Here is a 55,309-nt window from a genome sequence, read left to right as displayed (position 1 = left end):
GGGGCGAATTTCAATGTTGAGCGCCTTGTCGTTACGCCTGCTGATGACACCACCATTCCACCGACACCTGCCGTTATGGAATCTGATACCGACCTGCGACTGCGCACGCAACAGGCGTTTGAGGGATTGAGCGTGGCGGGTCCGGTCGGCGCATATGAGTATCACGGTCGCAGCGCCGACGGGCGGGTCGCTGACGTCTCGGTCGCAAGTCCGTCGCCAGCCTGCGTGACGATTACCGTGCTATCCCGCGAGGGTGACGGCACTGCCAGCCATGAACTACTGGCGATTGTTGATAAGGCGCTGAACGCCGAAGATGTGCGCCCGGTGGCTGACAGGGTGACCGTCCAGTCAGCCGAGATTGTGCCGTACCAGATTGACGCGACGCTCTACGTTTACCCCGGTCCCGAATCTGAACCCATCAGGCAGGCATCAGAGCAGAAGCTGCAGAGCTACATCAGCGCGCAGCACCGCCTCGGGCGTGATATCCGTCTGTCAGCCATTTATGCGGCGCTGCATGTTGAGGGGGTGCAGCGTGTCGAGCTGGCATCACCGCAGGCCGACATAGTGCTGAGTAAGTCGCAGGCGTCGAACTGTACCGAGTACCAGATAACTATCGGGGGCTCGGATGAGTGACCGGCTGTTACCCGTTGGCTCGTCGCCGCTGGAGGTCGCCGCCGCTGCTGCGCTCTCTGAGATTCAGCGCGTGCCGGTACCGCTGCGCACCCTGTGGAACTGGCGCACCTGCCCGGTAAAGCTGCTGCCGTATCTGGCGTGGGCGCTGTCGGTCGACAGGTGGGATGAGAAATGGCCGGAGGCGACAAAGCGCAGCGTCTGCGCGTCCTCGTTTTTCGTCCATCAGCACAAAGGCACCATCAGCGCATTGCGTCGGGTGGTTGAACCGCTCGGTTTTCTGATTGAGGTGCGCGAGTGGTGGCAGCTCGACGAGGAGCCCGGCACATTCCGCCTTGTTGTCGGCGTGCTCGACAGTGGTATCACTGACGAAATGTATCAGGAACTTGAGCGCCTGATTGAAGACGCAAAACCGGCAAGCCGCCACCTGACCGGGCTGGCTATCAGCCTGAGTGCAACCGGTGAGCTGTATGTTGGCGCAGGATGTTACGACGGCGACGCGCTGACCGTTTACCCCTACACCCCCGAGGAGATTGTCGTCGGCGGTGAATATTACCCGGCCTCGGCCATCCATTTGATTGATAACCTGAGAGTGAACGCATGACCGCAAAATATTTTGCCATTCTGACCAATCAGGGCGCGGCGCGACTGGCGAACGCGGCGGCACTCGGCACCAAGCTCAACCTGACGCAGATGGCCGTCGGTGATGCTAATGGTGTGCTGCCGACCCCTGACCCGGCGCAGACGAAGCTCATTAACCAGAAACGCATTGCGCCGCTGAACCTGCTGACCGTTGACCCGGCCAATACCAGCCAGATTATCGCGGAACAGATTATTCCCGAGAATGAGGGCGGTTTCTGGATCCGCGAGATTGGTCTCTATGATGATGCCGGTGTACTTATTGCCGTGGCGAACTGCCCGGAGACCTACAAGCCGGAACTGCAGGAGGGAAGCGGACGCACTCAGACCATTCGCATGATTCTGATTGTATCGAGCACGTCGGCTATTACCCTGAAAATCGACCCGTCGGTCGTACTTGCTACGCGCCAGTATGTTGACGATAAGGTTATCGAGGTGAAGAGTTACGCTGACGGGCTCATACGCGCCCACGAACAGTCGCGCAACCATCCAGATGCAACCACTACCGCTAAAGGTTTTACGCAGCTTAACAGCAGCGTGACGGATGACCGCGAGACACAATCGGCAACCCCGAAAGCCGTAAAAATTGCGATGGATAACGCGAATGCACGGCTGGCTAAAGAACGCAATCTCTCCGATTTAACTAATCCAGCACTGGCGCGCCAGAATCTGCAACTTGGTGACAGCTCGACGAAAAACACCGGTACAACTGCCAATACTGTTGCGGCGGGTGATGATGCACGTATCACCGGCGCGATGCAGAAAAGCCAAAACGGCGCGGATATTCAAGATGTGGCGAAGTTTCTCCAAAATCTTGGATTAGATACAGCTCTTGCAGCAAAGCAACCACTGTCAACTCAGTTGACGTATTTTGCTAACCACAGTGACACTGAAATTCTGCAATACCTTGGCGTACCTTCCGTAATTTCAGCGGCAATATCATCCCTGGTAGACTCATCGCCAGCCGCACTGGATACCCTTAATGAGCTTGCTGAGGCGTTGGGGAATGACCCGAATTTTTCGACAACGGTTCTTAATAAATTAGCAGGTAAACAACCACTTGATGCCACACTCACCGGGCTGTCAGGAAAAAATGACGCGGGCCTGCGGGCGTATTTGTCCCTGAAGTCGGCGGCTACGCGTGATGTCGGGAGCCTGAATGGGCAACTGCCTGGAATGGATTTGTTCGCGTCAACGATTGCAGGGACTGGTGAAAAGGCACTTCCGGATTCCAGTACCGGAACTGGCATGTTCATTCTGAAGTGGGGTGCGATCGCAGCTCCAACTGCTATTCAGGACATTACAACGCTTTTTCAAACGCCTTTTCCAAACAAATGTCTGAGAGTTTTTGCTATTGCTGATTATGAGCCTGGAACAGGCAACGTGATGTATGTCTCCGTCAACAATTCAACGTTACAACGTGACAGGTTTGTTGCTCGATTTTCTGGCTCCGCTAACTACACATCTGGCGTTTATTTTGCCCTGGGGTACTGATGAAAAATTATATTTATTCAGCAAAAAATAACGCGTTTTTCGAGATATCTAAACGCTCATTGTATGACGATGCCGACTGGGATTTGTCAGATGCTATTGAAGTTGATGATGCGATGTTTAATGAGTTTACCGCGCTACCGCCTGTCGGGAAAACCCGCGCAGCCGGAGCAGACGGAATGCCGGGCTGGGTTGATATGCCACCGCCGACAGCCGCAGAGATGCGGGTCATAGCGCAGGCGAAAATTAACGTTTTACGTGCGGAGGCTGATTCGGTCATTATCCCACTCGCAGACGCGCTCGCTGGCGATTATATCGATGACACGGACAGGCCCCGGCTGACGGCATGGCAAAAATATCGTTACGAACTGACGAAGATTGATCCGGCAAAACCGGAATGGCCAGAGAAGCCGGAATAGGAACCTTTGAAAGAATGGCGGGCTGATGCCCGTCTTTTCTTAATTTGTTTATGTGCCATCTGCTAACCAACGCCGACAAATAGCCCGCCGTTACTGCACAACAGAAAATACACTCGCCCACTAACCACGGAGTTAACCGGATGAGTGATTTTCACCACGGCACGCAGGTCATCGAAATCAATGACGGTACGCGTGTTATTTCTACGGTCGCGACTGCAATCGTCGGCATGGTCTGCACGGCCAGCGATGCGGATGCCGCGACATTTCCCCTCAATGAGCCGGTACTGATTACCAATGTGCAGAGCGCCATTGCGAAAGCCGGTAAAAAAGGCACGCTGTCTGCTTCCCTGCAGGCCATCGCCGACCAGTCAAAACCCGTCACCGTTGTCGTGCGCGTTGCCGAAGGTGCCGGAGACGACGCGGAAGAGCAGACCATTTCTAACATCATCGGCGGTACGGATGAGAACGGTAAATACACCGGTATCAAAGCGCTGTTGACGGCCGAAGCGGTCACCGGCGTTAAGCCGCGCATTCTCGGTGTGCCGGGTCTCGATACCAAAGAGGTCGCAGTCGCACTTGCATCGGCCTGTATCAGCCTGCGCGCATTTGGCTATGTCAGCGCATGGGGCTGTAAGACCATTTCCGAAGCGATTGCCTATCGCGAGAATTTCAGTCAGCGCGAGCTGATGGTTATCTGGCCTGACTTCCTCGCATGGGACACCGTCGCAAACTCGACCACGACCGCATACGCCACCGCGCGCGCCCTCGGTCTGCGTGCCAAAATTGACCAGACCATCGGCTGGCACAAAACCCTGTCTAACGTTGGCGTGCAGGGTGTCACCGGCATCAGCGCTTCGGTATTCTGGGATTTACAGGCATCCGGCACCGATGCTGACCTGCTCAACGAGGCAGGGGTCACGACACTGGTGCGTAAGGATGGTTTCCGCTTCTGGGGTAACCGCACCTGCTCTGATGACCCGCTATTCCTGTTTGAGAACTACACCCGCACCGCACAGGTGCTGGCTGACACGATGGCTGAGGCGCACATGTGGGCGGTCGACAAGCCCATTACGCCAACGCTCATCCGTGACATTGTCGACGGCATTAACGCCAAATTCCGCGAACTGAAATCAAACGGCTACATCGTGGACGGTGAATGCTGGTTCGACGAGGAATCGAACGATAAGGAAACCCTCAAGGCCGGGAAACTGTATATCGACTACGACTATACGCCGGTTCCACCACTGGAAAGCCTGACCCTGCGCCAGCGTATCACCGATAAATATCTGGTGAATCTGGCCGAATCGGTCAACAGCTAAGGAGCCTGAAACAACATGTCACTACCCCGCAAACTTAAATATCTGAACATGTTCAATGACGGCCTTAGCTATATGGGCGTTGTTGAATCCGTGACGCTGCCGAAGCTGACCCGCAAGCTCGAAAACTATCGCGGCGGCGGTATGAATGGTGCGGCGGCAATTGACCTCGGCCTCGACGACGATGCGCTCACCGTCGAATGGTCTGTCGGTGGCCTGCCCGATGTGGCGCTGTGGGCGCAGTATGCCGCGCCGGGTGCTGATGCCGTGCCGCTGCGTTTTGCTGGCTCTTACCAGCGTGACGACACTGGCGAAATCGTTGCTGTCGAGGTGGTCATGCGTGGCCGTCATAAAGAAATCGACGGTGGCGAGAATAAGCAGGGTGAAAACACCTCGACCAAACTGTCGACCGTCTGCACCTATTACCGCCTCACGATTGATGGTAGCGACATTATCGAAATCGACACCGTCAACATGGTCGAGAAGGTGAACGGCGTCGACCGTCTGGAGCAGCACCGCCGCGCAATCGGGCTGCTGTAATTCCCTGACCGGTCAGCACCGCTGGCCGGTTATTACTCCTATTCAAAGCAGAGAAAGACATCATGGCAAAAGCACCACGCAAAACCCCTGAATTTGTTGATACGGCTGGCAATGAAATTGACACCGTAAACCCGAACGTCGTGACCCTCGACAAGCCGATTAAGCGCGCCGGTCAGACGATTGAAAAGGTCACCCTGATTGAACCGAACGCAGGTACCCTGCGTGGCGTCAGTCTGGCGGCGGTGGCGCAGTCCGAGGTCGATGCGCTGATTAAGGTGCTGCCCCGCATGACCTATCCGGCACTCACCACGCAGGAACTCACCGCGATGAACCTGCCCGATATGCTGTCGCTGGCCGCTAAGGTGATTGGTTTTTTGTCACCGGCTTCGGCGGAATAGATTTCCCGCCCGGCCTGTCGACCGATGACCTGATGGCGGATATCGCAGTGATATTCCACTGGCCGCCATCAGAGCTCTATTCCCTGAGCCTGACCGAGCTCATCACATGGCGCGAAAAGGCGCTGCAGCGTAGCGGAAATCACAATGAGTAATAACCTGAGGCTTGAGGTATTGCTGAAAGCGGTCGACCAGGCGACCCGACCGCTTAAATCTATCCAGACCGCGAGTAAAACCCTGTCGGGTGATATTCGCACCACACAAAAAGGGCTGCGTGACCTGAATGGTCAGGCGTCGAAAATCGACGGCTTTCGTAAGACAAGCGCGCAACTGGCCGTAACCGGTCAGGCACTTGAAAAAGCGAAACGCGAAGCCGGTGAACTGGCCGTGCAGTTTAAAAACACCACCAGTCCGACCCGTGCGCAGGCGCAGGCACTCGAAGCGGCAAAGCGTGCTGCCTCTGAACTGCAGACGAAATACAACAGCCTGAGAACATCGGTACAGCGTCAGCGCTCCGAACTGATGCAGGCCGGTATCAATACCCGCACCCTGTCTGCCGATGAACGTCGTCTCAAAACATCCATCAGCGAAACAACAGCGCAGCTTAACCGCCAGCGTGAGGCACTGGCGCGCGTCAGTGCGCAGCAGGCGAAATTAAGCCGGGTGAAAGAGCGATATAAATCAGGTAAAGAGCTTGCCGGTAACATGGCCGCAGCAGGCGCTGCCGGGGTGGGTATTGCGACAGCGGGAACGATGGCCGGGGTTAAATTGCTGATGCCCGGTTATGACTTTGCGCAGAAAAATTCCGAGCTGCAGGCTGTGCTCGGGGTCGATAAGCAGTCGCCAGAAATGGAGGCGTTACGCAAACAGGCTCGCCAGCTCGGCGACAATACTGCAGCCTCTGCAGATGACGCAGCGAGCGCGCAAATCATCATTGCGAAAAGCGGCGGTGACGCTGCTGCTATTCAGGCGGCGACGCCGGTCACACTGAATATGGCACTGTCAAACCGACGCTCGATGGAGGAAAACGCTGCGCTGCTGACCGGGATGAAATCAGCATTTCAGCTTTCAAACGACAAGATTGCGCACATTGGCGACGTTCTCTCGATGACGATGAACAAAACCGCCGCCGATTTTGACGGACTGAGCGACGCGTTGACCTATGCCGCGCCGGTGGCAAAAAATGCCGGGGTGAGCATCGAACAAACCGCCGCAATGGTCGGTGCGCTGCACGACGCCAAAATCACCGGGTCAATGGCGGGCACGGGTAGCCGCGCCATTCTCAGCCGCCTGCAGGCTCCCACCGGAAAAGCGTTTGAGGCCATTAAGGAGCTCGGCGTCAAAACGTCCGACAGCAAGGGGAACACGCGCCCGATATTCTCCATCCTGAAAGAAATGCAGCGCAGCTTTGAGAAAAACAACCTCGGGACAAGCCAGCGCGGCGAGTACATGAAAACCATTTTCGGCGAAGAGGCCAGCTCGGCGGCGGCGGTACTGATGGAAGCAGCCTCAAGCGGCAAACTTGACCGGCTCACCGCAGCGTTTAAAGCCTCGGACGGTAAAACCGAGGAACTGGTTAAGGTCATGCAGGATAACCTCGGCGGCGACTTTAAAGAGTTCCAGTCTGCTTATGAGGCAGTCGGTACCGACCTGTTTGACCAGCAAGAGGGCTCGCTGCGTAAACTCACCCAAACCGCCACGCAATACGTGTTAAAGCTCGACGGCTGGATCCAGAAGAACAAAGGGCTGGCGACAACCATCGGCATCATCGCCGGTGGCGCACTGGCTCTGATTGGTATCATCGGCGGTATTGGTCTCGTTGCGTGGCCGGTTGTTATGGGGATTAACGCCATTATCGCTGCTGCTGGCGTGCTGGGTACGGTATTTACTGTCACCGGTAGTGCCATTGTGACCGCACTCGGCGCGATTACCTGGCCGATTGTCGCATTGGGGGCGGCGATTGTGGCCGGGGCGCTGCTCATTCGTAAATATTGGGAGCCCATCAGCGCATTTTTCTCGGGGGTGATTGAGGGGGTCATGAGCGCCTTTACCCCTGTCGGGGAAATGTTCGCTCCACTGGCACCCATTTTTGACGGTCTCGGTGAGAAACTGCGCGGTGTCTGGCAGTGGTTTAAAGACCTGATAGCACCGGTCAAGGCCACGCAGGAAACGCTCGATAGCTGCAAAAATGTCGGCGTCATATTTGGTCAGGCGCTGGCCTCTGCTTTGATGGCTCCGCTCAATGTATTTAACAAGTTGCGCAGCGGTGTCGACTGGCTTCTCGAAAAGCTCGGCATCATCAACAAAGAGTCGGACAGCCTCGACCAGACCGCAGCCAAAACCAACGCCGCCACACAGGGTAATTCCTACATCCCGGCAACCAGCACATATGGTGGTTATCAGGCTTATCAGCCAGTGACCGCACCGGCGGGACGCTCTTACATTGACCAGAGTAAAAGCGAATACAACATCACTTTGCCGGGTGGCGTTGCGCCGGGGCATCAGCTTGACCGACAGCTACGCGATACGCTCGAACAGATTGAGCGCGAAAAGCGTGCGCGTCAGCGTGCCAGTATGAGCCATGACTGAGGAGGAATAAATAATGATGCTTGCGCTTGGAATGTTTGTGTTTGAACGCCGCACCCTGCCTTATCAGTCGATGCAACTCTCGAAGGATTATCGCTGGGCATCTAATGACCGGGTCGGTAAACCTCCTGCGTATCAGTTTCTCGGTGAGGGGGAAACCTCCATTCAGCTTGCCGGTACGCTTTACCCTGCCATTACCGGTGGCCGTATATCACTGAGGGCAGTTGAACTGATGGCCGACGAGGGCAGAGCGTGGCCGCTGATTGAGGGTACCGGCAATATTCTCGGGATGTATATCGTCGATAAAGTCTCGACTACACACACCGAGTTTTTCAGTGATGGCGCGGCCAGAAAGATTGATTTCACACTTTCGCTGAAACGGGTCGACGAATCACTGGCGGCGATGTTTGGCGACCTGAATAAGCAGGCTGGCGAACTGCTTGGCTCTGCCGGTAATCTGACCGATAAGCTGCAGGGTATGCTCGGAGGGCTGACCGCATGATGACGGGCATGACCATTGACGCCGGGGCAAGCCTTGCACCGGCATTTATGCTGACACTGAACAGCCAGGACATTACCAGCAATTTTAGTGACCGGTTGATTTCTCTCACTATGACCGACAACCGGGGTTTTGAAGCTGACCAGCTAGACATTGAGCTCGACGATACTGACGGCAAAGTCGAGTTACCACTGCGCGGAGCGGTGCTGACGCTGTGGCTTGGCTGGCAGGGTTCGGCACTTCTGAATAAGGGCGATTTCACGGTTGATGAGATTGAGCACCGAGGCGCGCCTGATACGCTGACCATTCGTGCGCGTAGCGCAGATTTTCGCGGAACACTCAATTCACGGCGTGAGGAATCATGGCACGACACCACTCTCGGTGAGCTGGTCAGCGCCATCGCAAAACGCAATAAACTGACGGCCAGCGTCGCGGATTCGCTGAAAAAAATCCCGGTACCGCATATCGACCAGTCGCAGGAGTCCGACGCAGTATTTTTGACCAGACTGGCTGAGCGCAACGGGGCGGCAGTATCAGTGAAAGCGGGGAAATTGCTGTTTCTGAAAGCCGGTAGCGCAGTGACGGCCAGCGGTAAACCCGTCCCACAAATGACACTGACCCGCAGTGATGGTGACCGTCATCAGTTTGCCATTGCCGACCGTGGGGCTTATACCGGCGTAACGGCAAAATGGTTGCACACCAAAGACCCTAAGCCGCAAAAGCAAAAGGTAACGCTGAAACGTAAACCAAAAGAGAAGCACCTGCGCGCACTGGAACACCCGAAAGCAAAGCCGGTCAGCAAAAAGACAAAAGCCAAAAAAGAGCAGGAAGCGCGCGAGGGTGAGTATATGGCCGGTGAGGCTGATAACGTGCTGGCGCTGACGACGGTCTACGCTTCAAAGGCTCAGGCGATGCGAGCAGCTCAGGCTAAGTGGGATAAGTTGCAGCGAGGCGTTGCGGAGTTTTCAATTACACTGGCGCTCGGTCGGGCTGATTTATTCCCCGAGACACCGGTGCGCGTGTCGGGCTTTAAGCGTGTCATAGATGAGCAGGCATGGTTAATCAGTAAGGTAACTCACAATCTGAATAATAATGGATTCACGACGGGATTAGAGCTTGAGGTTAAGCTCTCCGATGTGGAGTACAGTGCTGAACCGGATGATGAATAAAATATATTCACAAAAAGTGAATTGATGTTTATCATTGATTCACGAATTGAGAATAGTAGGGTGGGTTATGTTTCATTGTCCAAAGTGTCATCATGCCGCACATGCACGAACAAGCCGCTATTTAACAGAAAATACAAAAGAGCGCTACCACCAATGCCAGAACATCAACTGTAGTTGTACGTTTATGACAATGGAAACGATAGAGCGCTTTATTGTTACTCCAGGAGCTATCGACCCGGCACCGCCGCACCCGACTGTCGGTGGTCAGCGGCCATTGTGGCTCTGATAAATTTCCGTTAAATGCCCGCCGTGTGCGGGTTTTTTTATACGCTCAGGAAAATGGCGGTATAAAATCCACCGCCATTTTATCGCCACTTAAAAACGAGACAACAAAAAAGCCACTCTTTTGAGTGGCTTAATTATATGATTTTAAAGCTAAAATTTGGTGGCCCCTGCTGGACTTGAACCAGCGACCAAGCGATTATGAGTCGCCTGCTCTAACCACTGAGCTAAGGGGCCGTGGCGGTGGATTATAAAGTAACTCCGCGTTGCAATCCAGACATAAGCGTACGGATGCTGTTTTTATAAACAATGTATTTTCAGTCCGTTATACTGGTTCCTCTGATGTATTGTTCGGAGTAATTATGGTTAAGGACATACTGGCACCGGAGCTGCGGGTGGTGTTTTGCGGCATCAATCCGGGGCTTTCTTCCGCAGGTACAGGATTCCCCTTTGCGCACCCCGCTAATCGCTTCTGGAAGGTTATCCATCAGGCGGGATTTACCGATCGCCAGCTTAAACCTGAAGAGGCACAGCACCTGCTGGACTTCCGCTGCGGCGTGACTAAGTTTGTCGACAGACCAACGGTACAAGCCAATGAAGTGAAGCTACAAGAGATGCGTAGCGGCGGTCGTCTGCTTATTGAGAAAATAGAAGAGTATCAGCCAGCCGCGCTCGCTATCCTTGGGAAGCAGGCATTTGAGCAGGGGCTTAGCCAGCGTGGGGCGCAGTGGGGAAAACAGACGCTGACCATTGGCGCGACGCAGATTTGGGTATTGCCGAATCCCAGCGGATTGAGCCGGATTACACTGGATAAGCTGGTGGAGGCGTATCGCGAGTTGGATGATGCGCTGGTCATGCGCGGGATGTAAAGAAAAACGCCACCTTGCGGTGGCGTTTGAACTTATACGGCGAGATTAATCGTCGAGGAAGCTACGCAGTACTTCAGAGCGGCTCGGGTGGCGCAGTTTACGCAGCGCCTTCGCTTCGATCTGACGGATACGTTCGCGGGTAACGTCGAACTGTTTACCCACTTCTTCCAGCGTGTGGTCGGTGTTCATATCGATACCGAAACGCATACGCAGAACTTTCGCTTCACGGGCGGTCAGGCCAGCCAGAACGTCGTGCGTTGCGGCACGCAGGCTCTCGGTGGTCGCAGAGTCCAGCGGCAGCTCGAGGGTGGTATCCTCGATGAAATCACCCAGATGCGAATCTTCATCGTCGCCGATCGGCGTTTCCATGGAGATAGGTTCTTTAGCGATTTTCAGCACTTTACGGATCTTGTCTTCCGGCATCAGCATGCGCTCAGCCAGTTCTTCTGGCGTCGGCTCGCGGCCCATCTCTTGCAGCATCTGACGGGAGATACGGTTGAGCTTGTTGATAGTCTCAATCATATGTACCGGGATACGGATGGTACGCGCCTGATCCGCGATCGAACGGGTGATCGCCTGACGGATCCACCAGGTTGCATAGGTGGAGAACTTGTAACCACGACGGTATTCAAACTTATCAACCGCTTTCATCAGACCGATGTTACCTTCCTGAATCAGATCCAGGAACTGCAGGCCACGGTTGGTGTATTTTTTAGCGATAGAGATAACCAGACGTAAGTTCGCTTCAACCATCTCTTTTTTCGCACGGCGGGCTTTCGCTTCACCGATGGACATGCGACGGTTGATATCTTTAACCTGCTCGATGGTCAGGCCGGTTTCTTCTTCAATCTGCTGCAGTTTCTGCAGGCCGCGGTGAACGTCATCTGCCACGTCGTGCAGTTTTTCAGACCACGGTTTGTTCATCGCGATTGCCGCGTTGAACCAGGTTTCACTGGTTTCATTGCCAGTAAACAGGGTGATGAAGTTTTTCTTCGGCATTTTGCACTGCTCAACGCAGAGCTTCATGATCAGACGTTCCTGAGTACGCACGCGGTCCATCATGACGCGCATGCTGTTTACCAGGTAGTCGAACTGCTTCGGCACCAGGCGGAACTGTTTGAACACTTCGGACAGCTTCTGAATTTCTTCCTGCGCGGCAGCATGGCTGCGGCCTTTCGCTTTGATGGTGTCGCGAGTGATTTCGTACTGAGTACGCAGTTCACCGAATTTTTCACGCGCTAACTCAGGGTCGATGCTGTTGTCATCATCGCTGCTGTCGTCGTCGCCATCTTCTTCATCTTCATCTTCATCGTCATCCATCTCTTCCTGAGAGAGTTCAGAACCGACGTGGGTCGCCGTTGGCGCCATGTCTTCTTCCGCATTTGGATCGACAAAGCCAGTGATCAGATCGGAAAGACGTGCTTCTTCAGCTTCTACGCGATCGTACTGCTCAAGCAGGTAGGTGATAGCTTCCGGGTATTCGGCAACGGAGCATTGAACCTGGTTAATCCCGTCTTCGATGCGTTTAGCGATGTCGATTTCGCCTTCGCGGGTTAACAGTTCAACGGTACCCATTTCACGCATGTACATGCGGACCGGGTCAGTCGTACGACCGATTTCGGACTCAACGCTGGACAGAACCTGGGCAGCCGCTTCTTCCGCGTCTTCATCGGTGCTGTTGGAGGTTTCAGCAAGCAGCAGATCATCGGCATCAGGTGCTTCTTCCATCACCTGAATACCCATGTCATTGATCATTTGGATGATGTCTTCGATTTGATCTGAATCGACGATATCTTCCGGCAGATGGTCATTGACCTCGGCATAGGTCAGATAGCCTTGCTCCTTACCACGTTGGACAAGAAGCTTCAGCTGTGACTGCGGGTTTTGCTCCATAAGACGGTATCCACACTTAATTCGTTTGATTGGTGTTGGGCGGTAAAACCGCCAACGGCAAAACGAGGGCATACTTATATTTTGCCGCTGCCTCTCCGTGCGGCTGTCGGGGGCTTCCCGATCGATATTCGGCAGTTAAGCCGTTAAATACTTTTGTCTTTCTGTTATTTCTTGGCCAGTTCCTGGTTCAGTGTCCAGAGTTCCCGGCGTTCTTCGCTGCTTAAACCGTGTGTGCGCTCACGAGCTATCAACTCTTCCTGGCGCAGTTCAAGCATCGAATCAAACATATGGTTGAGTGAGTCGGTGAAGGTTTTTTCCGCGATATCTTTATCTGCTATATCGTCCCACATCGACAGTTTTTCAAGGGTCGCAGCATCATTTGTGCCACGGTAGTGTTCTAAAAGTTGCCCGGTGGTCAGACCTGGCTGAGCCAGACAAGTGTTGACCAGTTCTCTGAATAAGCCAAGTCCAGGCAGCTTATTACTATCCAGTGCGCCTAACGGTGGAACCAGCGGGGCGAGGCCCGGGTTCTGTACCAGCAACCCTATAAGTATACGCATGGTCGTACGTTTTAGCTGTGGAACAGGGCGGGAAGCCCCATTTTCTGCCAGTTTAGGCATTAAACGTTCAAGCTGGCTGTCATCCAGAATGCCGAGCTTGTTCCCCAACTCCTGTCGCAAGTAAATGCGCAACGTTTCGCCTGGTACCTGAGTAATCAGCGGTAATGCCAGCGTACTGAGCTGTGCGCGTCCGTCCGGGGTACTCAAATCCACCTGCGGCAGCAGGCTGTTAAATAAAAACGCGGAGAGCGGCAGCGCCTGCTCCATCCGGGCTTCAAAGGCCTCTTTCCCTTCTTTACGCACCAGCGTATCGGGGTCTTCGCCGTCAGGTAAAAACATGAAGCGTAGCTGGCGTCCGTCTGTCATATAGGGCAGAGCGGTTTCCAGCGCGCGCCATGCTGCGTCGCGTCCGGCACGGTCGCCGTCGTAACAGCAAATTACGTTGTTCGTCGCGCGGAACAACAGTTGGATGTGATCGGCAGTAGTTGACGTCCCTAGGGATGCAACGGCGTAGTTAATGCCGTATTGCGCCAGCGCCACCACATCCATATAGCCTTCTACCACTAACAGGCGCTGTGGATCGGCGTTATCCTGCTGGGCTTCATAAAGGCCATACAGCTGGCGACCTTTATGGAAAATATCGGTTTCCGGGGAGTTCAGATATTTCGGCAGGGCATCGCCCAGCACGCGTCCACCAAAACCAATGACCCGACCACGTTTGTCGCGAATGGGGAACATCACCCGTTCGCGGAAGCGATCGTAACTGCGTCCCTGATCGTTGGTGACCAACATCCCCGCATCGACCAGCGATTTGCGATTCTCAGCATTGCCGCCAAACCGTTTCAGGACGTTGTCCCAGCCGGGGGGCGCAAAACCAATAGCAAAACGAGTGATAACGTCGCTACTTAATCCTCGCTTTTCCAGGTACTGGCGCGCAGGGGTAGCGGCGGGCTGCATCAAAGACTGTTGATAAAAAGTGTTCAGGCCGTCCATCAATTGATAAAGGCTTTGCCGTTGATGGCGCTCTATCTGACTGGGGCCACTGCCTGCTTCATAGGGCACTTCGAGGTTGTGCATTGCGGCCAGTTCTTCGACGGTTTCCACAAACTCGAGCTTGTCGTAGTTCATAAGAAAGTCGACGGCGTTGCCATGCGCGCCACACCCAAAGCAGTGATAAAACTGTTTTTCACCGTTTACGGTGAAAGAGGGGGTTTTTTCGTTATGGAACGGACAGCACGCGTGATAATTTTTGCCCTGCTTTTTCAGCTTTACCCGCGCGTCGATGAGATCGACGATGTCGGTTCTTGCCAGCAGGTCATTGATAAAAACGCGAGGAATTCGTCCAGCCATAAGCCCCTGTTTTTTGATGACTCATATACACAAAATCATTCAGGATGCATCAAAGCGGCAAGGAAGCGAATCCTCAGGAGCGTACAGCAGTACGTGACTGGGGTGAGCGACTGCAGCCAACACTGAGGCAGCTTGAATGATGACGTGTATAAACGAAAATAAGCCGCGCATTCCTTCCGGAAGCACGGCCTTACAACTACAACTCAGTCTGAATTGAGAGCTTTGGCTCTCAATGGATTAGTACAGACGAGTACGGCGTGCGTTTTCGCGAGCCAGTTTCTTCGCGTGACGTTTCACAGCAGAAGCTTTAGCGCGCTTACGTTCGGTAGTCGGTTTTTCATAGAACTCACGACGACGAACTTCCGCCAGAACACCTGCTTTTTCGCATGAACGCTTGAAGCGACGCAGTGCTACGTCGAACGGCTCGTTTTCACGTACTTTAATTACCGGCATGTAACTCTCACCTTTAATAAATTCGGTTTGCCGCTGGCATCAACGCCAGCTTATTTCAAAATGGTGCGGAATTTTACTGCAATTGCTGCTGCTTTGTAAAGCACCGACGCGATTTTGAAAGGGACTTTTATAAGGACAAGGAGTATACACGAGCGAAACTCCTGGGGCGAACAAAGTTTTACATCAACCCGCATTGGTCCTACACTGCGCGGTAATAGAGCGAGGTAAAACAAGTCATGCGTGTACTGGGTATTGAAACATCCTGCGATGAAACCGGCATCGCCATTTACGACGATGAAAAAGGTCTTTTAGCCAACCAATTGTATAGTCAGGTGAAATTACATGCTGACTACGGCGGCGTAGTGCCTGAACTGGCCTCGCGCGATCACGTACGTAAAACCGTACCGTTGATCCAGGCCGCGCTGAAAGAAGCGGGACTGACGGCAAAAGAGATCGATGCGGTGGCGTATACCGCAGGTCCTGGTCTGGTTGGTGCGCTGCTGGTTGGCGCAACCGTAGGACGTTCGCTGGCGTTCGCCTGGGGCGTACCGGCAATTCCTGTGCACCACATGGAAGGGCATCTGCTGGCGCCAATGCTGGAAGATAATCCCCCTGCGTTCCCGTTCGTCGCGCTGCTGGTTTCCGGCGGCCACACGCAGCTGATCAGCGTCACCGGTATCGGTCAGTATGAATTGCTGGGCGAATCGATTGATGATGCTGCCGGTGAAGCGTTCGACAAAACCGCCAAGCTGCTGGGATTGGATTATCCTGGTGGCCCAATGCTGTCAAAGCTGGCATCACAAGGCGTTGAAAAACGTTTTGTCTTCCCGCGTCCGATGACTGACCGTCCGGGGCTGGATTTCAGCTTCTCAGGTTTGAAAACCTTCGCTGCGAATACCATTCGTAATAACGAAAATGACGATCAGACCCGCGCTGATATCGCCCGAGCGTTTGAAGATGCGGTGGTTGATACGCTGATGATCAAGTGCAAACGCGCGCTGGATCAAACCGGTTTTAAACGTCTGGTGATGGCGGGAGGCGTGAGTGCGAACCGTACGCTGCGCGCAAAGCTGGCTGAGATGATGCAAAAACGTCGTGGCGAAGTGTTTTACGCGCGTCCGGAATTTTGTACCGATAACGGGGCGATGATCGCCTACGCGGGCATGGTGCGCTTTAAAGCGGGTGCAACGGCGGATCTTGGCGTGACCGTGCGCCCACGCTGGCCGCTGGCGGAATTACCGGCAGCATAAGTTTTTTTTTGCCCGGTGGCGCTGCGTTTACCGGGCTTACAAAACCGTAGGCCGGGTCTGGCGAAGCCGCCACCCGGCGATAATTCTTACTACATCCGCAGCATGCCTTTCTCTTCCAGAAACGCAATAATCGTCGCCAGACCGTCGCCCGCCTTCAGGTTAGTAAACGTCCACGGACGCTCGCCGCGCATGCGCAAAGTATCGCGCTCCATCACCTCCAGCGATGCGCCGACGTAAGGGGCAAGATCGGTTTTATTGATCACCAGAAAATCGGATTTGGTGATCCCCGGACCACCTTTACGCGGGATCTTCTCGCCTTCAGCAACATCGATCACATAGATCGTCAGATCCGCGAGTTCCGGGCTGAAGGTGGCGCTCAGGTTATCGCCGCCGCTTTCCACAAAAATCAGATCCAGATTGCCGAATTTCTCGCTCAGCGCTTCTACGGCGGCCAGATTCATCGACGCATCTTCGCGGATGGCGGTATGCGGGCAGCCACCGGTTTCCACGCCGACGATCCTCTCTGGCTCCAGTGCGCCCGCCTCGGTGAGAATGCGCTGATCTTCTTTGGTGTAGATATCGTTGGTCACCACCGCCAACTGATAGCTGCTGCGCATGGCTTTGCATAACGCTTCCAGCAGCGCCGTTTTGCCCGAGCCAACCGGGCCGCCAACGCCCACACGCAGGGGATGCTTGTAGTTACTCATTTTTTCTCCTCAGGAGCGGAATAATCGGGAATATTGAGTTTCATGCCGGGCAGACGCGATAGCGGCCAACGGCGTTGCGGAGCCGAGGCTGGTGTCAGGACACGTCAGCGCCTGTGCTAAACCCTGCGCATAGCGATCGCAGAGCGCAATAATCAAACGCTGGGCCGCCTGTTGTCCAAAAGGAACCAGCTTGACGCCAGCCATGACAGCACTCTCAATCCAGCTGTAGCCGAGGCTTAACGCCAGCTCCGTCAGCGGAATTTTCCAGCGCACGCCCAGCCAGGCCATGCCGCAGAGTTGGCTGTCGACAAAGAGGGTGCGCCATTCTCGCGAGCAATCCGACTCCCAGTCGGTGACCAGCCGCGTAAACGCCGCACCCCGACTGCGTTCTTCATCCCGCAGTTCGCGGGTTTCGCGACAGGCCAGCAGGTAAGCGCTCCAGCGGCGTGCTGCGTCGAGATCGTCCTGCTCGCAGGCGCGATACAGTCTCGCCAGCAGCGGTAGGTCAACGGTAAAAAAGTTCTGCTCCATCTGCTGGATTTGCCAGGCAGAGAAGTCATCGACGCTTTTCACCCAGCCGATTTCCACCGCCCACTCCAGACCCTGGGACCAGGTAAATGACCCTACCGGGAGCGCGCTGCTGGCGAGCTGCATCAGACGTAGCTGTTGGCTGTTATGCATCAGTGCGCATGACCATGGTGATGCCCGTGTGACTCGCTCGCATAGGCACCCGCTTCCGGCTCAAACGGCAACTGGGCGAATGTCACCTCAAGGTTGAACTGGCGCAGCATGTCGTCCAGCACATGATCGTGATGGTAACGCAGTTCATCAGGCAGGATTTGCAGTGGAACGTGACGATTACCGAGGTGATAACAGGCTTTGGCGAGCAGGAAAGGATCGGCGCAGCGCACCACGGAAACCGACTCCGGTGCGGCGATCACTTCGATCACTTCGCTGCCATCTTCGGTACTTAGCAGATCGCCACCGCGCAGCAGCAAACCACGCGGTAGCATTAGCCCGGCTTCGCGACCGTCGTTCAGTGCTACTCTGGCGCGACTTTTTACCCGGACATCAATGGGCAGCGTGACGCTTGCAGTAACGCGGTGAGCGTGGTCAAGGCGTTGGGTCAGATAGATCATCGTCACTCCTCAAAACAGAAAATAGCGTTGCGCCATCGGCAAAATATCTGCCGGTTCGCTGGTGATAAGTTCGCCATCAATACGCACCTCGTAAGTCTGAGCATCGACGGTGATATTGGGTTGCAGGCCGTTGTGGATCATGTCGACCTTTTTCACCGTCCGACAGCCTTTGACGACGGCGATAGCGCTTTGCAGATTGAGCTGCTGCGGGATGTTTTGCGCGTCAGCGGCCTGCGAAATAAAGGTCAGCCGGGTGTGGTGCCGCGCCGCGCCAAGCGCGCCGAACATCATGCGGTAATGCACCGGCTGCGGGGTGGGGATCGAGGCGTTGATATCGCCCATTGGCGCGCAGGCAATCATCCCGCCCTTGACGATCGTCGCCGGTTTTACGCCAAAAAAGGCGGGCGACCACAGCACCAGATCGGCCAGTTTGCCAGGCTCAATGGAGCCGACTTCATGGGCGATACCGTGGGTTAATGCCGGGTTGATGGTGTATTTGGCGACGTAGCGTTTAACGCGCAGGTTGTCGTTGTCACCGGTTTCTTCTGCCAACGGGCCACGCTGAACCTTCATGCGGTGCGCCACCTGCCAGGTACGCAGGATCACTTCGCCAACGCGCCCCATCGCCTGTGAATCGGACGAGGTCAGGGAAAACGCGCCAATGTCATGCAGCACATCTTCGGCAGCGATTGTTTCCCGGCGAATGCGGGATTCGGCAAAGGCCACGTCTTCGGCGATATCCGGATCGAGGTGGTGGCAAACCATCAGCATGTCGAGATGCTCGTCGATGGTGTTGACGGTATAGGGCAGCGTCGGGTTAGTGGAGGAGGGCAGAATATTCGGATGCGCGCAGGCGGTGATGATATCCGGTGCATGGCCGCCGCCCGCGCCTTCGGTGTGAAAGGTATGAATGGTGCGATCGCCAATTGCCGCCAGCGTATCTTCAACGAAACCGGACTCATTGAGCGTATCGCTATGCAGCGCGACCTGGATGTCCATCTCGTCGGCCACAGTCAGCGCGCAGTCGATAGCGGCAGGCGTGGCGCCCCAGTCTTCATGGATTTTCAGGCCAATTGCGCCCGCGCTGATTTGCTCGCGCAAGGCGTCTGGTTTTGAGCCATTGCCTTTACCCAGCAAACCAATGTTAACCGGCAACGCATCTGCCGCCTGCAGCATGCGCGCGATATACCACGGGCCCGGCGTGCAGGTGGTGGCGTGAGTGCCTGCGGCCGGACCGGTGCCGCCGCCGATCATCGTCGTTACGCCAGAAACCAGCGCCTCCTGCGCCTGCTGTGGGCAAATCCAGTGAATATGCGTATCCACGCCGCCCGCGGTGACGATCTTACCTTCTCCAGCGATGACTTCAGTTCCTACGCCTATCGGGATCGTGACGTTGGGTTGAATATCGGGATTACCTGCTTTGCCGATGGCGAAGATCCTGCCGTTTTTGATGCCGATATCCGCTTTCACGATCCCCCAGTGATCGACGATCAGCGCGTTGGTGATCACCAGATCCACGCATGCATCGGCGCGCATTTGTCCCTGGCCCATGCCGTCGCGGATCACTTTTCCGCCGCCGAATTTGACCTCTTCGCCGTAGGTGGTGAAGTCTTGTTCCACCTCGATCCACAGGTCGGTATCCGCCAGGCGCACTTTATCGCCGGTGGTTGGGCCAAATATGTCGGCGTACGCCTGCCGGGAAATGTCACTCATTATCTGCCTCCAGTGCGCCCATCACTTCGCTGCGAAAACCCACGATCCTTTGTGCACCAGCAACGCGCACCAGTTCGACTTCGCGTTTTTGTCCCGGCTCAAAACGTACTGCCGTGCCCGCAGCAATATTCAGACGAAAACCGCGTGCAGCCAGCCTGTCAAAGCGCAGCGCTGGGTTCACTTCGTAAAAGTGATAGTGCGATCCCACCTGGATGGGTCTGTCGCCATGATTTTCCACCACGATCGTGCAGGTCTCCCGCCCTTGATTAAGCGCAATATTGCCTTTTGCGATCTGATATTCACCTGGGATCATTGCCGCTCCTTAGACGATCGGATTGTGGACGGTGACCAGCTTCGATCCGTCCGGAAATGTGGCTTCAACCTGAATATCCGGGATCATCTCCGGTACGCCTTCCATCACCTGATCGCGGCGCAGGACGTGACGCCCGTCTTCCATCAGCGCGGCCACGGTTTGCCCGCCCCGCGCTCCTTCCATGATGAAAGCGCTAATCAGCGCCACCGATTCCGGGTAGTTCAGCTTCAGCCCGCGGGCCAGGCGACGTTCCGCCACCAGCGCAGCGGTAAACAGCAACAGCTTGTCTTTTTCTCTGGGAGTCAGTTCCATAAGGGTTCTCTTAGGTTTGCCAGATTCGCGGGAGTACGGGCGCTTTGTGTGTCAGCAGCGGGCGCAGAAATTGCCAGATGTCGCGCATAACGCGCTGGACAACCAGGTTGTCGTTAGCAAGAAAACGGATTGTCAGCAACGAATCGTTAAGCGTTGCCCCGGCGTAATCGCCAAGCGCCGTAAGCCGCTCCCGCGTGCCCTCGAGCATATGTTCGCTGGCCGGAGAACACAGCAACGTGCCGACCCAGGGATGATGTGCGACGCCGCTCAGATTCCCCTCCTGCAACTGCAAGCGTTCTATCAGCAGTGGCTGCCCATCTCGCCATACTTCCTGGCGGTTTTGCAGCGTGCCGTAACTGAAGGTCTCCTGCATAACCGGTCGGCCAAGACACAGCAGATCCCAGGCCAGCAGGCGGCTTGCGGATGTCAGATGAAAGACGGTCTGAATAGCGGCGTTGGCGCCGGGAAAGAGGATCGTATCCTGCGGCAGCCACTCCAGCGTCGCGTGGGGTGCGAGGGTAAAATGCTGGCGCAGCAATGCCTGCGGTCCACGGCTGCGGTAAAACTTTCCCGCGCCAGGCTGGGTGATTAACGTGTGGCTGTTTTCGTCGAGCGTTACGGCGATATGGAGCTCATCCCCGCCGACGATCCCCGCCGGTGGATGAAGCAAATAGAGATGGCAAACGTCCTCTTCCGGGTAAAACGGGCGTTGAACCGTCAATGGACCATGATGACGCGCCGAGGCGAGCACCGTTTTGTGCCCGGTGCAGGTAAAATGCAGATCCAGTTCGGCCTGCCAGCCCCGTGTGAGTGTCTCGTGCGCAACCGTGTCCAGAGCGTTTCCCCTATCAGCATGAGGGTGTTTGCATACAAAAAAGTATGCCTCAGCGCATCGGGAAATCGATCATATGAGAAGCTTATGGATAAAGGGGCGACAATACGTCGCCCCACCAGGGTTTTACAGTAAAACGAGGGGCATCCAGACCAGACCGGTAATCACCAGCAGCACGAGGAAAATCAGGCCAAAAATAGCACCGAGTCGCCAGTAATCCACTGTTGGTAAATAGCCGCTGCCGTAGTAGATAGGGCTAGGGCCGGTGGCGTACGGGGTCAGAATGCTGCCCAGACCAATGGCGGCGCCAACCATCAGGCAGAAGACCGGTAGCGGGATTTCCGGCATTGCCAGCGCGGCGGCAATCATCATCGGTGCGAGGGCTGAGGTATAGGCTGTGGCGCTGGCAAAGAAGTAACGCAGCAGATAGAACACCACGATCAGCGCTACCATCACCATCATCGGCGAATAGCCACTCAGCCCGTTTGCCAGCAGCTTGCCGAACCAGGTAATAAAACCGGTGTTATTGAGCCCGGTGGCCAGCGTGATCAGCGAGGCCAGCCAGAAAAAGACGTTCCATGCGGCTTTATTGCTGACGATGTCATCCCAGCTAATGATGCGCAGTACCAGCATCAACGCCACCACGCTGTATCCGACCATCGCAGCGTCAATATAATCGCCGCCGAAGATCCACAGCACCAGCGCGCCGACCATCAGCACCAGCATCTTTTTCTCGCGAGCGCAGAGCGGTCCCATCGCTTTTAGTTCGGTATCCGCCCAGCGTGGAACCTGATCGCCGGATTTCAGCATCGGTGGATATAACACGTACGCCAGCCACGGCACGATCAGCACCAGTAAAATGCTCAGCGGCAGCATGCCTAAGAACCAGTCACCCCAGCTCAGCGCGGTGTGGGACGCGCCTTTCATCAGACCGATCAACAGCAGGTTCGGCGCCATTGCCGTTAAGAAAATGGCGCTGGTAACGCAGTCAGCGACAATGCCCATCCACATGATGTACGAGCCAATAGAGCGTGAACTGGCGCTATTGGGTTGTGAGTTATACAGCGGCGGCAGGTTGCGGATAATCGGGTAGATTATTCCGGCCCCACGGGCGGAGTTGGAAGGTGTGACGGGAGCGAGGATAAGTTCGGAGAACATCACCGCATAGCCGAGAAACAGCGTCCTATGCCCCATCTTTTTCACCAGCATCAGCGCGATTCGCCGACCGAGTCCGGTTTTCTCATAGCCCGTGCCAAACATAAAGGCCGCGAAGATCAGCCAGATGACCGAGTTTGAAAAGCCAGATACCGCCCACGACAGCGATTTGGCGGTAAATTTAAAACCGTCCTGCGCGAGTTGCTCCGGGCTGAACAGGATCCACGGCGAAAGCACAGCGATGATCGAAATGCCAATCATCGCCACTACCGCACCTGGTACAGGTTCCAGAATAAGCCCGACAATCACACCGGTAAAGACGGCAAAATAGAGCCAGGTGTGGCTCTCAAGACCGGTGGGGACGGGTAGAACAGCAATAATGGCGATGACCACCAGCGGAGCCAGGTATCGCCACCAACCAGCTAAAGGTGCCATTGTTGTATCCCTACGAAAGGGGAGAGGCGTAGCGCCTCTCCGGGAGGGTTATTTGATGTAATGCACGTGCTCACAGATTTCATCGACGATAGGGTCGCGACGTTCAGCGAACAGCTTTTTGTTTTCAGCGATCAGGTTATTGCCGTGGGTATCGATGGAAACGATCAGCGGGCCGAACTCTTTTACCCGACACACCCACAGGGACTCCGGCATGCCGAGTTCCGTCCAGTGCACCTCTTCGATCTCCTCAACCTGGGTTGCCGCCACGACTGCGCAGCCTGCCGGGAAGATGACGTGCAGCGCTTTAAACTGCTTGCAACCTTCTTCCGTCAGCGGTCCCATGCCGCCCTTGCCGACCACCAGTTTGACGCCAGTCTGTTCGATAAAGTCTTTCTCAAACGCTTCCATACGCATGCTGGTGGTTGGGCCGACGGAAACCATTTCCCATTTATCACCGTTCTTACGTACGATCGGGCCCGCGTGGAAAATGGCTTTGCCGTTCAGGTCATAAGGAATCGGGCGCTTCAGTTCGATCAGGCGGCGGTGGCAAACGTCACGGCAGGTCACCAGCGTACCGGTCAGGTAAATGACATCGCCAACGCGAATGTCTGCCAGATCTTCGGCTTTGATCGGGGTTGTGAGGATCTTTTTCATAACGCGCTCCGGGTGTGAGACAGGTTTTCGAAGGAGAGGTCAGCATGAACCAATAGCGTGCCGCGACGGTGGGCCCAGCAGCCGGTAGAGACGGCAACGCCGATAGTCGACGGGTGGCGCGCGGCGGATTCGATATGCACGCCCATCACCGAGCTATTACCGGTCAATCCTTGCGGACCAATGCCCAGACGGTTAAGTCCTTCTTCCAGACGCAGTTCCAGTTCGGCCGCTTTCGGATTCGGATGACGTGAGCCGATAGGGCGCAGCACCGCTTTACGAGAAAGAACGGCGGCGGTTTCTACAGAGGTGGCAATACCTACGCCCACCAGCACTGGCGGACAGGCATTGACTGCCAGCGTGGAGATATTTTCAAAAACAAATTTCACCACACCTTCGTAGCCCTCAGAAGGCATTAACACTTTCGAGCGTCCCGGTAGCGTACAGCCGCCGCCTGCCATGTAGACTTCGATTTCCGCGTCATCGTTATCGGGGATGATGTCCCAGGTGACCCACGGCACACCGGTACCTGTATTTTTGCCGGTATTCACTTCGTCAAAAATCTCGACCGCGTTATGGCGCAGAGGCGCTTTTACCGTGGCGTCTTCAACGGCCTGCTTCAGAATGCTTTGCAGTTCGCCGAGGAGCGGAAAACGGGAACCGACCTTCACGAAGAACATAATCTCGCCGGTGTCCTGACAGGCTGGGCGGTTCAGGTCGATAGCTTTCTGCATGTTGTCAAACATGGTGTGGTAGATGATTTTACCCATCGGCGAGGTTTCGCCTTCACGCAGCTGTTTTAATTTATCCACGACGTCATCGGGCATGCGGGTAGAAATCATGGCGGTAAAATCAGCGACAATGTTCGTCAGCGTATTTATCGCATTTTGGTTATTTTGATTGCTCATCTTGTTAACTCCAGTTCTTTTATTTATCTGGAAATAAATTCTCCGCCATAAACTACCACTAAAAATGTGGATTAATATTATTTGCCACTGTGAATATCTAATTAACAGTTCGTGAATGATGTCCGGATAAGGCAATAAAAATTGCGCAAAGGCAGGGTTTAAGACGCATGAGAGAATTACACTGCGGTGAACAACATTACGGATAGACCGATCATGCTGAACACGTATCCCCTTGCGAAAGACCTGCAGGTGTTGGTTGAAATTGTGCATAGCGGCAGCTTCAGCGCCGCCGCCGCGACGCTGGGGCAAACGCCGGCGTTTGTGACAAAACGCATTCAGATCCTAGAGTCCACGCTGGGGACGACGCTGCTAAGCCGCTCTGCGCGTGGTGTAGCGCTCACGGAGAGTGGTCAACGTTGCTATGAACATGCGCAGGCGATCCTCGCGGGCTATCAGCATCTGGTCGATGACGTCACGCAACTCAAAACGCGCCCGGCAGGGATGATTCGTATCGGCTGTAGTTTTGGCTTTGGGCGCAGTTATATTGCACCGGCAATTACCGAATTGATGCATAGCTACCCTGAATTACAGGTGCATTTTGAGCTTTACGATCGGCAAATTGATTTGGCGCAGGATAATATCGATTTAGATATTCGTATTAATGACGAGATACCGGATTATTATATTGCGCATTTGTTAACGAAAAACAAAAGAATATTGTGTGCGGCCCCACCGTATTTACAAAAATACGGTGAGCCGATGACGTTACAGGAATTAAGTCGTCATGATTGTCTGGTCACCAAAGAACGCGATATGACTCACGGGGTGTGGGAACTGGACAATGGTCAGGAGAAAAAGTCGGTCAAGGTGGCGGGACATCTTTCCTCTAACAGCGGTGAGATTGTGTTGCAGTGGGCGCTACAGGGAAAAGGGATTATGTTGCGTTCCGAATGGGATGTGCAGCCGTTTCTGGCCAGCGGTGAACTGGTGCGTGTGCTGCCGGACTATGCGCAGAGCGCTAATATCTGGGCGGTTTATCAGGAGCCGCTGTATCGCAGCGTGAAGCTGCGCGTGTGCGTGGAGTTTCTGGCGACGTGGTGTCAGAACCGATTAGGCAAACCGGTGGAGGGGTATCACATCCCCCACGCCGGATAAGACGCCGTTGCGTCGCTATCCGACAATAAAATCACTCGGGGTCTCGTTCGCGTTTTTTCTTCAACTTGGTCCAGATCTTCGGCTCCTGACGACGCCACAGACGCTGAATGTTGTCATGGTGACGAAGCAGAATTAAGCACGACAGCATGGACACGGGAAAAGTGAACTGGGGATTGAACCACCAGACGTAAAAAGGGGCGATCAACGCGCTGACGATAGCGCCTAACGACGAGTAGCCGCTCAACAGGACGGTCAGCAGCCAGGTCCCGGCCATCACGCCGGTTAAGTCCCAACCAATCGGCGCAATCGCGCCAAAAGCGGTGGCAACGCCTTTCCCACCTTTAAAGCCGAAGAATACCGGCCAAATGTGGCCCAGACAGGCGGCGATTGCGATCAATCCCAGCCAGAAGGGGCTGACGCCTAGCGCATAGGCACCCCAGACGGGTAACATACCTTTCAGGACGTCGAAAATCAGTACCGCGACGGCGGCTCCCTTGCCACCGATGCGCAGCACGTTTGTCGCGCCCGGATTCCCAGAGCCGCTGTCGCGCGGGTCCGGCAATCCAGCAAGGCGGCATACCAGAATAGCACTGGAAATTGAGCCACAGAGGTACGCGAAGATAATCATTCCAGGCGCGATTGCACTCATAAGCTGTTCCGTTTTGAAAATGTCGTGTAAAACGCTACTTCTGTGGATAATACGCATATTTCGCCGGAAGTGGTATCCGGGTTAGCCAAAAAGCAGGCAGGTCGTGATGGATATTGTATTTATAGAGCAACTTTCTGTAATCACCACTATTGGTGTTTACGACTGGGAACAAACGATCGAACAACGGTTGGTGTTCGATATCGAAATGGCATGGGATAACCGCAAATCGGCTAAAAGCGATGATGTGGCTGATTGCCTGAGCTATGCTGATATTGCTCAAACGGTTGTTAATCATGTGGAAGGTGGGCGCTTTGCGCTGGTAGAACGAGTTGCGGAAGAGGTGGCAGATCTGCTGCTTAGCCGCTTTAATTCTCCCTGGGTACGGATCAAACTCAGTAAACCTGGCGCGGTAGCCCGTGCGGCGAACGTCGGGGTTATCATTGAGCGTGGCAATAATCTGAAAGAAAATAATTAATTTAATAATTTCTAAAACAAACGGGTATAAAAGGGTCCTTTCGTCGGCTCTTTTTTGCCGTGGTTTCTCTATCTAGGGGTTTATTAATGAGTGATATGCACTCGCTGCTGGTGGCGGCAATTTTGGGTGTGGTCGAAGGATTGACGGAATTTTTACCCGTTTCCAGTACTGGCCATATGATTATTGTTGGCCACCTGTTGGGTTTTGAGGGTGACACTGCAAAAACATTTGAAGTGGTTATCCAGTTAGGTTCTATCCTGGCCGTTGTGGTGATGTTCTGGCGACGTCTGTTTGGCCTGATCGGTATTCACTTCGGCAAGGCCCCGCATGAAGGTACTGGCAAAGGTCGGTTGACGCTGGGACATATCCTGTTGGGGATGATTCCAGCCGTAGTACTGGGGCTAATCTTCCACGACACCATCAAATCGCTGTTTAACCCAATCAACGTGATGTATGCGCTGGTGGTGGGTGGTGTACTGCTGATTGCCGCAGAATGCCTGAAGCCGAAAGAACCGCGTGCGCCGGGTCTGGATGATATGACCTATCGCCAGGCGTTTATGATTGGCTGTTTCCAGTGTCTGGCGCTGTGGCCGGGTTTTTCTCGCTCCGGGGCGACGATTTCTGGCGGCATGCTGATGGGCGTGAGTCGTTACGCGGCCTCTGAATTCTCCTTCCTGTTGGCTGTGCCGATGATGATGGGCGCGACGGCGCTGGATCTCTACAAGAGCTGGTCTTTCCTTAGCGCATCAGATATTCCGATGTTTGCAGTCGGTTTCGTGACGGCGTTTATCGTGGCGCTGGTGGCGATCAAAACCTTCCTGCAACTGATTAAACGCATCTCGTTCATTCCGTTTGCGATTTACCGCTTTATTGTGGCGGCGGCCGTTTACGTCGTGTTCTTCTGATGACTTACCGTGGTGCCGGATGGCGGCGTTCTGCCTTATCCGGCCTACGGGTTATATCCGTTTCGAACCTGTAGGCCGGATAAGCACAGCGCATCCGGCAACGCAGTGTCTACGCTTTCGGGCACCGCTGCTCCTTCCAACTGGCTACCGCCGCGATGCGACGCCGGGTCAGTTCTTCACGAATTGCCTGACCTTTGAATCCAGCTTCAACCACGTCTTTCGTTGGCACCGCCTGCGCAACCTGCCAGGCTTCGCGCAACAGTCTGCCTTGCGGATAATCTGCCGCTTCAAAACCGGTTCGCCCACGCACATCGGCCTCGCTGGTGAGGGCGATTTGCTCCACGCGCTGCGGTTTGCGCCAGGCATCGATGGAATCAAACAGCTTAACGATAGTTTTCGGCTGCAGGATCGGGAAGGTATGAATGAGGTCGTGGAACTCGGAAACCAGTTTGGCTAAATCACGGATGTCATTCGGCACGCGCAGGCGCTGGCACAGTTGTTCGACAAGCTTAACACCTGCCGGACCGTGGCCGTGATGGCGCGGCCACAGCGCTTTAGGCGTCAATGCCTTGCCAAGATCGTGGCACAGCGTAGCAAAACGCACGTCGACTTCCGGACTTAACATGGCTGCCATCGACAGCGTCATCAGCGTGTGAATGCCGGTGTCGATTTCCGGATGCCACTGCGCGGGGGCTGGAACGCCAAACAAAGCATCCACTTCCGGAAACAGGACGCGCAGTGCGTCGCAGTCGCGCAGGACCTGAAAAAATACCTGTGGGTTACGGGTGGTTAATGCGCCTTCGGTTTCTTTCCACACCCGCTCTGGTGTCAGATGCTCCAGTTCACCAGCGGTGGTCATGTCACGCATCAGCGTCATGGTTTCGTCAGCAATACGAAAACCGAGATGCGCATAGCGGGCAGCAAAGCGCGCCACGCGCAGCACGCGCAGCGGATCTTCGCTAAAGGCAGATGAAACATGGCGCAGCAGACGGTTTTCCAGATCGTCGCGTCCGTTATACGGGTCGATAATCTCCCCGTCGTCATCGCGGGCGATTGCGTTGATGGTCAGGTCACGACGCTGAAGATCGGCCTCCAGCGTGACATCTGCGGCGGCATAGCAGGTGAACCCGGTATACCCCGAGCCTGACTTACGTTCGGTACGCGCCAGCGCATACTCTTCGCGGGTTTGCGGATGCAGAAACACGGGAAAATCGCGGCCTACCTGCTGGTAGCCCGCGTCGAGCATCTCTTGCGGCGTGGCGCCAACAACAACCCAATCTTTATCTTTAATCGGTAGCCCTAATAACGCATCCCGAACAGCACCACCGACCAGATAAATCTTCACGCCACTTTCCTTTTGAAAACTATGATCCCTTAATCATATGTCAGTGTGGCGGAGAAGGCGATTCAGTTCATCCAGCGATCTTTGCGTTTACGGCTTGGGATCATGTGTGGCAGAACCAGGCCGAGCAGCAGACCAAGACCCAACACGCCGCCACCGTACATAAACCACTGCATGATGATGGTGCGCTGTTTGTCATCAAGCTGAAGGTTGGCTGCGCTGACCTTCTTTTGCGCCACGATAAGCTCGTTTTTCAGCTTCTGGTTTTCTTGTTTCAGCCCGTCGATCACGCTGTCGCTTTGCGCTACCTTTTGCTGCATATCAGCGGTGCGCTGATTCCACGTGGTATCGATATTATTGAGCTTATCGGTCAAGGTCTTAACCTGGTTTTCCAGGTCGGGAACGCGGGTACGCAGGCTCGGCGTACTGTTCAGCTCTTTCAGTGGGATCCAGGCGGTACGTCCGGTGCTGTCTTTCACCTGGCCGTAGTTAGTGTTGGCATCGGTCTGTAATAGCGTGACTTCCTCGCCGGCGTTAACCGTACCCACGAGGCGATAATTATCTCCCGGACCGCTGCGGACCCAGGTGTTCAGTTCGTCAGAGACATAGCGCTTTTCTTCGGCATGAGAGACTGCAGTGGCGCTAAGTGCGAGTAAAGTTAATCCAATCAGGCGTAATTTTGGCATCAGGCTGTCGTTATTGTCATAGAAAGTGGAACGATAGTAGTGGCATCAGTGTCTCTACGCAAAGCATTCGACATCAATCGGAATCATCTGTGTCCTTTTTGCCACCACTCGAAACTTTTACGCCCGTCAAATTGCTCGTTGCATGGCAATTTGGCGCAAAATACTATCTACTGACCATAAAGAACGAACTTAGTTCGCAGTCAGTTTTCTCAACTGTGACATAACCCATAAGTACAAGACCATGGCCCAGGAAATCGAATTAAAATTTATCGTCAATAATGACGCTGTAGATGCGCTACGTGAACGTCTGAATACGCTGGGGGGAGAACATCATGCGCCCAGCCAGTTGCTGAATATCTACTACGAAACACCGGATGCGTGGTTGCGTGGTCACGATATGGGGCTGCGTATTCGCGGTGAAAATGGTCATTACGAAATGACCATGAAAATTGCCGGACGCGTGACGGGCGGACTGCACCAACGGCCGGAATATAACGTTGCGCTAAACGCGCCTGAGCTGGACCTCACCTTGTTCCCAACGGAAGTCTGGCCTGATGGCGAGCTGCCTGCTGAACTTGCTTCTCAAGTGCAGCCGTTGTTCAGCACCGATTTTTACCGTGAGAAATGGTTGGTTGATGTTGATGGCAGCCGGATTGAAATGGCCCTCGATCTGGGGGAGGTGAAAGCGGGCGAGTTTGCAGAACCTATCTGTGAGCTTGAACTTGAACTGCTAAGCGGCGATACCCGTGCGGTACTGAAGCTGGCAAACCAGCTGGTTTCGCAAACCGGTTTACGCCAGGGTAGCTTGAGCAAAGCAGCGCGCGGTTATCACCTTGCTCAGGGGAATGCGCCGCGCGAACTCAAACCGACACGCATTTTGAAAGTTCCGGCGAAAGCGAGTATTGAGCAGGGGCTGGAAGCGGCGCTGGAGCTGGCATTATCACAGTGGCAGTACCATGAAGAGCTGTGGGTGCGCGGCGTTAAAGGGGCGAAAGCCGAGGTGCTGGCGGCTATGGGCCTGGTGCGTCACATTCTGATGCTGTTTGGCGGTAATGTGCCGCGAAAAGCGAGCGCTCACTTACGTGATTTGTTGACCCAGTCGGAAGCGATCATTTCGTCGGACGTTTCTGCTGTTTCGGCGGTTTACAGCACGCAAACGGCAATGGCCAAGCTGGCGCTGACCGAATGGCTGGTGACCAAAGGATGGCAGCCGTTCCTTGATGCGAAGGCGCAGGGAAAAATTGCCGACTCCTTTAAGCGTTTCTCGGATACCCATCTTTCACGCCATGCCGCTGAGCTGAAAACCGCTTTTGCGCAGCCGCTGGGCGATCAGTACGCCGATCAGCTTCCTCGTTTGACGCGCAACATTGATAGCATGCTGATGCTGGCGGGATACTACGACGAAAATGTCGCATCAGAATGGATCGCCAACTGGCAGGGTTTGCGCCACGCCATTGCGGCCAATCAATATATTGAAATTGAACACTTCCGTAACGAGGCAATTGCACTGGAACCGTTCTGGCTGCACAGCGGAAAACGATAATCAGGACCGAGGCCGGGATGCCTGATGGCGCTGCGCTTATCAGGCCTACGCGATGTGTGTAACTGTCATGTAGGCCGGATAAGGCTAAACGCCGCCATCCGGCACCATTCAAAGGATAACCCGTAAATGAAGCAGCTCTCTTCACCGTTACAGCAGTACTGGCCGACCGTTGTTGAGCGGCTGCCAGCAGCAATATCTGAGTCCTCGCTTAGCGTTCAGGCGAAGTCAGTACTTACATTCAGCGATTTTGTCCGTGACAGCATTATTGCCCATCCCGAATGGCTGGCTGAGCTGGAAAGCGCTCCCCCCCTGGCGGATGAATGGCAACACTATGCCGACTGGTTACAGCAAACATTGGCTGACGTTAGTGATGAAAACACGCTGATGCGTGAGTTACGCCTGTTTCGCCGTCGCATTATGGTGCGTATCGCCTGGGCACAGACGCTGTCGCTGGTGACCGAAGAGAGTATTTTGCAGCAGCTAAGCCATCTGGCTGAAACGTTGATCGTCGCCGCGCGCGACTGGTTATACGCTGCCTGCTGTCGCGAATGGGGTACGCCCTGTAATCCTGAAGGTGTGGCGCAGCCGCTGCTGATTTTAGGCATGGGGAAACTGGGCGGCGGCGAGCTGAATTTTTCCTCCGATATCGACCTGATTTTTGCCTGGCCAGAGCACGGCAGCACACAGGGCGGGCGCCGCGAGCTGGATAACGCCCAGTTCTTTACCCGTATGGGCCAGCGACTCATCAAGGTATTAGATCAGCCCACAATGGATGGGTTTGTCTATCGGGTGGATATGCGTTTACGCCCGTTTGGCGACAGCGGTCCGTTGGTACTGAGCTTCTCTGCGCTGGAGGATTATTACCAGGAGCAAGGGCGCGACTGGGAACGCTATGCGATGGTCAAAGCCCGCATTATGGGCGATGCCGACGGCACTTACGTCAGCGAGCTTCGTGCCATGCTGCGGCCTTTTGTTTTCCGTCGCTATATTGATTTCAGCGTGATCCAGTCGTTGCGTAACATGAAAGGGATGATTGCTCGTGAAGTGCGCCGCCGTGGCCTGAAAGACAACATCAAGCTGGGGGCGGGCGGTATTCGTGAAATCGAATTTATCGTACAGGTATTCCAGCTGATTCGCGGCGGGCGTGAACCGTCGCTGCAATCCCGCTCGCTGTTACCGACGCTTAGCGCCATCAATGCGCTGCACCTGCTGTCTGATACCGATACGGAACAACTGCGAGCAGCCTATCTCTATTTACGCCGCCTGGAAAACCTGCTGCAAAGCATCAATGATGAACAGACCCAAACGTTGCCAGGCGATGAACTGAATCGCGCGCGGCTGGCGTGGGGGATGAACGTTGATGACTGGCAGCAATTAACTGATGTGCTGGCCAATCATATGGACAACGTACGCCGGGTATTTAACGAGCTGATTGGCGATGACGAAGCTGAAACCCAGGAAGAGTCGCTTTCAGAACAGTGGCGCGAACTGTGGCAGGATGCATTACAGGAAGATGACACCACGCCGGTGCTGACGCATCTGGCGGATGACGATCGCCGGCGCGTGCTGTCTCTGATTGCTGATTTCCGCAAAGAGCTGGATAAACGCACCATTGGTCCACGCGGACGCCAGGTGCTGGATCATTTAATGCCGCATCTGCTGAGCGATGTCTGTACGCGTGACGATGCCTCAGTCCCGCTATCGCGCATTACCCCTCTGCTGGTGGGGATTGTTACCCGTACGACCTATCTGGAACTGCTGAGCGAATTCCCCGGGGCGCTGAAGCATCTGATTTCGCTCTGTGCGGCCTCGCCGATGGTCGCCAGCCAGCTGGCGCGGTATCCGCTGTTGCTCGATGAACTGCTGGATCCGAACACCCTGTATCAACCCACCGCGACGGACGCCTACCGTGATGAGCTGCGCCAGTATTTGCTGCGCGTGCCGGAAGATGACGAAGAGCAGCAACTTGAGGCTCTACGCCAGTTTAAGCAAACGCAGCTACTGCGTATTGCTGCGGCTGATATCGCCGGTACGCTGCCGGTGATGAAGGTGAGCGACCATTTAACCTGGCTGGCGGAAGCTATTATTGATGCGGTAGTCCAGCAGGCGTGGACGCAGATGGTCGCGCGCTACGGTCAACCCACTCATCTTGGCGAACGCGAGGGGCGTGGCTTTGCCGTCGTCGGCTATGGCAAACTGGGCGGTTGGGAGTTGGGTTACAGCTCGGATCTCGATTTGATCTTCCTGCATGACTGTCCGATGGACGTGATGACGGACGGTGAGCGTGAGATTGACGGGCGACAGTTCTATCTGCGTCTGGCGCAGCGCATTATGCACCTCTTCAGTACCCGTACTTCGTCCGGTATTTTGTACGAAGTGGATGCGCGTTTGCGTCCGTCAGGGGCGGCGGGAATGCTGGTGACATCAGCTGATGCTTTCGCCGATTATCAGCGTAACGAAGCCTGGACATGGGAGCATCAGGCGCTGGTGCGTGCTCGCATAGTGTACGGCGACCCGCAGTTGACCTCTCAGTTTGATGCGATTCGTCGCGATATCATGGCCCTTGTCCGCGATGGGAAAACCTTGCAGACCGAGGTGCGCGAAATGCGTGAGAAAATGCGTGCCCATTTGGGCAATAAGCATCGCGATCGTTTTGATATCAAAGCGGATGAAGGCGGCATCACAGACATTGAGTTTATTACGCAGTATCTGGTGCTGCGCTATGCGCATGAAAAACCGAAGCTGACGCGCTGGTCGGATAACGTGCGCATTCTGGAATTACTGGCGCAAAACGACATTATGGACGAGCAGGAAGCGCTGGCGCTTACCCGTGCTTATACGACGTTGCGTGATGAACTTCATCATCTTGCGTTGCAGGAACTTCCGGGCCATGTGGCGCTGGAGCACTTTGACGCTGAACGTACGCTGGTGCGTGACAGCTGGCAGAAGTGGCTGGTTGCCGAGTGAAGTGTGCTATTATCGCGCGCAAATTTTAAGACCCTCAGAGAATCTCTCAGGAGACAGGAATGAAAGTAACGCTGCCAGAGTTTGAACGTGCAGGAGTCATGGTTGTCGGTGATGTGATGCTGGATCGCTACTGGTACGGTCCTACCAGCCGTATTTCACCTGAAGCGCCGGTTCCGGTGGTGAAGGTCGATACCATCGAAGAACGTCCCGGTGGCGCAGCAAACGTGGCGATGAACATTGCCTCTCTGGGAGCGAATTCGCGTCTGGTGGGCCTGACCGGTATTGACGACGCGGCGCGTGCGCTGAGCAAAACGCTGGCGGATGTGAACGTAAAATGCGATTTCGTTTCCGTGCCGACCCATCCGACGATCACCAAACTGCGCGTGCTTTCCCGCAACCAGCAGCTGATTCGCCTGGATTTTGAAGAAGGTTTTGAAGGCGTGGACCCGCAGCCGCTGCACGAGCGTATTAACCAGGCGCTGGGTTCTATCGGCGCTCTGGTGCTCTCCGACTACGCCAAAGGCGCGTTGGCAAGCGTGCAGCAGATGATTGCTCTGGCGCGTAAGGCTGGGGTGCCGGTGCTTATCGATCCGAAAGGAACCGATTTTGAACGCTACCGCGGCGCAACGCTGCTGACGCCGAATCTGTCTGAGTTTGAAGCGGTGGCCGGTAAGTGCAAAAGCGAAGATGAACTGGTTGAACGCGGCATGAAAGTGATTGCTGATTTCGACCTTTCCGCACTGCTGATCACGCGATCCGAGCAGGGGATGACGTTGCTGCAACCGGGCAAATCTCCACTGCATATGCCGACGCAGGCGCAGGAAGTGTATGACGTGACCGGTGCAGGCGATACGGTTATCGGCGTGCTGGCGGCGACGCTGGCGGCGGGTAACTCACTGGAAGAGGCGTGCTATTTTGCTAACGCCGCAGCCGGTGTTGTCGTTGGTAAGCTGGGGACCTCTACCGTTTCTCCGATTGAACTGGAAAACGCCGTGCGCGGTCGGGCTGATACTGGCTTTGGCGTGATGAGCGAATCTGAGCTGAAACAGGCCGTTGCCAGCGCCCGCAAGCGCGGCGAGAAAGTGGTAATGACCAACGGTGTGTTCGACATCCTGCATGCGGGCCATGTTTCCTATCTGGCGAATGCGCGCAAGCTGGGCGATCGCCTGATCGTGGCGGTCAACAGCGATGCTTCGACCAAACGTCTGAAAGGTGAAACGCGTCCGGTCAACCCGCTGGAACAGCGTATGATCGTGCTGGGCGCGCTGGAATCCGTCGACTGGGTGGTCTCTTTTGAAGAAGATACGCCGCAGCGTCTGATTGCTGGCATTCTGCCGGATCTGCTGGTCAAAGGCGGCGACTATAAGCCGGAACAGATTGCGGGTAGTGAAGAGGTGTGGGCGAACGGCGGTGAAGTGCTGGTGCTGAACTTCGAAGATGGCTGCTCCACGACAAATATCATCAAGAAGATCCAGAAAGACAGCGATAAATAACACCTGAAAAGTTTGCCGGATGGCGGTGTGAACACCTTATCCGGCCTACGTGACGTAACGTTTGTAGGCCGGATAAGACGCTTTCGCGTCGCCATCCGGCTTTTTTTCGCTTTATTCTTCAGCCGCAGCGCCTCTTTCCCTGATATACCCGCCATATTTCATGCCCTCTTAGATTTCATAGGAAACTGTGAACCCGCGCAGTAGTTTTGCGCACAATATGTACAGAATAACTTCGTATCCAGGGAAATACTGAAATTAGAAAAAGCATATGGCCTTAGCAGATATTCAATAACTGGAGGGTATGCTCATGAACAGCAATATGTATTCACTGAACAATTTCGATTTCCTGGCCCGTAGTTTTGCCAGGATGCAGGCTGAGGGCCATCCCATTGATATCCAGGCGATAACCGGGAATATGGATGAAGAACATCGTAGCTGGTTTTGCAAACGCTATGCGCTGTACTGCCAGCAGGCGACGGAAGCCAGGAAGCTAGAACTGGAACACTAACAGAAAAACGGGCCTTGCGGCCCGTTGTCGTTTTTACTCTTGCGGATCAACTGACGGGATCGCGGGGGCAGGCTTAACGTCTGCCGTTTTATCACGTGATTCAAGCTCAGTCAGACGTTGCTCAAGCAGCGCCAGCTTTTCACGCGTGCGCAATAAAACCTGAGTCTGTACATCGAATTCTTCGCGGCTTACCAGATCCAGACGGGTCAGCTGTGACTGCAGCGTTTGACGAATTTTCTTCTCGACGTCTTCGCCAAACTCGCGGATCCCTTTCGGCATCGACTCGTGAACCTGACGAGCAATCTGCTCAATTTTTTTCGGGTCAATCATTGTGGTTTCCCTGAACTGGTACGTGTTGCTGCCTATTGTAGTGCGAACTGGCACAGGCATAAACCAGAATTGTGTGAAGCTAAGACGAGTAAAGGCGTTGATGAAGGTAATCAATAGCGTTATAGTTAACCCGCTTATTCTCAGGGCGGGGCGAAATTCCCCACCGGCGGTAAATCAACTGATGTTGAAAGCCCGCGAGCGCTTTTTGTTACGGCAAAAAGGTCAGCAGATCCGGTGTAATTCCGGGGCCGACGGTTAGAGTCCGGATGGGAGAGAGTAACGATCCAGTCGGGCATGGACCCGCTCACGTTATTTTTTTGCCGCTTAGACGGTACTCCTAAGACTGCCCTGATTCTGGTAACCATAATTTTAGTGAGGTTTTTTTACCATGAATCAGACGCTACTTTCCTCTTTTGGTACGCCTTTCGAACGTGTTGAACATGCGCTGTCTGCGCTGCGTGAAGGACGCGGTGTAATGGTGCTTGACGACGAAGACCGTGAAAACGAAGGCGATATGATTTTCCCGGCAGAAACCATGACCGTAGAACAGATGGCGCTGACCATCCGTCACGGTAGCGGTATTGTTTGCCTGTGCATCACTGAAGACCGACGCAAACAGCTCGATCTGCCAATGATGGTGGAAAATAACACCAGCGCTTACGGTACCGGTTTTACCGTGACTATTGAAGCCGCAGAAGGCGTAACCACCGGCGTTTCCGCAGCAGACCGTGTTACAACGGTGCGTGCGGCAATTAAGGATGGCGCAAAACCTTCCGATCTTAACCGTCCAGGGCACGTTTTCCCGCTGCGTGCTCAGGCAGGCGGCGTGTTGACCCGCGGTGGTCATACTGAAGCAACCATCGACCTGATGACGCTGGCAGGGTTTAAACCAGCCGGTGTGCTGTGCGAACTGACCAATGATGACGGCACCATGGCCCGTGCGCCAGAGTGCATCGAATTTGCCGGTAAGCATAATATGGCTGTAGTAACTATCGAAGACCTGGTGGCTTACCGTCAGGCGCATGAGCGCAAAGCCAGCTAATTGCTGACTACCGCGACAACCGTGGTAGGGATAAAAAAACCGAAGTCAGTTTTCTGACTTCGGTTTTTTGTTATTACAACCTGGCTATTTTTTTCTGGCCAGTTTAAGTGCCCAGGCTCCGCTCATTACCAGCAACAGCACTAAACATAAACCAAAAGCGAGCAGGCAAGCCTGCGCCATATTCATAAAATGCCATGGCGGGAGCAGATACCAGCCTTCGGACTGCTGGTACAGATCGACAAACCACTTTTGCATACTGCTAAGCGCTACGCCATCAGGAACGACAGGTGCGTCATAGCCGCAATCTCCAGTGGGCTTAAACCATTCTGGAGCCCAGTTTGCCAGCGGCAAATTGAAAGGGAATGTCGGATCGGTAGAACATCCCTGTACGCCAAAGAGCGAATCCGGGTCCGGGTTATGTACCGCATAATGAATGCCATTAAGTTTGATGGAGAACTTAATGCCCATAATGCTGCCATAAAATGCCGCAATGCAGCCGACCAGTTTTAGAATGAGGTTTTTAGGGTTTATTGCCGCGATCAGCCCACCGAAAACCATCACAAACATGGCAAAGCGGATATATACACATTGCTCGCAAGGGGCCATGTAGAGATAGATTTGGAAGAACGAGTGCGCCAGAATAATTAACCCGCCCATGGCACAAGCCATTAGCAACCACAAAAAGCGTCGCTCCTGCCATCTCACCAGGGTATTAACCGGTGCGGTACATAAGTCTCGCCACAATCCTTTGATAAAATCCATAGCCGGTTCCCTGTTTATTTTGTCGCCAGCTCTCTGACAAGCTCAGCCATGGAATCAATCGATTTGATGCTTTTGGTGTAGATCAGGTACTTACCATTGACGACGTAAGCCGGAACCCCCTGGATTTTGGCAACATCATAAGCCGCTTTCCATTTTTCCAGTGTCTCCTGGACTACGGGTTCTTTTAAGGCGCTCTCGAAGTCTGCTTGACTCATACCAGCAGCGTCCAGTCCTGTTTTGATGAATGAAGCGGGATCTTTACCGTCAGACCAGCGTTCTTTCTTATCGTGGTAGGCAGTGTAGTAAGCAAACTTAGCTTTTTTGAACTGTGATTTGGCATCAAACAATGAAATTCCTGCGGCCTGATCCTTAGCAATCATTACTGCAAATACTTCACTGGCCTGTTTGCCGTATTCTCCTTTGGTCTCGAGATGAAACGGTGTGAAGGCGACGAGATCGGCAACTTTATCTGACACCGGGCCGGTCACGGCTTTATCATATTTGTAGCAGAATGGGCAGGCGTAGCTGAATACTTTGATCAACGTTTTATCAGCATTGGGAATCGGTTTCTCCAGCACCATATAGTCAGTACCTTCAGTAAAAGCCGATGCTACAAATGGTGAAACCAGCGCTGCCGTTAATATCACGCTTTTAAATAATGAAGTAATCCATTTAGACGACATAATTAATCCTTAATCTAACGAAATTATTTAAACATTTGTTGTGGGCGAACCAGTAATGCGCGGTAGTGCGTTTGGTTTGGTTTATCGGAAAGGACATCAATTTCGACTTTGACTTCTTTTGTTTTGTAGTCAATTTCGTTGATTTTGCCGATGGTTGGCTGTCCAACGTCAAATAAATTAATAGAACCACCAAATCCAAACATCGTGTCGCGGTCTTTTTGATATTCAATTACCGACGTGATAGGACTGTAGAAATCATAACCGCGCTCTTTCCCGTATTCCCAAACTTGCTGAACGGTTCCTTTTTTCTCGTCAATTTTATATTCGACGAACCGGGAGTATTTCATTGTTGGTAGAGCCGGTTGTTCGAGTCCACGGCCATCGCCATTGTCAAAGATGGTTAGCGTTCCTTTGCTGGAGAGCCAGGCGGTGTGTTGGGTGTAGGTAAAATCGAAATCAGTATTCTCGCACTTACCGTTTTCATCACACTTCAGCGCGTTGCCCTTATCATCAACCGGTTTTAACAGTTTGCTTGCCAGCGCCTTATTCCAGCCTTTAGACGGTGCCAGGATCCATTTCACCTGTTTATCGCGACCGATTTTGACGACACCCTGATGGCGGGAAGAAAGAATGATGGAGTCATCTTTAGCGTCATAGGCAATGGAGTTGACGTGAGCCCAGTTACGGCCCGCACCAACGCCGAGGGCGTCACCATAGGGGGTATCTGGCTCCAGTTTCGCCTGTTGGCCTGCGTGAGCGAGATCCACGTTGACGCATACCGCGCCTGCGTCCAGCGCACCCAGTAGCGCGTCACGCATCGGGTCGAGAATTTGTGTCAGATCCCATACGTCAACAACACGTCCAGATTTATCGACTTCAATAATCTGGTCGCGGATGGTATGTACGTGAAGGCCATCTTCTTTGCGATAATCGCGTTTACCCACGCGAAGCAGTACGGTGCCGTTCACTGTTTCGACCGACTCATGCGACGCGTCGAGGAATCCGCGAGGCAGCTTATGGTCGGCCAGAATTTGCCCCAGCATATCGAATTCATACCAGTGCTGGCCCTGGACGGCGGTGAAGGTGCCTCGCGGTGTTTCACGAATACCCATCAGGTAGCCGCGCTTGTTGATATCCATGTCATGGCCGTCATAGAAGGTGTCCTGATCCAGCCACCACCGATATTCACCTTCCGTATCGACGACAAAGGTAAAGGGTGCGATATCAAAGGGGAGTGCGCCGCCAGCTGGACCCGCATCCAGGATGCCGGCATTTTTATCTTTTTCGCCATGCCAGTGGAATTCTGCACCCTGCGGGGTAAAGGTGTGGGTATTCACCAGATAAAGACGATCTTCAAAACCCGGTGCTACTTTAATCACTTTTGTTTGCTGTAAATCAGATATTGAGCGGTTATCCATGTAGTGATTTACGATGGCGGAAGTTTGCACCACATAATCATCTTTCATGGCCTTACCGTTTTCTTTATATTCAACGGTTACCTTATTTGCGAACTTTTGATAAAGGCCAAAAATAGGAATGCCATCGTACGTGGCGAGTGACTCTTTGCCGACGGTATAAGTCACCGGAACGCCTTTTTCACCTTTACCATGGACGGTAACTTTAACATCTGAAATAACGTGGCTATCTAATTCAACCAGCGCAGTAAGCGGGGCATTTCCATAAGGGTCAACCACTATTGCACCCAGTTTTCCTGCAGGTTGGGCCGGTTGAAAACCAGCGGCAAGAGAGTTTCCTGCTGCTAATCCAAATGTCAGTGCCAGAGTCCCTGCCAGAAGTGTTTTTCGGTACTGTGTAAACATGGATATATCTCCTTATATTACCTATAAATATAATCTTGCTGAATATATTATGTTTTTACGGTTTTGATAAAATAAAGCAGCATTGCTAATACTACTTTTGTAATGCATTAATTAATATTGATGAAATGTATTATTCTGCAGAAACTAATTTTAATTATTTTTTTTGATAGTATGAGTGAGATATTTTAAGAACAATATTTATTATTGCGTAGTGTGATCTTGTCGACATTGTTTTAATTGTTTATAACGAGTTTGGCTAATAGCGTAGCCGCTGATTTATATGATCGAAATCATATATTTGTTTCTGAAATATGCCACTATATGAGTATGTCAGAATAAGTTTGTGTAAAATTTTAACGTTAAATGTTTAATGATGTTAAATTTTAAGGGTAAAAGAATGTTTATTGCCTGGTATTGGATTGTATTAATTGCACTCGTTGCGGTGGGGTATTATTGCCATATGAAACGTTATTGTCGGGCATTCCGCCAGGACAGAGATGCCTTACTTGAAGCGCGAAACAAACTCTTTCGCCGCTCTGGTGAAGATAACAGCGCGGTTAAGGAACAGGATTAGTCCTTCATATTCTGCTATGGATGAGCGGATGCTGTAAATTTGCAGGGTGGCATCCGCCCTCTGGATTATCCGATTCCCATCGACTGGAGGATGACGAGGCTTAATCCCATCACCGACATTCCACATAACACCCCATAACTAGGATTATTATTGGGATCGATCTCTTTTGCCAACGGCATCAATTCATCGACGGACAGCGCCACCATAATACCTGCGACAGCCGCCATTATTGCCGCCATCACCACTGGTGATATAAGGCTACCGAGAATTAACCACGCCAGTACGCCGCCCAGTATTTCTGCCATACCTGAAATTCCTGCCCAGAATATCGCCGTACGTTTGGAGCCTGTGGCAGCATAGACGGGACCCGCCACCGCTAATCCTTCAGGAATATTGTGCAATGCAACAGCGAGGGCAATACCAAAGCCCAGCTCAAGGTTGCTACTGGCGGTAACAAACGTCGCAATCCCTTCAGGAAAGTTGTGCAGGCTGATGCCGAGCGTTAATAAAATCGCGGTGCGTTTAATAGAGCCGGGTAGAGGCTGCGTTGTTTTTTGTACCAGATCCTGAGGGTGCGCGTGCGGCAATAGACGATCCAGGCCAAAGTAGCCCAGTAAGCCGACGATAAACATTCCGTAGCCCAGCACTGGCGACATACCTTCAGCGACCAGCGCAGCAGGTAGCATCTCCATAAGGGAGATCAGTAACATAATCCCGGCGGCGAAGCCTAAAGAAAAGGCGAGAACGCGGTTAGACGGTTTTTGCCCTAACACGCCGAGAAATGCGCCGATAAACGTGGCGGCACCTGCCAGTAAAGTCAGAAGTAAAGGTACTGACATCGACAAATAAAACTCCTTATCAATCTGCTATCCGGGTTGGATCGTCAAAATAACTGATGATCTTCATCATCGTTATCTGAGTTCTTCATCAACCGAATAAGCGTATTGTGGTGGTATCAAAATGACTCCCTCAGTAAGGATATCATCATGTCTTCAACTCGTATGCCAGCATTGTTTTTGGGTCACGGTAGCCCGATGAATGTTCTGGAAGATAACGTTTATACCCGTGCCTGGCAGCAACTGGGGGAAACGTTGCCGCGTCCGAAAGCCATTGTGGTGGTTTCGGCGCACTGGTTCACCCGTGGAACGGGTGTGACTGCGATGGAAGCCCCCAAAACGATCCACGATTTTGGCGGTTTTCCGCAAGCATTATATGACACCCATTACCCGGCTCCCGGCTCGCCTGAACTGGCGCAGCATCTGGTTGACTTACTTGCTCCAGTGCCTGTGACCCTGGACAAAGAAGCCTGGGGTTTTGACCACGGTTCCTGGGGCGTGCTGATCAAGATGTATCCGAATGCGGACATTCCGATGGTGCAGTTGAGTATCGACAGCACCAAACCCGCGTCATGGCATTTTGAGATGGGCCGTAAGCTGGCGGCGCTGCGTGATGAAGGCATTATGCTGGTGGCCAGTGGTAACGTGGTGCATAACCTGCGCACTGCGCGTTGGCACGGTGAGAACACGCCTTATCCGTGGGCGACTTCATTCAATGACTATGTTAAGGCAAACCTGACATGGCAGGGACCGGTTGAGCAGCACCCATTGGTGAACTATCTCGATCATGAAGGTGGATCGTTGTCGAACCCGACGCCGGATCACTATCTGCCGCTGCTGTATGTACTTGGGGCTTGGGATGGTAAAGAGTCTGTCACTATCCCGGTAGATGGTATTGAGATGGGAAGTTTAAGTATGTTGTCGGTGCAGGTTGGATGATGAATGCCCAATGGCACTGCGCTTATCGGGCATTAAGTTCGCGTCGTAGGCCGGGTAAGGCGAAGTCACCACCCGGCTCTCTCAATTATTCGACAAAAATATGCGGATAGAAACGTGACAGATCCTGCGTGATTAATGCGCGGTCTTCACGAATGCCGATCCCGGCTGGTTGATCGTTGATCAGCCAGCTGCCAATCAGCATATAGCTGTCGCCAAACTTCGGTAGCTGATGGAACTGCTGCACGATCATGCCTTCTTCACCGTACGGTCCTTCCACGGATTCGATCGTTTTACCGTTCTCAACGATGGAGACGTTAGCCCCCTCGCGCGAGAAGATCGGTTTGACGACGAATTTATCCATCTGCGGATGGTCGTCTTCGGCGAAGTACGCTGGCAGCAGGTTCGGATGGTCCGGGAACATTTCCCATAACAGCGGCAACAGTGCTTTGTTGGAGATAATGCTCTTCCAGGCCGGTTCCAGCCAGCGAACGCCAGCGTCTTCCAGCTTGGTGGAGAACATTTCACGCAGCATGAATTCCCACGGATAGAGCTTGAACAGGTTAGCGATTACCTGATCCTGCATGTCGGTGAACTGACCTTTTTCACCAAGACCAATATCTTCTACATAGAGGAATTCTGTAGCGATCTCAGCTTCGGCAGCGCAATCCTGCAGATACTGGATCGTACCGCGATCTTCTACCGTATCACGACAGCAGGTCAGATGAAGCAGTTGAAAACCATACTGCTCACGCAGCTCGGTGAAACGCTCGATCAGTTTTTCCTGCAGACTGTTGAACTGATCGCTGCCTTCCGGCAGGTTGCCCGCATTGAGCTGATCTTCCAGCCAGATCCACTGGAAAAACGCGGCTTCGTACAGCGAGGTTGGCGTATCGGCGTTGTTTTCTAAAAGCTTGGGTTCACCCGTGCCGTCCCACGCCAGATCGAGACGTGAATAGAGCGACGGTTGCTGTGTCTGCCAGGACTGGCGGACAAAGCCCCAGGTATGCTTCGGAATGCGAAACTTGGTCATCAACTCATCGCTGGCGATGACCTTTTCCACCACCTTGAGGCACATTTGATGCAGCTCTGCGGTGACCTCTTCCAGCTTTTCAACCTGAGCAAGAGTGAGCTTATAGTACGCGTCTTCACACCAGTAAGGCTCGCCGTACATAGTGTGAAAATTGAAACCGTATTCGGTGGCTTTGTCGCGCCAGTCCGGGCGCTCAACAATACTGACTCTTTCCATGACGATCAGCCACCCATTGAACGTGTGTTGGTGCCGCTTGCGCTACGCTGCATGGTGCTCTGTTTGGCCACAGACTCACCAAATCCGCCGCGGGTTACGGTAGAGGTGGTAGCTGGTTTCGGTGCCATAGCGGTTTTCGGTACGGTCATGGTGCGACCCGGCGTTGCTGCACCGTAGTTTTTACCGCTGGCATCCGTGTATTTGCCGTAAGCCGGGCTGGCTGGGTTTTTCGAGCTGAACAGCGGTTGCTGAGCGCCCATTCCGCCGCCCATCAGTCGGCCCATCATGTAGCCTGCCATCAGCGGCATCCAGAAGCTGCCGCTGCTTTGATTCTGCGCCTGAGCCTGGCCTTCACCGGTCGGCGCCATACCCGCTTGCGCAGGAGCCTGCTGGCACTGGCCTTCACCGAATTCAGCGATACAGTCTTCACGAGTGGCGTATTTTGGTGCGGTACGTTCAGCTTCTTTCAGCGCATTGTTAAACGCAGTAGTACATTCGGCGCTTTTACCCGGATTCGCCGCAGAGCAGTCGTCAGCGTTCTGATAAAGCGAAACCGTTTCGTCGCTCTTTTCACAGCCCGCGAGCATAAACACAGCGGTAACTGCCAGGGCGACAGGAGTCAGATGGCGCGCGCTCCAGCTTTTGCGGAACGAGGCGTGATGTATAGATTTTGTCCGTTTCATTTATGTCTTCCAGTACCCAGTGGTAACTCTGCTCAGAATAGAGGATGACTGGTCGAAATTGAAGCGGTAAGAGGCGAGAATGCGGAAGAAGGGGCGGATCTTTACGTTGTCTTACGTTCAGACGGGGCCGAAGCCCCGTCATCAGCATCAGTTACGGAACGGGTTGTTGCCGGTGCTGCTGGTTGAACGTGCTGCTGTCGGCTGTGCCGCAGGCGTCGCGCTGTTGGACGTATAACCGTCCGCCGCGGCGTCTTGCTGCGCGTTTTCCGGCGCGATCGTATCCGGCGTTGTGGATACTGGTTTACCCAGCGTATTGTTCAGTGCCACCAGATCCTGCTCGTTCAGCGTACCGAGCGCAGATTTGACGTTTAACTGGTTAATAAGATAGGTATAACGCGCATTCGCCAGTTGCTGCTTGGCGTTGTACAGCGTGGTGGTGGCATCCAACACATCCACAATGGTACGTGTACCTACGGAATAGCCGGCTTCCATCGCATCCAAAGAACTTTGTGCAGAGACAACCGCTTGTTTGTAAGCGTTAATGCTACTGATAGACGCATTAATGTTGTTGAACGAAGAACGAACGGTCTGCACCACGCTGCGGTGTGCGCTTTCCAGTTGTTCACTCGCGCCAACAAAGTTGTACTGCGCTTGTTTCACCTGCGAGTTAACCATTCCGCCCTGGTACAGCGGCAGTGAGAAGCTCAGACCGATTTTATTCTGGCCCATGTTGCTGTCGTCATACTGGGAGCTGTTGGTTTTAGACCCGCTGTACGAGGTGTCAGATACCCCGGTAGAGGCGGTCAGGTCCAGAGTCGGTAAATGACCATCCTGCGCCAGACGAATCTGCTCACGTGCCAGATCCTGGCTCAAACGGGCCTGCAATAATGACAGGTTGCGGTTTTCTGCTTCTTTCAGCAGCGCGTTCACCGCCTGCGGTTTGTTGGTTTTAAAACCATCAACGTTCAGTGAAGCCAGTTCCGGATAGTAGTTACCGGTCACCTGGCGCAGCTGTTCTACTGCGTTATCCAGATTGTTACGTGCGGTAACTTCGTTCGCCAGTACGGTATCGTACTGTGAACGGGCGTTCTGTACGTCAGTGATGGCAACCAGGCCAACGTTAAAACGCTGTGTTGTCTGATCTAACTGACGATAGACCGCATCTTTTTGTGCCTGAGTGTAAGAAAGCACGTCAATTGCGTTTAGTACGTTAAAATAGGCCGTGGCGGTGTTCAGGATCAGCGTTTGCTGATCGGTCTGATAGGTCACGTCCTGGATGCCCGCTGATTTTTCTTGCAGCGTCAGGGCACGCCATTTAGACATGTCGAACAGCGTCTGAGTCAATTGTAATGACGCGCTGGTTGCATTGGAGTTGACGCCATTTGCATCACGGTAACCATTGCTGTAGGTGTAATCGGCACCTAAACCCAGTTGCGGCAGCAATGGACTACGCGCTTCGTTAATTTTTTCGAATGCAGCATCGCGATCGGCGGCGGATTTACGCAATTCCGGGTTGCTCAGGCGTGCTTGCTGATAAACCTGCATCAGGTTTTCTGCCTGGCTCAAAGTACTGAACCCCGACAGGCTCAGGCCGATAAGGATGGGGAGCAATTTCTTCATTTGCATTCCTTGTTGTGAAGCAGTATTTAGCGCTGATCAAATTGTAAAAATATTTGCTGATTCTAGCAGAATCCGCCACTTCAAAAAGTTGGCGTTACGTGCCATACGGCGTTAATTTGCATCAATTTAACACAAGGGCGTTCAAACATCAGTCAAACGACCTTGAAATTCACATTTTAATCACTATTGGTTTCAGGACAGCACAATGCGTAAACCAGACAACTTGCCAATGACTTTCACTAAAAATGATGTAGAAATTATTGCACGAGAAAAGCTATACCGCGGTTTTTTTTCACTGGATCTTTATCGGTTTCGCCATCGCCTGTTTAACGGGGGGATGAGCGGCGAGGTAACGCGCGAAATTTTTGAGCGCGGACACGCGGCAGTCTTGCTACCCTTTGACCCTGAGCGAGATGAAGTTGTGCTGGTCGAGCAGATCCGTATCGCGGCATTTGATACCAGCGAAAGCCCGTGGTTACTGGAAATGGTGGCCGGGATGATCGAAGAGGGCGAGACCGTTGAAGATGTAGCCCGTCGTGAAGCAATGGAAGAGGCCGGGCTGGAAGTTAAACGGACGAAGCCCGTTCTGAGCTATCTGGCAAGCCCGGGTGGCACCAGTGAGCGCCTGTCTATTTTAGTCGGCGAAGTGGACGCCACGACCGCGAGCGGGATCCATGGTCTGGCTGATGAAAACGAAGATATTCGTGTTCATGTGGTAAGCCGGGAACAGGCTTACCAATGGGTAGAAGAGGGGAAAATCGACAACGCAGCGTCTGTCATCGCCTTGCAATGGTTACAGCTGCACTATCAAGAGTTAAAAACTGAGTGGAAAAAATGAAGCGTTACACACCTGACTTCCCTGAAATGATGCGTCTGTGCGAAACCAACTATTCGCAATTGCGCCGCCTGCTGCCACGTAATGATGCAGCCGGTGAAACAGTGAGCTATCAGGTAGCAAACGCACAATATCGGTTAACGATCGTGGAATCGACCCGATACACTACGCTTGTTGCGATCGAACAAACGGCACCGGCCGTCACATACTGGAGCCTGCCGTCATTGACCGTGCGCCTGTATCATGACGCAAGGGTGGCTGAAGTGTGTTCAAGTCAGCAGATCTTTCGCTTCAAAGCGCGGTATGATTATCCAAATAAAAAGTTGCATCAACGCGACGAAAAGCATCAAATTAATCAGTTTTTGGCCGACTGGTTACGGTACTGTTTAGCACATGGAGCGATGGCGATTCCGGTTTATTAGCGTCGTGAAACCTAAGGACACCATTTGGAAAGCCTGTTAACCCTTCCTTTGGCTGGTGAGGCCAGAGTCAGGATCTTACAAATTACAGACACTCACCTGTTTGCCGAAAAGCATGAAACGCTGCTGGGTGTGAACACCTGGGACAGCTATCAATCCGTACTGGATGCAATACATGCAGAGTCGCCTGAGTACGATCTGATCGTCGCGACGGGTGATTTGGCGCAGGATCAATCCGCTGCGGCTTATCAGCATTTTGCTGAGGGCATCGCAAGTTTTCGTGCGCCCTGCGTTTGGCTACCGGGCAATCACGATTTTCAGCCGGCAATGTACAGCGCGCTGCAGGATGCGGGCATTTCCCCGGCTAAACGCGTTTTCATTGGCGAACAGTGGCAAATATTGCTGCTCGACAGCCAGGTGTTCGGCGTTCCCCACGGTGAGTTAAGTGAATTCCAGCTCGAATGGCTGGAACGTAAACTTGCCGATGCGCCAGAGCGTAATACCTTGCTACTACTGCATCATCATCCCCTGCCTGCGGGCTGCAGCTGGCTCGATCAGCACAGTCTGCGTAATGCCGCTGAACTGGATAACGTGCTGGTGAATTATCCTCGCGCCAAGTATCTATTGTGCGGGCATATTCATCAGGAACTGGATCTGGACTGGAACGGACGCCGTCTGCTGGCGACGCCGTCGACCTGCGTGCAGTTTAAACCGCACTGTTCCAACTTCACATTGGATACCATCAGCCCAGGCTGGCGGACGCTGGAGCTTTTTGCCGACGGGACGTTGCAGACTCAGGTACGTCGTCTGCAGGGTAATCGGTTCCACCCTGATACCGCTTCAGAAGGCTACTGATGTCTACGCTTCTCTATCTTCACGGATTTAATAGCTCTCCTCGTTCGGCGAAGGCGTGTTTACTGAAAAACTGGCTGGCGGAACACCACCCGCACGTTGAGATGATCGTGCCGCAGCTACCTCCGTATCCTGCGCAAGCCGCAGAGATGCTGGAATCGATCATTCTTGAACACGGCGGAGAGTCGCTGGGGATTGTCGGTTCCTCTTTAGGCGGCTATTACGCCACCTGGCTGTCGCAATGTTTTATGCTGCCGGCAGTGGTGGTGAACCCTGCCGTACGGCCTTATGAACTGCTGGTCGACTATCTCGGTCAAAACGAGAACCCCTACACGGGGCAGCAATATGTGCTAGAGTCACGCCATATTTACGATCTTAAAGTCATGCAGATTGACCCGCTGGAAGCGCCGGATTTGATCTGGCTGCTCCAACAAACGGGCGATGAAGTGTTGGACTACCGCCAGGCGGTGGCGTATTACGCCTCCTGCCGTCAGACAGTTATTGAGGGCGGAAACCACGCATTCACGGGCTTCGAAGATTATTTCAACCCGATTGTCGATTTCCTTGGACTGCACAGTTTCTGACGATCAATTCGAATTGCTTATTTAAACCATGACGCAAACTTATAACGCTGATGCCATTGAGGTACTCACTGGGCTTGAGCCGGTACGCCGTCGCCCTGGGATGTACACCGATACGACCCGTCCGAACCATCTTGGGCAGGAAGTGATTGATAACAGTGTGGATGAAGCACTGGCGGGCCACGCAAAACGCGTGGACGTGATCTTACATGCCGACCAGTCTCTGGAAGTCATTGATGACGGACGCGGCATGCCGGTAGATATTCACCCTGAAGAAGGCGTTCCGGCGGTTGAGCTGATCCTCTGTCGTCTGCACGCGGGCGGCAAGTTCTCTAACAAGAACTACCAGTTCTCCGGTGGTCTGCACGGTGTGGGTATCTCCGTTGTTAACGCCTTGTCCAAACGTGTGGAAGTGAACGTGCGCCGCGACGGGCAGGTATACAACATCGCGTTTGAGAATGGCGATAAAGTGCAGGATTTACAGGTTGTCGGTACCTGCGGCAAACGCAATACCGGGACCAGCGTGCACTTCTGGCCGGATGAAAGCTTCTTTGACAGCCCGCGTTTTTCTGTTTCGCGTTTAACGCACGTACTGAAAGCCAAAGCGGTACTGTGCCCAGGCGTTGAGATCACTTTTAAGGATGAGGTCAACAACAGCGAGCAGCGCTGGTGCTACCAGGACGGTTTAAATGACTATCTGAGCGAAGCGGTGAATGGCCTACCGACGCTGCCGGAAAAACCGTTTATCGGTAATTTCAGCGGTGAGACGGAGACGGTGGACTGGGCGCTGCTCTGGCTGCCGGAAGGCGGCGAGCTGCTGACCGAAAGCTATGTGAACCTGATCCCAACCATGCAGGGCGGTACGCACGTTAACGGTCTGCGTCAGGGACTGCTGGATGCGATGCGCGAGTTCTGCGAATATCGTAACATCCTGCCGCGTGGCGTGAAGCTGTCGGCGGAAGATATCTGGGATCGCTGTGCTTACGTGCTGTCGGTAAAAATGCAGGATCCGCAGTTTGCCGGACAAACCAAAGAGCGCCTCTCTTCGCGTCAGTGTGCGGCATTCGTCTCTGGCGTGGTGAAAGATGCATTCAGCCTGTGGCTGAACCAGAACGTGCAGTCAGCCGAACTGCTGGCTGAGATGGCGATTTCCAGCGCGCAGCGTCGTCTGCGTGCAGCGAAAAAAGTAGTGCGTAAAAAGCTGACCAGCGGTCCGGCGCTGCCGGGTAAACTGGCGGACTGTACCGCACAGGATCTTAATCGCACCGAACTGTTCCTTGTCGAAGGTGACTCGGCGGGCGGATCGGCCAAGCAGGCGCGCGATCGTGAATATCAGGCGATCATGCCGCTGAAAGGTAAGATCCTCAATACCTGGGAAGTCTCTTCCGATGAAGTACTGGCTTCGCAGGAAGTTCACGATATTTCCGTGGCGATCGGTATCGATCCGGACAGCGACGATCTGAGCCAATTGCGCTATGGCAAGATCTGTATCCTGGCGGATGCTGACTCCGATGGTCTGCACATTGCCACACTGCTGTGTGCGCTGTTTGTAAAGCACTTCCGCACGCTGGTGAAACACGGTCACGTCTACGTGGCGCTGCCGCCGTTATACCGTATCGACCTCGGTAAAGAGGTGTATTACGCGCTGACGGAAGAAGAGAAAGCGGGCGTACTGGAGCAGTTAAAGCGCAAGAAAGGCAAGCCGAACGTGCAGCGCTTTAAAGGTCTGGGTGAAATGAACCCGATGCAGCTTCGTGAAACTACGCTGGATCCGAACACCCGTCGCCTGGTGCAGCTCATTATCGATGATGAAGACGATCAGCGTACCAACGCAATGATGGATATGCTGCTGGCCAAGAAGCGTTCTGAAGATCGTCGAAACTGGTTGCAGGAGAAAGGCGATCTGGCAGATCTCGAAGGGTAATTGCATGTAGAAAAGCCGGAGACGGGCGTAAAATGCCTTATCCGGCTCTCATCTGACGAAGCGATTTATGCCGGATAGCTAAGCGTCACCCGGCAAATCGACAATCTTAAATGCCCGACTCCAGAATACGAATATTCATGTCCAGCACGTCACCTTTCACGGCTTCGCTGTAGGCTTTCATATGCGGGGTCTGCAAATGCGCTTCAAGATGCGCGATGCTTTCCCACTGCTCAACCATCACGATTGAATCTGGTGCTGTAGTCTGAAAACTCACACCTGCGGCATGATCCACCATCGGCGCATAGCCGTGGCAGCCTTCTTCTTTCAGTACGGTCGGAACGATTTTGGCAAACTGATCCAGTACCGCCTGGCGGTGATGTTGACCTGGACGTGTACGGATTTCTGCAATAACGGTAAGCATGGTTAACTCCTTCTAATTCCAGGTTACCAGTTAACCAAAAATTTCGGTCAGATGCTTGCGATATTCTGCGATATAACGCGGGACGTCCGGCATTTTAATCACGTCATTGGTGATAAAGGTCGGCAGCGCTTCCATTCCCAGGAACTGGTTTGCTTTATGGAAAGGGAGATAGACGCCATCAACGCCAACACCATGGAAGAACTGGTCTTTTTCAGTGAAGGCTTCCATCGGTGCGTTCCAGGTCAGGGACAGCATGTATTTTTTGCCCTGAATCAGCCCGCCGGAGCCGTATTTTTTAGAAGCATCTGAACGTGTGCGGCCGTCGCTGGCGTACAGCGTACCGTGACCTTCGGTAAACACGTCATCGATGTATTTTTTCACGGTCCACGGTGCGCCCATCCACCAGCCAGGCATCTGCCAGATAACCGCATCGGCCCAGACGAAATTCTGCACTTCTGCTTTTACGTCATAATCGCTGTCTGCGCGTACGACTTTAACATCATGCCCGAGGTCGCGCAGGATACCGTCCGCGACCTCGGTCAGGGTGTCATTCAGTTGACCATTAGAATGGCCGAATTTTTTCGCCCCGTTGATAATCAGAATGTTGCTCATTTTGTGTCCTCAAGGAAATACGTTTGAGGACGATTTTACTCCCACCAGCGGTGCGGTGAAATTAGCAAAATGTGCAAAGTCTTTTGCTATATGAGCAACAATAACGCAATTACCAACTGACTTTTGCTTCAAAGCCACCTTCCGGAGCGTTGCCGAACGAGGCTGACATTCCATGCAGTGTTGCGATACGACGGACAATCGACAGACCGAGACCGCTGCCGGTCACGCTTTGTCCCGGTGGACGATAAAAGCGTTCACCGATGTGTGTAAGTACCTCTGGCGCAACGCCAGGACCGTTATCTTTGACGCTGAAGTTACGGGCGTTGAGCGTCACTTCCACAATGCTCCCCTGCGGACTGTAGCGAATGGCATTATCCAGCAGATTTCGTACCATCAGGCTCAGCAACAACGGCTGTCCTGTACGCGTGATATTGTGCGCGTTAATCTGCAAACGTACGTCAATGTGCGCCTGCTGGGCCGGGTGGTAGATATCCATCACCGCGGATTGCAGTAGCTCCTCCAGCGAGATTTCTGCCACATCCTGAAGATTATCGAGGGAGTCGAGGCGCGAAAGCGTCAGGAGCTGATCGACCAGTCGGGTGGCGCGTTCAATACCCGCATGCAGCTGCACCAGCGCTTTTTCCCGCGTTTGCGGGTCGTCGTCTGACAGTTGCACCACTTCGGTTTGCACCTTCAGCGCGGTCAACGGACTGCGCAGCTCGTGAGCGGCGTCAGAGGTAAAGCGCCGTTCGCGGACCATCATAGAGTGAATGCGAGTAAACAGCTGATTAAGTGATTCAACCAGCGGGCGCACTTCGCTTGGCACACCTTTCGGGTCGAGCGGTTCTTCTGATTCCGGGGCGCGCCAGCGCAGAGCTTGCGCCAGTTTTTTTAGCGGCCTGAGTTCGCGACTCAGCATGACCACCAGGATCAGCAACATCAGCGGCAGCGCAACCAGCCACGGGGTTAACTGTGCGGTAAGGATCGACAGCGCCATATCCTCCCGGTATTCCCACTCCTGGCCCACCACAATGCGATATTTTCCATCAGCGGAATTCAGCCACAGGAAGCGCCAGGAATCGTTGTCGCCCCTGAGTTGGCCGTCGCTAAACCCCTCCCGGCTGTAGCTGTAAGGAATATCCTGGCCATTGTCGCCATCGTGTAGCACCATTTTGCCGTCGGTGGAGTAGATGGCGAACGCCAGCGCGTCGTCATCAATATGGCCATGTTTCAGTTTTTTTGGCGTGCGGGCCATATTGCTTGAGGTGGTGACATCGCTGATATCCAGCGTGCTAAGCCGCTTGGCGAACAGCATCAGTTGCGTATCAAACAGCTCATCGACATTATCGGTAGTCTGCCTCCAGGCCACAAAACTGGATACGGCCCAGGTTGCTGATGCCAGAATCAGAAAAATAAGCGTTAGCCTGACTCGCAGGCTGAGGCGTTGTGTGAGTTTCATGCGTCACCCAGGGTATAGCCAATGCCATGCACGGTACGGATAAAGTCGCTGCCGAGCTTACGGCGTAAGTGATGGACGTGGACCTCAACCGCATTGCTGGAGACATTTTCGTCCCAGGTATACAGTTTTTCTTCAATCAGTTTGCGGGGCAGGACGCGACCTTTGTTGCGCATCAGCAGTTCCAGCAGCGCGAACTCTTTAGGTTTGAGTGACAAAGGTTCACCCGCCGCCGTGGCGACCAGCGCGCCGGGATCGAGCGTTACCTGGCCATGGCACAATGTGTTGCTGGCCTGGCCGCTGGCACGACGTACCAGTGCCTCCAGTCTGGCGGCAACTTCGATCAGCGCAAAGGGTTTGCACAGATAGTCATCTGCGCCCAGGCGCAGGCCTTCTACGCGTTCTGCCAGCGCGTCGCGAGCGGTCAGAATCAGCACAGGCTCCTGCTTTCCGTTGGCTCGCCATTCGCGCAAAATGTCCCGTCCGTCTATGCCTGGCAGCGTCAGGTCGAGGATTACCGCATCATAAGGTGCGCTGTAGAGTGCTTCTTTCCCTTGGCGACCTTCGGTAAACCAGTCGATGCTGAAACCCATTTTACTCAGACCTGTTTTCAGGCCATCGCCAATCAACGTGTCATCTTCGATCAGTAAAATACGCATATGTTCATCCCTGCGATAACTCATTTGCAGTCAGTAAACCTGTGGCTACAGTCTCTGTACAGCAAAAAAAGTATCTTTTTTTGCCTTAAGAACTTGTTAAGGATTAACTTATTTAATAGTCGTAAACCAACATGAAAGGGAGACATGACGATGAAAAAATTAGCTGCAATGGTTGCCGTAATGGCACTGTGTTCCGCACCTGTTCTGGCAGCTCAGCAGGGCGGCTTCTCTGGGCCAACGACAACCACCACGCAGAGCCAAAACGGCGGATTTGTCGGCCCTAACGGTAGCAGCACGACGGTAGAAAGCGCCAAATCACTGCGTGATGACACCTGGGTTACCCTGCGCGGGAACATCGTTGAGCGTATTTCCGACGACCTGTACGTGTTTAAAGATGCGACCGGCACGGTGAATGTGGATATCGACCACAAGCGCTGGAACGGCGTAACCGTCACACCGCAGGATGTGGTTGAAATCCAGGGTGAAGTGGATAAAGACTGGAACTCCGTTGAAATCGACGTGAAACAGATTACCAAAGTTGCTAAGTAATCCCCATCAGGGCCGCATTCGCGGCCCTTTTCTTTAGAACCAGTCTTAATCCCAGTTGCCATAGGGGTAGGTTTTACCGTTGATAAATGCCTGCGTTGACCGGAGGAAGGTAAAACTGCCGCCCGGGACGACGTAGTCTTTACACAGGGTCAGGTCTTTGCCGGAGCGGGTTGTCAGTTTCAGGGGCGTGACCGGCAGGCTGGGGCGTCCGGCGACATCGGAAAACCAGATTTTGAC

General features: G+C 53.7%; 58 protein-coding genes, 1 tRNA gene, 1 pseudogene and 1 riboswitch (1 of these 61 cut by a window edge). Of the genes and pseudogenes, 30 read left to right on the top strand and 30 right to left on the bottom strand.

The window, feature by feature from the left end:
- From OGY67_RS11285 to OGY67_RS11230, 12 genes are all read left to right on the top strand, one after another.
- Window positions 1–633, top strand: the 3' portion of a protein-coding gene (locus OGY67_RS11285; RefSeq protein ID WP_286573967.1) for a baseplate assembly protein. The gene continues 276 nt to the left of window position 1, outside the view; the window shows 633 of its 909 coding nt (coding positions 277–909); the start codon falls outside the window, past its left edge; it ends in the stop codon at window positions 631–633.
- Window positions 626–1,234, top strand: a complete 609-nt coding sequence (locus tag OGY67_RS11280) for a phage tail protein I (protein ID WP_105597109.1) — start codon at window positions 626–628, stop codon at window positions 1,232–1,234. Before OGY67_RS11285 ends, OGY67_RS11280 begins: the two co-directional genes overlap by 8 nt.
- The gene (locus tag OGY67_RS11275) at window positions 1,231–2,763 is read left to right on the top strand and encodes a phage tail protein (protein ID WP_286573966.1); all 1,533 of its coding nucleotides are present in this window, start codon (window positions 1,231–1,233) and stop codon (window positions 2,761–2,763) included. Before OGY67_RS11280 ends, OGY67_RS11275 begins: the two co-directional genes overlap by 4 nt.
- A complete protein-coding gene (locus tag OGY67_RS11270; RefSeq protein WP_286573965.1) occupies window positions 2,763–3,179 on the top strand; it encodes a tail fiber assembly protein in 417 nt (138 codons plus the stop codon). The genes OGY67_RS11275 and OGY67_RS11270 overlap by 1 nt, the downstream gene beginning before the upstream one ends.
- Window positions 3,180–3,319: 140 nt before the next feature.
- Window positions 3,320–4,498: a phage tail sheath protein gene (locus tag OGY67_RS11265; RefSeq protein ID WP_286573964.1), complete on the top strand. Its 1,179-nt coding sequence runs from the start codon at window positions 3,320–3,322 to the stop codon at window positions 4,496–4,498.
- Window positions 4,499–4,513: 15 nt separating this feature from the next.
- A complete protein-coding gene (locus OGY67_RS11260) occupies window positions 4,514–5,035 on the top strand; it encodes a phage major tail tube protein (RefSeq protein ID WP_286573963.1) in 522 nt (173 codons plus the stop codon).
- A 62-nt stretch (window positions 5,036–5,097) separates the two neighbouring features.
- Window positions 5,098–5,433, top strand: a complete 336-nt coding sequence (locus tag OGY67_RS11255; RefSeq protein ID WP_052946300.1) for a phage tail assembly protein — start codon at window positions 5,098–5,100, stop codon at window positions 5,431–5,433.
- Between the two features lie 14 nt (window positions 5,434–5,447).
- Window positions 5,448–5,585 (top strand): GpE family phage tail protein, encoded by a 138-nt coding sequence (locus tag OGY67_RS11250; protein WP_032159022.1) that lies wholly within the window; start codon window positions 5,448–5,450, stop codon window positions 5,583–5,585.
- Window positions 5,578–8,019 carry a phage tail tape measure protein gene (locus OGY67_RS11245; protein WP_286573962.1) on the top strand — a complete coding sequence of 814 codons (2,442 nt, stop codon included), beginning with the start codon at window positions 5,578–5,580 and terminating at the stop codon, window positions 8,017–8,019. Before OGY67_RS11250 ends, OGY67_RS11245 begins: the two co-directional genes overlap by 8 nt.
- Window positions 8,020–8,032: 13 nt before the next feature.
- On the top strand, window positions 8,033–8,518 hold the full coding sequence (locus OGY67_RS11240) for a phage tail protein (protein ID WP_023135251.1): 486 nt from the start codon (window positions 8,033–8,035) through the stop codon (window positions 8,516–8,518).
- Complete coding sequence (locus OGY67_RS11235) at window positions 8,515–9,684, top strand: phage late control D family protein (protein ID WP_023135250.1); 1,170 nt, start codon at window positions 8,515–8,517, stop codon at window positions 9,682–9,684. The genes OGY67_RS11240 and OGY67_RS11235 overlap by 4 nt, the downstream gene beginning before the upstream one ends.
- 67 nt (window positions 9,685–9,751) lie before the next feature.
- Window positions 9,752–9,970 carry a DNA-binding transcriptional regulator gene (locus OGY67_RS11230; RefSeq protein ID WP_023135249.1) on the top strand — a complete coding sequence of 73 codons (219 nt, stop codon included), beginning with the start codon at window positions 9,752–9,754 and terminating at the stop codon, window positions 9,968–9,970.
- Window positions 9,971–10,127: 157 nt separating this feature from the next.
- Here OGY67_RS11230 and OGY67_RS11225 read toward each other — a convergent pair.
- Window positions 10,128–10,203 (bottom strand) — tRNA-Ile (locus OGY67_RS11225).
- A 125-nt stretch (window positions 10,204–10,328) separates the two neighbouring features.
- Here OGY67_RS11225 and mug point away from each other — a divergent pair.
- Window positions 10,329–10,835 (top strand): G/U mismatch-specific DNA glycosylase, encoded by a 507-nt coding sequence (gene mug / locus OGY67_RS11220; RefSeq protein ID WP_008785849.1) that lies wholly within the window; start codon window positions 10,329–10,331, stop codon window positions 10,833–10,835.
- 45 nt (window positions 10,836–10,880) lie between these two features.
- Here the strand turns inward: mug and rpoD are convergent, their stop codons facing one another.
- From rpoD to rpsU, 3 genes are all read right to left on the bottom strand, one after another.
- Window positions 10,881–12,728 (bottom strand): RNA polymerase sigma factor RpoD, encoded by a 1,848-nt coding sequence (rpoD, locus tag OGY67_RS11215; protein WP_003024699.1) that lies wholly within the window; start codon window positions 12,726–12,728, stop codon window positions 10,881–10,883.
- 164 nt (window positions 12,729–12,892) lie between these two features.
- Window positions 12,893–14,638 (bottom strand): DNA primase, encoded by a 1,746-nt coding sequence (dnaG, locus tag OGY67_RS11210; RefSeq protein ID WP_003828467.1) that lies wholly within the window; start codon window positions 14,636–14,638, stop codon window positions 12,893–12,895.
- Window positions 14,639–14,875: 237 nt separating this feature from the next.
- Window positions 14,876–15,091 (bottom strand): 30S ribosomal protein S21, encoded by a 216-nt coding sequence (rpsU, locus tag OGY67_RS11205; protein WP_001144069.1) that lies wholly within the window; start codon window positions 15,089–15,091, stop codon window positions 14,876–14,878.
- Between the two features lie 236 nt (window positions 15,092–15,327).
- On the opposite strand from rpsU, the gene tsaD reads away from it, so the two are divergent.
- Window positions 15,328–16,341, top strand: coding sequence for a tRNA (adenosine(37)-N6)-threonylcarbamoyltransferase complex transferase subunit TsaD (gene tsaD, locus OGY67_RS11200; protein ID WP_003024694.1), 1,014 nt, complete (start codon window positions 15,328–15,330; stop codon window positions 16,339–16,341).
- Between the two features lie 89 nt (window positions 16,342–16,430).
- On the opposite strand, the gene ureG is transcribed toward tsaD, so the two are convergent.
- From ureG to ttdA, 10 genes are all read right to left on the bottom strand, one after another.
- Window positions 16,431–17,048, bottom strand: coding sequence for an urease accessory protein UreG (ureG, locus tag OGY67_RS11195; protein ID WP_111464907.1), 618 nt, complete (start codon window positions 17,046–17,048; stop codon window positions 16,431–16,433).
- 9 nt (window positions 17,049–17,057) lie between these two features.
- Window positions 17,058–17,729, bottom strand: coding sequence for an urease accessory protein UreF (locus OGY67_RS11190; protein WP_060683212.1), 672 nt, complete (start codon window positions 17,727–17,729; stop codon window positions 17,058–17,060).
- Window positions 17,729–18,187 carry an urease accessory protein UreE gene (gene ureE / locus OGY67_RS11185; protein ID WP_020996339.1) on the bottom strand — a complete coding sequence of 153 codons (459 nt, stop codon included), beginning with the start codon at window positions 18,185–18,187 and terminating at the stop codon, window positions 17,729–17,731. Before ureE ends, OGY67_RS11190 begins: the two co-directional genes overlap by 1 nt.
- 9 nt (window positions 18,188–18,196) lie before the next feature.
- Window positions 18,197–19,900, bottom strand: a complete 1,704-nt coding sequence (gene ureC, locus OGY67_RS11180) for an urease subunit alpha (protein WP_286573961.1) — start codon at window positions 19,898–19,900, stop codon at window positions 18,197–18,199.
- The gene (locus OGY67_RS11175; protein ID WP_057067197.1) at window positions 19,893–20,213 is read right to left on the bottom strand and encodes an urease subunit beta; all 321 of its coding nucleotides are present in this window, start codon (window positions 20,211–20,213) and stop codon (window positions 19,893–19,895) included. Before OGY67_RS11175 ends, ureC begins: the two co-directional genes overlap by 8 nt.
- Before the next feature lie 9 nt (window positions 20,214–20,222).
- Window positions 20,223–20,525, bottom strand: coding sequence for an urease subunit gamma (locus OGY67_RS11170; protein WP_286573960.1), 303 nt, complete (start codon window positions 20,523–20,525; stop codon window positions 20,223–20,225).
- Between the two features lie 10 nt (window positions 20,526–20,535).
- Entirely contained in the window at window positions 20,536–21,360 is an 825-nt protein-coding gene (locus OGY67_RS11165; protein ID WP_252429625.1) for an urease accessory protein UreD, read from the bottom strand.
- 123 nt (window positions 21,361–21,483) lie between these two features.
- Complete coding sequence (locus OGY67_RS11160) at window positions 21,484–22,947, bottom strand: anion permease (protein ID WP_286573959.1); 1,464 nt, start codon at window positions 22,945–22,947, stop codon at window positions 21,484–21,486.
- Window positions 22,948–22,995: 48 nt separating this feature from the next.
- The gene (gene ttdB / locus OGY67_RS11155) at window positions 22,996–23,601 is read right to left on the bottom strand and encodes a L(+)-tartrate dehydratase subunit beta (RefSeq protein ID WP_057067200.1); all 606 of its coding nucleotides are present in this window, start codon (window positions 23,599–23,601) and stop codon (window positions 22,996–22,998) included.
- Complete coding sequence (ttdA, locus tag OGY67_RS11150; protein WP_003828445.1) at window positions 23,598–24,506, bottom strand: L(+)-tartrate dehydratase subunit alpha; 909 nt, start codon at window positions 24,504–24,506, stop codon at window positions 23,598–23,600. Before ttdA ends, ttdB begins: the two co-directional genes overlap by 4 nt.
- 213 nt (window positions 24,507–24,719) lie before the next feature.
- On the opposite strand from ttdA, the gene ttdR reads away from it, so the two are divergent.
- On the top strand, window positions 24,720–25,661 hold the full coding sequence (gene ttdR / locus OGY67_RS11145) for an L-tartrate utilization transcriptional activator TtdR (RefSeq protein WP_032945042.1): 942 nt from the start codon (window positions 24,720–24,722) through the stop codon (window positions 25,659–25,661).
- Between the two features lie 31 nt (window positions 25,662–25,692).
- On the opposite strand, the gene plsY is transcribed toward ttdR, so the two are convergent.
- Window positions 25,693–26,310 carry a glycerol-3-phosphate 1-O-acyltransferase PlsY gene (gene plsY / locus OGY67_RS11140; protein WP_003828443.1) on the bottom strand — a complete coding sequence of 206 codons (618 nt, stop codon included), beginning with the start codon at window positions 26,308–26,310 and terminating at the stop codon, window positions 25,693–25,695.
- Between the two features lie 106 nt (window positions 26,311–26,416).
- On the opposite strand from plsY, the gene folB reads away from it, so the two are divergent.
- A complete protein-coding gene (folB, locus tag OGY67_RS11135) occupies window positions 26,417–26,785 on the top strand; it encodes a bifunctional dihydroneopterin aldolase/7,8-dihydroneopterin epimerase (RefSeq protein WP_003024659.1) in 369 nt (122 codons plus the stop codon).
- 86 nt (window positions 26,786–26,871) lie between these two features.
- On the top strand, window positions 26,872–27,690 hold the full coding sequence (gene bacA / locus OGY67_RS11130) for an undecaprenyl-diphosphate phosphatase (protein ID WP_003828439.1): 819 nt from the start codon (window positions 26,872–26,874) through the stop codon (window positions 27,688–27,690).
- Between the two features lie 109 nt (window positions 27,691–27,799).
- Here bacA and OGY67_RS11125 read toward each other — a convergent pair whose 3' ends face one another.
- Together OGY67_RS11125 and OGY67_RS11120 are read right to left on the bottom strand one after the other, a co-directional pair.
- Entirely contained in the window at window positions 27,800–29,035 is a 1,236-nt protein-coding gene (locus OGY67_RS11125) for a multifunctional CCA addition/repair protein (protein ID WP_048215522.1), read from the bottom strand.
- Window positions 29,036–29,097: 62 nt separating this feature from the next.
- Complete coding sequence (locus tag OGY67_RS11120; protein ID WP_003828434.1) at window positions 29,098–29,718, bottom strand: TIGR04211 family SH3 domain-containing protein; 621 nt, start codon at window positions 29,716–29,718, stop codon at window positions 29,098–29,100.
- A gap of 241 nt (window positions 29,719–29,959) precedes the next feature.
- Between OGY67_RS11120 and OGY67_RS11115 the strand changes: the two genes are divergently transcribed.
- From OGY67_RS11115 to glgS, 4 genes are all read left to right on the top strand, one after another.
- Window positions 29,960–31,261, top strand: a complete 1,302-nt coding sequence (locus OGY67_RS11115) for a CYTH domain-containing protein (RefSeq protein ID WP_048236782.1) — start codon at window positions 29,960–29,962, stop codon at window positions 31,259–31,261.
- A gap of 126 nt (window positions 31,262–31,387) precedes the next feature.
- On the top strand, window positions 31,388–34,228 hold the full coding sequence (gene glnE, locus OGY67_RS11110) for a bifunctional [glutamate--ammonia ligase]-adenylyl-L-tyrosine phosphorylase/[glutamate--ammonia-ligase] adenylyltransferase (protein WP_286573958.1): 2,841 nt from the start codon (window positions 31,388–31,390) through the stop codon (window positions 34,226–34,228).
- Between the two features lie 59 nt (window positions 34,229–34,287).
- Window positions 34,288–35,721 carry a bifunctional D-glycero-beta-D-manno-heptose-7-phosphate kinase/D-glycero-beta-D-manno-heptose 1-phosphate adenylyltransferase HldE gene (gene hldE / locus OGY67_RS11105; RefSeq protein ID WP_048215525.1) on the top strand — a complete coding sequence of 478 codons (1,434 nt, stop codon included), beginning with the start codon at window positions 34,288–34,290 and terminating at the stop codon, window positions 35,719–35,721.
- Window positions 35,722–36,022: 301 nt separating this feature from the next.
- The gene (gene glgS, locus OGY67_RS11100) at window positions 36,023–36,229 is read left to right on the top strand and encodes a cell surface composition regulator GlgS (protein WP_008785836.1); all 207 of its coding nucleotides are present in this window, start codon (window positions 36,023–36,025) and stop codon (window positions 36,227–36,229) included.
- 33 nt (window positions 36,230–36,262) lie between these two features.
- Here the strand turns inward: glgS and ubiK are convergent, their stop codons facing one another.
- Window positions 36,263–36,559 carry a ubiquinone biosynthesis accessory factor UbiK gene (ubiK, locus tag OGY67_RS11095; RefSeq protein ID WP_020996337.1) on the bottom strand — a complete coding sequence of 99 codons (297 nt, stop codon included), beginning with the start codon at window positions 36,557–36,559 and terminating at the stop codon, window positions 36,263–36,265.
- Window positions 36,560–36,691: 132 nt separating this feature from the next.
- A riboswitch (FMN riboswitch) is annotated at window positions 36,692–36,841 on the top strand.
- A gap of 106 nt (window positions 36,842–36,947) precedes the next feature.
- Between ubiK and ribB the strand changes: the two genes are divergently transcribed.
- A complete protein-coding gene (gene ribB / locus OGY67_RS11090; protein WP_003828424.1) occupies window positions 36,948–37,601 on the top strand; it encodes a 3,4-dihydroxy-2-butanone-4-phosphate synthase in 654 nt (217 codons plus the stop codon).
- An 84-nt stretch (window positions 37,602–37,685) separates the two neighbouring features.
- Here the strand turns inward: ribB and dsbI are convergent, their stop codons facing one another.
- From dsbI to assT, 3 genes are read right to left on the bottom strand one after another with little or no spacing between them, the layout of a single operon-like run.
- Window positions 37,686–38,363, bottom strand: coding sequence for a protein-disulfide oxidoreductase DsbI (gene dsbI, locus OGY67_RS11085; protein ID WP_048236780.1), 678 nt, complete (start codon window positions 38,361–38,363; stop codon window positions 37,686–37,688).
- A 14-nt stretch (window positions 38,364–38,377) separates the two neighbouring features.
- Entirely contained in the window at window positions 38,378–39,046 is a 669-nt protein-coding gene (locus OGY67_RS11080; RefSeq protein WP_234692385.1) for a thiol:disulfide interchange protein DsbA/DsbL, read from the bottom strand.
- A gap of 23 nt (window positions 39,047–39,069) precedes the next feature.
- Window positions 39,070–40,866, bottom strand: a complete 1,797-nt coding sequence (assT, locus tag OGY67_RS11075) for an arylsulfate sulfotransferase AssT (protein ID WP_008785832.1) — start codon at window positions 40,864–40,866, stop codon at window positions 39,070–39,072.
- A gap of 397 nt (window positions 40,867–41,263) precedes the next feature.
- Here assT and OGY67_RS11070 point away from each other — a divergent pair, with 397 nt between their 5' ends.
- Window positions 41,264–41,440, top strand: coding sequence for a hypothetical protein (locus OGY67_RS11070; RefSeq protein WP_071446370.1), 177 nt, complete (start codon window positions 41,264–41,266; stop codon window positions 41,438–41,440).
- 65 nt (window positions 41,441–41,505) lie between these two features.
- On the opposite strand, the gene zupT is transcribed toward OGY67_RS11070, so the two are convergent.
- A complete protein-coding gene (gene zupT / locus OGY67_RS11065) occupies window positions 41,506–42,279 on the bottom strand; it encodes a zinc transporter ZupT (protein ID WP_048236777.1) in 774 nt (257 codons plus the stop codon).
- 147 nt (window positions 42,280–42,426) lie between these two features.
- Here zupT and ygiD point away from each other — a divergent pair, with 147 nt between their 5' ends.
- A complete protein-coding gene (gene ygiD, locus OGY67_RS11060; protein WP_032945034.1) occupies window positions 42,427–43,215 on the top strand; it encodes a 4,5-DOPA-extradiol-dioxygenase in 789 nt (262 codons plus the stop codon).
- A gap of 85 nt (window positions 43,216–43,300) precedes the next feature.
- Here ygiD and OGY67_RS11055 read toward each other — a convergent pair whose 3' ends face one another.
- The 3 genes from OGY67_RS11055 to tolC all read right to left on the bottom strand — a co-directional run bounded on the left by OGY67_RS11055 (window position 43,301) and on the right by tolC (window position 46,770).
- Window positions 43,301–44,461, bottom strand: coding sequence for a glutathionylspermidine synthase family protein (locus OGY67_RS11055; RefSeq protein WP_008785828.1), 1,161 nt, complete (start codon window positions 44,459–44,461; stop codon window positions 43,301–43,303).
- A 5-nt stretch (window positions 44,462–44,466) separates the two neighbouring features.
- Window positions 44,467–45,144 carry a DUF1190 family protein gene (locus OGY67_RS11050; RefSeq protein WP_286573957.1) on the bottom strand — a complete coding sequence of 226 codons (678 nt, stop codon included), beginning with the start codon at window positions 45,142–45,144 and terminating at the stop codon, window positions 44,467–44,469.
- A 147-nt stretch (window positions 45,145–45,291) separates the two neighbouring features.
- Window positions 45,292–46,770, bottom strand: coding sequence for an outer membrane channel protein TolC (gene tolC, locus OGY67_RS11045; protein WP_137378090.1), 1,479 nt, complete (start codon window positions 46,768–46,770; stop codon window positions 45,292–45,294).
- Between the two features lie 199 nt (window positions 46,771–46,969).
- Between tolC and nudF the strand changes: the two genes are divergently transcribed.
- From nudF to parE, 5 genes are read left to right on the top strand one after another with little or no spacing between them, the layout of a single operon-like run.
- A complete protein-coding gene (nudF, locus tag OGY67_RS11040; protein ID WP_032945031.1) occupies window positions 46,970–47,602 on the top strand; it encodes an ADP-ribose diphosphatase in 633 nt (210 codons plus the stop codon).
- Window positions 47,599–48,021, top strand: a complete 423-nt coding sequence (locus OGY67_RS11035; protein ID WP_003024582.1) for a DUF1249 family protein — start codon at window positions 47,599–47,601, stop codon at window positions 48,019–48,021. Before nudF ends, OGY67_RS11035 begins: the two co-directional genes overlap by 4 nt.
- A gap of 24 nt (window positions 48,022–48,045) precedes the next feature.
- Window positions 48,046–48,873 carry a 3',5'-cyclic-AMP phosphodiesterase gene (cpdA, locus tag OGY67_RS11030; protein WP_016154517.1) on the top strand — a complete coding sequence of 276 codons (828 nt, stop codon included), beginning with the start codon at window positions 48,046–48,048 and terminating at the stop codon, window positions 48,871–48,873.
- Window positions 48,873–49,454: an esterase YqiA gene (yqiA, locus tag OGY67_RS11025; RefSeq protein WP_003024575.1), complete on the top strand. Its 582-nt coding sequence runs from the start codon at window positions 48,873–48,875 to the stop codon at window positions 49,452–49,454. The genes cpdA and yqiA overlap by 1 nt, the downstream gene beginning before the upstream one ends.
- Before the next feature lie 28 nt (window positions 49,455–49,482).
- Complete coding sequence (gene parE / locus OGY67_RS11020) at window positions 49,483–51,375, top strand: DNA topoisomerase IV subunit B (RefSeq protein ID WP_003024571.1); 1,893 nt, start codon at window positions 49,483–49,485, stop codon at window positions 51,373–51,375.
- 106 nt (window positions 51,376–51,481) lie between these two features.
- Here parE and OGY67_RS11015 read toward each other — a convergent pair whose 3' ends face one another.
- From OGY67_RS11015 to qseB, 4 genes are all read right to left on the bottom strand, one after another.
- A complete protein-coding gene (locus OGY67_RS11015; RefSeq protein ID WP_003024557.1) occupies window positions 51,482–51,796 on the bottom strand; it encodes a putative quinol monooxygenase in 315 nt (104 codons plus the stop codon).
- Between the two features lie 30 nt (window positions 51,797–51,826).
- Complete coding sequence (locus tag OGY67_RS11010; RefSeq protein WP_003828397.1) at window positions 51,827–52,408, bottom strand: NAD(P)H-dependent oxidoreductase; 582 nt, start codon at window positions 52,406–52,408, stop codon at window positions 51,827–51,829.
- A 109-nt stretch (window positions 52,409–52,517) separates the two neighbouring features.
- Window positions 52,518–53,867 carry a quorum sensing histidine kinase QseC gene (gene qseC, locus OGY67_RS11005; RefSeq protein WP_048225549.1) on the bottom strand — a complete coding sequence of 450 codons (1,350 nt, stop codon included), beginning with the start codon at window positions 53,865–53,867 and terminating at the stop codon, window positions 52,518–52,520.
- Window positions 53,864–54,523, bottom strand: coding sequence for a quorum sensing response regulator transcription factor QseB (qseB, locus tag OGY67_RS11000; RefSeq protein WP_003828394.1), 660 nt, complete (start codon window positions 54,521–54,523; stop codon window positions 53,864–53,866). The genes qseC and qseB overlap by 4 nt, the downstream gene beginning before the upstream one ends.
- A gap of 150 nt (window positions 54,524–54,673) precedes the next feature.
- On the opposite strand from qseB, the gene OGY67_RS10995 reads away from it, so the two are divergent.
- On the top strand, window positions 54,674–55,072 hold the full coding sequence (locus OGY67_RS10995) for a YgiW/YdeI family stress tolerance OB fold protein (RefSeq protein WP_003024544.1): 399 nt from the start codon (window positions 54,674–54,676) through the stop codon (window positions 55,070–55,072).
- Between the two features lie 45 nt (window positions 55,073–55,117).
- Here OGY67_RS10995 and OGY67_RS10990 read toward each other — a convergent pair.
- A pseudogene (locus tag OGY67_RS10990) lies at window positions 55,118–55,309 on the bottom strand (DUF2931 family protein); the annotation flags it as partial.

Source organism: Citrobacter sp. Cpo015 (assembly GCF_030333035.1).
Classification (GTDB): Bacteria; Pseudomonadota; Gammaproteobacteria; order Enterobacterales; family Enterobacteriaceae; genus Citrobacter; species Citrobacter portucalensis.
The sequence above is the reverse complement of the archived record's forward strand: the minus strand, read 5'-3'. Positions and strand labels throughout refer to the sequence as shown.

Bases quoted from the DNA above. Each gene is read 5' to 3' on its own strand.
- OGY67_RS11280 (WP_105597109.1), top strand. From the start codon at position 626: ATGAGTGACCGGCTGTTACCCGTTGGCTCGTCGCCGCTGGAGGTCGCC.
- OGY67_RS11275 (WP_286573966.1), top strand. From the start codon at position 1,231: ATGACCGCAAAATATTTTGCCATTCTGACCAATCAGGGCGCGGCGCGA.
- OGY67_RS11270 (WP_286573965.1), top strand. From the start codon at position 2,763: ATGAAAAATTATATTTATTCAGCAAAAAATAACGCGTTTTTCGAGATA.
- OGY67_RS11265 (WP_286573964.1), top strand. From the start codon at position 3,320: ATGAGTGATTTTCACCACGGCACGCAGGTCATCGAAATCAATGACGGT.
- OGY67_RS11260 (WP_286573963.1), top strand. From the start codon at position 4,514: ATGTCACTACCCCGCAAACTTAAATATCTGAACATGTTCAATGACGGC.
- OGY67_RS11255 (WP_052946300.1), top strand. From the start codon at position 5,098: ATGGCAAAAGCACCACGCAAAACCCCTGAATTTGTTGATACGGCTGGC.
- OGY67_RS11245 (WP_286573962.1), top strand. From the start codon at position 5,578: ATGAGTAATAACCTGAGGCTTGAGGTATTGCTGAAAGCGGTCGACCAG.
- OGY67_RS11240 (WP_023135251.1), top strand. From the start codon at position 8,033: ATGATGCTTGCGCTTGGAATGTTTGTGTTTGAACGCCGCACCCTGCCT.
- OGY67_RS11235 (WP_023135250.1), top strand. From the start codon at position 8,515: ATGATGACGGGCATGACCATTGACGCCGGGGCAAGCCTTGCACCGGCA.
- OGY67_RS11230 (WP_023135249.1), top strand. From the start codon at position 9,752: ATGTTTCATTGTCCAAAGTGTCATCATGCCGCACATGCACGAACAAGC.
- mug (WP_008785849.1), top strand. From the start codon at position 10,329: ATGGTTAAGGACATACTGGCACCGGAGCTGCGGGTGGTGTTTTGCGGC.
- rpoD (WP_003024699.1), bottom strand. From the start codon at position 12,728: ATGGAGCAAAACCCGCAGTCACAGCTGAAGCTTCTTGTCCAACGTGGT.
- dnaG (WP_003828467.1), bottom strand. From the start codon at position 14,638: ATGGCTGGACGAATTCCTCGCGTTTTTATCAATGACCTGCTGGCAAGA.
- rpsU (WP_001144069.1), bottom strand. From the start codon at position 15,091: ATGCCGGTAATTAAAGTACGTGAAAACGAGCCGTTCGACGTAGCACTG.
- tsaD (WP_003024694.1), top strand. From the start codon at position 15,328: ATGCGTGTACTGGGTATTGAAACATCCTGCGATGAAACCGGCATCGCC.
- ureG (WP_111464907.1), bottom strand. From the start codon at position 17,048: ATGAGTAACTACAAGCATCCCCTGCGTGTGGGCGTTGGCGGCCCGGTT.
- OGY67_RS11190 (WP_060683212.1), bottom strand. From the start codon at position 17,729: ATGCATAACAGCCAACAGCTACGTCTGATGCAGCTCGCCAGCAGCGCG.
- ureE (WP_020996339.1), bottom strand. From the start codon at position 18,187: ATGATCTATCTGACCCAACGCCTTGACCACGCTCACCGCGTTACTGCA.
- ureC (WP_286573961.1), bottom strand. From the start codon at position 19,900: ATGAGTGACATTTCCCGGCAGGCGTACGCCGACATATTTGGCCCAACC.
- OGY67_RS11175 (WP_057067197.1), bottom strand. From the start codon at position 20,213: ATGATCCCAGGTGAATATCAGATCGCAAAAGGCAATATTGCGCTTAAT.
- OGY67_RS11170 (WP_286573960.1), bottom strand. From the start codon at position 20,525: ATGGAACTGACTCCCAGAGAAAAAGACAAGCTGTTGCTGTTTACCGCT.
- OGY67_RS11160 (WP_286573959.1), bottom strand. From the start codon at position 22,947: ATGGCACCTTTAGCTGGTTGGTGGCGATACCTGGCTCCGCTGGTGGTC.
- ttdB (WP_057067200.1), bottom strand. From the start codon at position 23,601: ATGAAAAAGATCCTCACAACCCCGATCAAAGCCGAAGATCTGGCAGAC.
- ttdA (WP_003828445.1), bottom strand. From the start codon at position 24,506: ATGAGCAATCAAAATAACCAAAATGCGATAAATACGCTGACGAACATT.
- ttdR (WP_032945042.1), top strand. From the start codon at position 24,720: ATGCTGAACACGTATCCCCTTGCGAAAGACCTGCAGGTGTTGGTTGAA.
- plsY (WP_003828443.1), bottom strand. From the start codon at position 26,310: ATGAGTGCAATCGCGCCTGGAATGATTATCTTCGCGTACCTCTGTGGC.
- folB (WP_003024659.1), top strand. From the start codon at position 26,417: ATGGATATTGTATTTATAGAGCAACTTTCTGTAATCACCACTATTGGT.
- bacA (WP_003828439.1), top strand. From the start codon at position 26,872: ATGAGTGATATGCACTCGCTGCTGGTGGCGGCAATTTTGGGTGTGGTC.
- OGY67_RS11120 (WP_003828434.1), bottom strand. From the start codon at position 29,718: ATGCCAAAATTACGCCTGATTGGATTAACTTTACTCGCACTTAGCGCC.
- OGY67_RS11115 (WP_048236782.1), top strand. From the start codon at position 29,960: ATGGCCCAGGAAATCGAATTAAAATTTATCGTCAATAATGACGCTGTA.
- glnE (WP_286573958.1), top strand. From the start codon at position 31,388: ATGAAGCAGCTCTCTTCACCGTTACAGCAGTACTGGCCGACCGTTGTT.
- hldE (WP_048215525.1), top strand. From the start codon at position 34,288: ATGAAAGTAACGCTGCCAGAGTTTGAACGTGCAGGAGTCATGGTTGTC.
- glgS (WP_008785836.1), top strand. From the start codon at position 36,023: ATGCTCATGAACAGCAATATGTATTCACTGAACAATTTCGATTTCCTG.
- ubiK (WP_020996337.1), bottom strand. From the start codon at position 36,559: ATGATTGACCCGAAAAAAATTGAGCAGATTGCTCGTCAGGTTCACGAG.
- ribB (WP_003828424.1), top strand. From the start codon at position 36,948: ATGAATCAGACGCTACTTTCCTCTTTTGGTACGCCTTTCGAACGTGTT.
- dsbI (WP_048236780.1), bottom strand. From the start codon at position 38,363: ATGGATTTTATCAAAGGATTGTGGCGAGACTTATGTACCGCACCGGTT.
- OGY67_RS11080 (WP_234692385.1), bottom strand. From the start codon at position 39,046: ATGTCGTCTAAATGGATTACTTCATTATTTAAAAGCGTGATATTAACG.
- assT (WP_008785832.1), bottom strand. From the start codon at position 40,866: ATGTTTACACAGTACCGAAAAACACTTCTGGCAGGGACTCTGGCACTG.
- OGY67_RS11070 (WP_071446370.1), top strand. From the start codon at position 41,264: ATGTTTATTGCCTGGTATTGGATTGTATTAATTGCACTCGTTGCGGTG.
- zupT (WP_048236777.1), bottom strand. From the start codon at position 42,279: ATGTCAGTACCTTTACTTCTGACTTTACTGGCAGGTGCCGCCACGTTT.
- ygiD (WP_032945034.1), top strand. From the start codon at position 42,427: ATGTCTTCAACTCGTATGCCAGCATTGTTTTTGGGTCACGGTAGCCCG.
- OGY67_RS11055 (WP_008785828.1), bottom strand. From the start codon at position 44,461: ATGGAAAGAGTCAGTATTGTTGAGCGCCCGGACTGGCGCGACAAAGCC.
- OGY67_RS11050 (WP_286573957.1), bottom strand. From the start codon at position 45,144: ATGAAACGGACAAAATCTATACATCACGCCTCGTTCCGCAAAAGCTGG.
- tolC (WP_137378090.1), bottom strand. From the start codon at position 46,770: ATGCAAATGAAGAAATTGCTCCCCATCCTTATCGGCCTGAGCCTGTCG.
- nudF (WP_032945031.1), top strand. From the start codon at position 46,970: ATGCGTAAACCAGACAACTTGCCAATGACTTTCACTAAAAATGATGTA.
- OGY67_RS11035 (WP_003024582.1), top strand. From the start codon at position 47,599: ATGAAGCGTTACACACCTGACTTCCCTGAAATGATGCGTCTGTGCGAA.
- yqiA (WP_003024575.1), top strand. From the start codon at position 48,873: ATGTCTACGCTTCTCTATCTTCACGGATTTAATAGCTCTCCTCGTTCG.
- parE (WP_003024571.1), top strand. From the start codon at position 49,483: ATGACGCAAACTTATAACGCTGATGCCATTGAGGTACTCACTGGGCTT.
- OGY67_RS11015 (WP_003024557.1), bottom strand. From the start codon at position 51,796: ATGCTTACCGTTATTGCAGAAATCCGTACACGTCCAGGTCAACATCAC.
- OGY67_RS11010 (WP_003828397.1), bottom strand. From the start codon at position 52,408: ATGAGCAACATTCTGATTATCAACGGGGCGAAAAAATTCGGCCATTCT.
- qseC (WP_048225549.1), bottom strand. From the start codon at position 53,867: ATGAAACTCACACAACGCCTCAGCCTGCGAGTCAGGCTAACGCTTATT.
- qseB (WP_003828394.1), bottom strand. From the start codon at position 54,523: ATGCGTATTTTACTGATCGAAGATGACACGTTGATTGGCGATGGCCTG.
- OGY67_RS10995 (WP_003024544.1), top strand. From the start codon at position 54,674: ATGAAAAAATTAGCTGCAATGGTTGCCGTAATGGCACTGTGTTCCGCA.